This window comes from Sinomonas atrocyanea (genome assembly GCF_030812675.1).
Classification (GTDB): domain Bacteria; phylum Actinomycetota; class Actinomycetes; order Actinomycetales; family Micrococcaceae; genus Sinomonas; species Sinomonas atrocyanea_B.
Genome location: NZ_JAUSTE010000015.1, coordinates 1 through 56,074 on the forward strand (window position 1 = coordinate 1; position 56,074 = coordinate 56,074).

Sequence of the window (56,074 nt, forward strand, 5' to 3'; positions counted from 1 at the left end):
AGGCCGAGCCGGCCCTGGGCGACCAGCTGCAGGACGGCCGTGCCCACGAAGCTCTTGGTGATGCTGCGGAAGGCCGAGCGCATGTCCGCGGACCACGGCGTGCCGTCCGCCGCCTGCCCGACGGTGGCCAGGTACCGTGCCCGGGCCGTGGCCCCGGTGCCCGTGGACACCGCCACGGCTGCGCCGGCGGCGCCCCGGCTGCTGACGAACTGGGAGACGGTTCCCGCGATGGAGGCCGGCATCTCCTGCCAGGCGGGCTGGGCGGGGATGGGCGGCGGCGCGGGGCTGGAGGGTGCCGCGGGACTGGGCAACGGCGGGGCCGAGGCGGCCGGTGCCGGCGCGGGACCGGACGGGCGGGCCGCGGAGGCCGCTGGCGCCTGCGGATGCGCCTTCTCGGCGGACGCCTCGGCGACGCGCAGCACGCCGGGGCCGAGCCCGGCCGCGGCCGTCAGCCCCGCGACCAGCAGCGCGGCGAGCATCCCGAGGAAGGCGAGCCGCCGGCGTCGGGCGCGCGCGGAGCGGCCGAGGACGCGCGGGAGCCGGCGGCGGTCCCCCCGTGGTGCCATGGTCGTCGCCCCTTTCAATGCCCCCTGAGGCGTCTCGCTCCGTCGGTCCCCACCGTACGCGGGGAGCCTGTGTGGGTGCTATGCGCGGGCCGCCCGTGACGCGGCCCCGCACAGGGCGGTGGCAGACTGTACGGGTGCCAGATTCCGTCCCCGCCCCCGAGGCCCCGGCCGCCGCGCAGGCCGGCCACCCCCGCCAGTCCGAGTTCGGATTCGAGGTCGGCACCCGCCTCGAAGGCCCCGGCGGCACCCCGGGACTCGGCCGGACCGGCACCGTCACCACGCCGCACGGGACGATCCAGACGCCGGCGTTCATCGCCGTCGGCACCAAGGCCACCGTCAAGGCCGTGCTGCCCGAGTCCATGGCCGAGCTCGGCGCGCAGGCCCTCCTCGCGAACGCCTACCACCTCTACCTGCAGCCCGGGGCGGACATCCTCGACGAGGCCGGCGGGCTCGGCCGGTTCATGAACTGGCCCGGCCCCACCTTCACCGACTCGGGCGGGTTCCAGGTGATGAGCCTGGGCTCGGGCTTCAAGAAGGTCATCGACATGAAGGGCCCCGACGCGCCCCAGCAGGCCGGGGCCGACGACGCGGTGGCGCCCGGCAAGGAGCGGCTCGCCCACATCGACGACGACGGCGTGTGGTTCAAGAGCCATCTCAACGGGGACCGGCACCGCTTCACGCCCGAGATCTCGATGCAGGTGCAGCACCAGATCGGCGCCGACATCATGTTCGCCTTCGACGAGCTCACCACCCTGCACAACTCCCGCGGCTACCAGGAGCAGGCGCTCGAGCGGACCCGGCTGTGGGCGCAGCGCTGCGTGGACGAGCACTTCCGGCTCACGGACGCGCGCGCCGGCAAGCCGTACCAGGCCCTGTTCGGCGTCATCCAGGGCGCCCAGTACGAGGACCTGCGCCGCAAGGCCTGCGCCGACCTCGGGGCCATGCCCTTCGACGGCTACGGGATCGGCGGGGCGCTGGAGAAGGAGAACCTCGGCACGATCGTGGGCTGGTGCTCCGAGGTGCTCCCCGAGGACCGCCCCCGGCACCTGCTCGGCATCTCCGAGCCGGACGACATCTTCGTGGCCATCGAGGCCGGCGCCGACACCTTCGACTGCGTCTCCCCCACCCGCGTGGCCCGCAACTCCGCGTTCTACACGGCCGAGGGGCGGCTCAACCTCTCCGGCGCGAAGTACAGGCGGGACTGGGGCCCGCTCCAGGACGGCTGCGACTGCTACACCTGCGCCAACTACTCGCGCGCCTACATCCGGCACCTGTACAAGGCTTCCGAGATGCTCTCCCATACGCTCATCTCGATCCACAACGAGCGCTTCGTGGTGCGGATGGTCGACGACGCCCGGCGCGCCATCGAGGACGGCACGTTCTACGAGTTCAAGGCCGAGACCCTGGGCCGCTACTACGGCTCTCCCGCCGGCAGCGCCCCCACCGTCTGAGAGTCACCTCCTGGGAGTCACCTTCTGGGAGTCACTTCCCGGCGGTTCGGCCGGCAGGAGGTGACCTTCAGGAGGTGACCCCCAGACGGGGGGGCGGGACGGACGACGGCGGGTGGCACCCGCCGTCGTCCGCCCGCCTCAGCGGCGGCGGGCGGCGAGGAGCACGGCCGCGCCGGTGCCGGCGAAGAAGGCGATGACCGCCACGAGCACCGCCACGAGCGGCGGGGTCCAGGACGCGGCGGCGCTGTGGATACCCCCCAGCAGGGTCGGGGCGATGGCCGCGACGCCGTACCCGGTTCCCTGCACGATCGCGGACATCCGCCCCGCGGCGGCCTGGTCGCGGGCCACCGTGAGGATCGCCGTGAAGATGAAGGTGATGCCGCCGCCCTGCGCGGCGCCGCCGAGCGAGCTCCACAGGGCCCACAGGCCGGGCTGAAGCAGCAGCCCGAGCGGGACCGTGAGCCAGAGGATGCCCAGTGCGGCCACGGTGGCTCGGGAGCCCGCGTACCGGGCGAGCAGCGGGGTGCCGAGCGCGCCGAGGATGGCCATGATCTGGAACAGCGAGGCCCCGGCCCCGGCGCCCGCCGCGCTGAGCCCTAGTTCGTCGGTGAGAAGGCTCGGCAGCCACGCGGTGATGCCGTAGTAGGAGAACGCCTGGCCGCCGAACCCGAAGGCGAGCGCGACGGTGACCGCGCCGGTGCGGCGCGCCCGCGGCGCGGCGTGGTCCGAGGCGGTCGCGGCCCCCTCCGGCCGCAGGGCCCGCCGCACCCCCACCGCGGCGACCCAGACCATGAGCGCCACGAGCGCGAAGAGTGCGCTCGCGGCCAGGGCCACGCGCCAGCCGGTCGCCGCGGCCAGCGGCGCGGTGGCCACGGACGTCACGAACGAGCCGACGTTGAGCGCCGCGGTGTACACGCCCATGGCCATCCCCTGACGGGCCTGGGTGAAGTCTCGCCGGATGATCAGCGGCACGGCGATGTTGCCGACCGTGATCGCCACCCCGAGCACCACGGTGCCCAGCATCACCACGGCGGTGCCGTCGAGGGACCGGATAAGGACGCCGGCGAGGACTCCCGCCAACGTCAGTGTCACGGCCATCTCCGCCCCGAAACGCCGGGCGCACAGGGACGCGAGCGGCGCGGCGAGGGCGAAGCACAGCACGGGGATGCCGGTGAGCAGGCCGAGTTCCCCGGCGGAGAGCCCGAGGTCCCCCTCGAGGGCCCTGGCCACGGGGGCGACCGCCACGAAGGGGCCGCGCATGGTGAGCGCGATGAGGCCGATCGAGACCAGGAGGAGCCACGCGGCGGCGGCCCTCGGGTGGCCGGTCTGACGGGGCGAGGAATGCGCGGGGGGCTGGGGACGGGGGCTCATCACTCTCGTTCGTATCACGGCGGCGGCGCGGGGGTCTCCTGCATCTCAGTCTCCGGGAAGGCGCCGGTCCTCGGAGGACGGGGGCCTCCCCCGGGAGGTGGAAGTCCTGTGCCTGCGGCCCCCAGCGGCCGCAGGCACAGGACGGATCGTGGTGCGGAGGCTAGCCGAGGCGCGAGGGCGAGTGCCCGGCGTCGTCCGCGCTGGCCGGCGCGCTCCCCACGCCCGCAGAGACGGGGTCCACGGGCGTGAGGTCCCGGTCGAGGTGCGTCTCCTGCCGGCGGGAGGGCAGGAAGAAGATGTACACGACGAGGGAGATCACGATCGTGATCGTCACGTAGGTGAACAGCCACTCCTTGTGCCCGGCGCTCGAGAGCCACTCCCCGATGAACGGCACGGTTCCGCCGAAGAGGGAGTTGGCGACGGCGTAGCCCAGGCCCACGCCGAGGGCGCGCACAGAGGCGGGGAACATCTCGGCCTTCACGATCGCGCTGATCGACGTGTAGTTGATGACGATCATGAGGCCAGCCAGCATGAGCCAGAACGCGATGGCCGGGTCCTTGACGCCGGCGAGCGTGGACATGATCGGCCAGGTGAAGATCGCGCCGAGGACGCCGAAGACGATGAGCTGGAGCTTGCGGCCGATCTTGTCGGAGAGCAGGCCGAACAGCGGGTGCAGGATCATGTAGACGAACAGGGCCCAGAAGTTGATGACCGAGGTCTGCGTCTTCGGGATGTGCGAGACGTTGTTCATGAAGCTGAGGATGTAGGTGGTGTACAGGTAGAACGCGCACGTTCCGCCCATGGTGAGGAACACGACCACGACGAACGGCTTCCAGTGCTTCGTGAAGAGCAGCTTGAGGGTTCCGGGCTCGACGGCCTCGAACTCGCCGCGCTCGCCGCGCGCCTCGGACGCCGCGGCGGCGGCCTTGGCAGCAGCCACCTGCTCCTTGGAGATCGTCTCGTCCATGGTGCGCCGCAGCCACAGGACGATCAGGGCGGCGACTGCGCCGATCGCGAACGGCACTCGCCAGCCCCAGGCCTTCAGGTCCGCGTCGCCGAGGGTCGACTGGAGCACCACGAGGGTCAGCAGGGCCAGGACCTGGCCGCCCACGAGGGTCACGTACTGGAAGCTCGAGAAGAAGCCGCGCCGCTTGGACGTGGCGACCTCGGACATGTACGTGGCGGCCGTGCCGTACTCGCCGCCCACCGAGAAGCCCTGGAGCAGGCGGGAGAAGTACATCAGGACCGTGGACCACATGCCGATCTGCGCGATGCCGGGCATCACGGCGACGAGGAGCGAGCCCACGCCCATGAGGGACACGCTCAGCGTGAGCGCCGCGCGGCGGCCATTGCGGTCCGCGTACCGGCCGAAGAACCACGAGCCCACCGGGCGCATGAGGAACGTCAGGGCGAAGGTCAGGTAGGCGTCGATCTGCGCCTGGACCGGGTCCTTGCTGTTGAAGAAGTAGGTCGCGAAGTACGCCGAGAACGCCGCGTAGACGTACAGGTCGTACCACTCGATGAGGTTTCCGGCTGACCCTTTCAGGGTGTTGGCGACGGCTCGCCGGGTCCGGGCAGCGCTGCCCGCAGACCCCTGGTGTGCAATGCTCATGGACTAGGACGCTAGGCGTGACCGCGTTCACAGCCCAAGCTGGGGCACCCATTCCTAACACTTCCTTAAGTCTTCGCCCGAGCGGGTAGTCTCGGGGGCGGACAGTGGAGGGACCTGATGCGAGTGCTCATCGTCGAGGACGACGACGCGATGGCCTCCGCGCTGCTGGCCTCCGTCCGCTCGGCGGGCCACGACGCGGCCCGGGTCGGCCGCGGCGCGGACGCGCTCCTCGTGCACCGGGAGCACGACGCGATCCTGCTGGACCTCGGCCTGCCCGACATGGACGGCCTCGACGTGCTGCGCAAGCTGCGCCAGGTCACCGACGTGCCGCTGCTGATCCTCACCGCCCGGGACGACGAGCGCAGCGTGGTCCTCGGACTCCGCTCCGGGGCGGACGACTACCTCGTCAAGCCGGTCAAGCTCGTCGAGCTCCTGGCCCGGATCGAGGCCGTGGCCCGGCGCGTCGCCCGCGGAGGGGGTTCGGACCCGCACCGGATCGAGCTCGGCGAGGTCAGCATCGACCTCGATCGGCGCGTCGCCGCCGTCGGCCCCCGCGCCCTGAATCTCACCGCCACGGAGTACGAGCTGCTCGCCCTGCTCGCCAGGCACGCCGGCTCGGTGGTCACGCGGGAGCAGATCCTCGACACCCTCTGGGGCGACGCCTTCGTGGCCTCGTCCCGGTCGCTGGACGTGCACCTGACGGGGCTTCGGTCCAAGCTCATGCTGCCGGGCTTCATCATCAACGTCCGCGGTGTGGGGTACCGCGTCGAGGGCCCGGCACGCGCCCCCTCCGGCGGCGGCCGCCGGTGAGGCTGCGCGTCCTGGGCGTCCTGAGCCTGTTCTCGGTGCTCATCGTCGTCGCGGTCTCCGCCTCGATCCTCGCCTCGGTCGGCCGCGAGCTCACCCAGGAGCTGCAGATCAACCGGGTGGCGGCCCTCAACCGCTTCGCGCAGGTCGCGGACGATGCCGCCTCCAGCGGGGACACGGCCCAGCTCCAGCGCGAGATGGACCGCTATTCGGCCCTGTACGGCGAAGGGATCGTGGTCCGCACCCCGCAGGCCACGCTCACCTCCGGCGGCCTCAGCGCCGACCGCCCGGATGTGCGGGAGGCTGCCGCCCGCGCCCAGCTCAACCTCAGCGACACCGCGCTCGAGCCGGTCCAGCCGTTCGGCCCCGCCTCCGAGGTGATCGCCCGCTCCTACGGCACGGCGAGCCAGGTGCTCGGCGAGGCCGTGCTCGACGTCGACCTGGCCGCCGCCGAACAGAAGCTGCGGGAGCGCTGGCTCCTCGTCGCGTTCGGGTCCATGGCGGTGTGGGCCCTGCTGCTCGCAGGCGCCGGGCGGCTCACGGGCTGGGTCCTGCGCCCCGTCCACCGGCTCACCGCCGCGGTGATCGCGTTCGAGGAGTCCGAGCGCGCCACACGGCTGCGCGAGGACGGGCCGCCGGAGCTGCAGCGGCTGAGCAGGGCCTTCTCGGCGATGGCCGAGCACGTGGGCGCGTCCATGCAGGCGCAGCGCCAGCTCATCGCGGACGCCTCCCACCAGCTGCGCAACCCGATCGGGGCGCTGCGGCTGAGGACCGACCTCCTGGCCCTCGAGCTGGACACCCCGGCCCAGCGGGAAGCTGCGGCCGGGGTGACGCGGGAGCTCGAGCACGTCGAGGACATCCTGGACGGCATGCTGCGGCTGGCCTCCGCGGAGCACCGGGTCCGCGAGGGCTCGGTCGGGGGCGCCGCGGGGCCCGCGATGGGAGGGCGCACCGAGGTGCTCGACCCGTGGTCGGTGCTGCAGGACGCCGTGGAGCGCGCCGCCCCGGCGGCCCTCCGCAGCGGCGCCCGGCTGGAACTCGCCGAGGCCCCTGCGGCGCCGCCGAGGCTCGCCTGCAACCGCTCCGACCTGGCGGACATGGTCGGGGAACTGCTCGAGAACGCGATCAAGTACGCCGGCGCGCCCGGCGCCAGGATCACCGCCGGGGCGGTCCTGCGGAGCGGTGCGGTCGCGGTGGAGGTCGCCGACGATGGCCCCGGCCTTACCGCCGAGGAGCGCGCGGCCTCGACGACCCGATTCTGGCGCTCGCCCGAGCACAGCGGCTCCCGCGGCACCGGGCTGGGCCTGGCCATCGTCGAGCAGCTGGCCGAGGCGAACGGCGGACGGCTGGTCCTCGCGGCGGGCAGCCCCCGCGGCCTCGTCGCGCGGGTCGAGTTCCCCGCCGCGCCCACCCCTGCGCACGACGGCGGCCTCCCGCACCCCGGCGCGGACGGCGCCGGCGGCGCCGGCGGCGTCGGCGGCCCCGCGGATGCCGGCGATGCCACGGCGGGCGGGGAGGACGTCCATGGCTGAACGCCGCTCCCCCGCCGGTCTCCCGCCGACCCGGCGGACGGTGCTGCGGACAGGCCTGGCTGCCGGGCTCGCGGGCCTGGCCCTGCCCGCAGCGGCCGCCTGTGCGCCCGGCCCGCCGGCCGAGGCCCTCAGGGTGGCCGGCGGGGAGCAGGGCGGCTTCTACCTCGAGTTCGCAACCCTCCTTGCGGCCTCCCTCCAGCGGCACGGCGTGGCCCGGACGGCCTCCGCCCTCGAGACCGGCGGGAGCCTCGACAACCTGGACCGCCTCGCCAGCGGCGGGGCGACGCTCGCGATCGCCCTCTCGGATGCCGCCGCAGACCGCCTCCGCACCCAGCGGATGCTCGCGCTCGGGAAGGTGTACGAGAACTACCTGCACTGCCTGGTCCGCGCGGACAGCGGCATCACGGTCCCCGCAGACCTCGCGGGCCGGACCGTGGCCGTGGGCGACCCCCGCTCCGGCACGTCCCTCACGGCCGCCAGGCTCCTCGCGGCCGCGGGACTCGCCACGGCCCCCTCCTCCGCGGCGCACCGGCCGGATCCGCTCCCCCCGCGGACCGTCGGCGCCGTGGGGCTCGGCCTCAACCAGGGCCTGGCCGCACTGCATGACGGCGCGGTCGAGGCGCTCTTCTGGTCCGGCGGCGTGCCCACGGCGGCCATCACGGCCTTCGCAGGGGCGACGAGGGCGCGGCTGCTTGACCTCTCCGAGCTCCTCCCGGCACTGCGGTCCCGGTTCGGGGCGTTCTACGACCGGGTGCTCATCCGGGAGGACAGCTACGCGGGGGTCCCGGCGACCTGGACCGTCGGCGTCGCGAACCTCCTCCTGTGCCGTGAGGACCTGTCCGCGGACGTGGCCCGCGCCGCCGTCGGCCTGTTGCTCGAGCACTCGGCCGAGCTGGTCCCGGCGGCGAGCCGAGGGGTCCAGTACCTCAGCCCCGAGACGCTCATCAGCACCGCGGGAGTGCCCCTGCACCCGGGCGCCGAGGACGCCTACCGGATCTTCCACGGTTGAGTCAGGCACCCGCCCTGCCGCGCGCCGGCCACCAGGTGCGCTCGCCGAGGTCGTAGCAGAGGGCGGGAACGAGGAGCGAGCGGACCAGGACCGTGTCCAGCAGGACGCCGAAGGCCACGATGAAGCTGATCTGCGCCAGGAACAGCACGGGGAGCACACCCAGCGCCGCGAACGTCGCGGCGAGCACCACCCCGGCCGAGGTGATCACCCCGCCGGTGGCCCGCAGACCCCGCAGGATCCCCTCGTGCGTGCCGTGCCGCAGCGACTCCTCGCGCACTCTGCTCATGAGGAAGATGTTGTAGTCGACCCCGAGGGCCACGAGGAACACGAACCCGAACAGCGGCACCGAGGCGTCGGCGCCCGGGAAGTGGAACAGCCCGTTGAAGACGAACGCGGAGACGCCGAGCGCCGCGGCGAACGAGGCGACCACCGTGCCCACGAGCAGCACGGGCGCCACGAGGGAGCGCAGCAGGAGCATGAGGATCACCAGGATCACGGCGAGGACCACGGGGATGATGAGGTTGCGATCGCGGATCGTGGTCTCGTTCGTGTCCAGGGCCACGGCGGTCGGGCCGCCCACGAGGACGTCGCCGTGCCATCCCGACGCACCGATGTCCGCGCGCAGCCTCTTCACGGTCTCCTCGGCCGCGGCCGACTCCGGCGCGTCCGAGAGCGTCGCCTCGAGCATCACCAATCCGTCGACGGCGGTCCCCGCCTGCCGCACGGTGCTCACTCCCCGCTCGTGGCTGAGGAGGCGCACGACGCCGTCCTTCCGGTCCGCGGGTGCGACGACGACGGCAGGTTCGCCGGCCCCGGCCGGGAAGTGGGCGGCGAGGGCCGCCTGGCCGTCCCGGGCGTCGGAGTGTCCCACCACGAAGTCGCTGCTCGGCACGCCGTCCGCCTTGAAGGCGGCAGCCCCGGCGCCCAGGGCGAGGAGGACCACGAGGGATCCCGCCCACACGGTCCTCGGCCTCGCCGAGACCAGCCTGGAGACCCGGTGCCAGAGGCCCCGGGGCCTCGACTCCGCCGGGCCGCTCTCCGCCGCCGTCGTGGCGCGCTCGACCACACTCTTACCGGGCCAGTACGCCACGCGTCCGGCCCAGTACAGGAGGGCCGGCAGCAGGGTGAGCGAGGCGACGTAGGCGAAGCCGATCCCGATCGCCGCGACCGGCCCGAGCGCCTTGTTCGCGTTGAGGTCGGAGAGCGTCAGGCACAGGACCGCGGCGATCACGGTCCCCGCCGAGGCACTGACGGGTTCGAAGGAGCCGCGCAGCGCCGCCCAGGTGGCCGCCCAGGTGCTCTCGTGCAGGGCGAGCTCCTCCCGGTACCGGGAGACGTACAGGAGCGAGTAGTCGGTGGCCGCGCCGATCACGAGGATCATGAGGATTCCCTGCGTCTGGCCGGAGAGCAGCAGCATGCCCGCCTTGGCCAGGGCGACCACGAGGGCCATCGCCCCGGTCAGCGCCATCAGGGAGGTGCCGAGCACCATGAGCGGCAGCAGCGGCGAGCGGTACACGATCACCAGGATCAGGAGCACCACGGCGAGGGCGACCGCGAGCAGGAGACCGTCGAGGCCGCTGAAGGCCCCGGAGATGTCGGCGGAGAGCCCGGCTGGACCTGTGACGTTCACGACCACGCCCGCGGGGGACTGGCCGGCCAGCTGGGCGCGCACGTGCGTGACGGTCTCCGCGACCTTGACGCCCCGGCCGGGGTCGTTGGGCTGCACGGGGATGAAGGCCGTCGCCGCCCTCCCGTCCTGGGAGGGCAGGAGACGCGGAGTGCCGCCGGGGATCCGGTCCGAGGCGACGCCTGCCTCTCCCGCGAGGCCCGCGACGAGGCCGGTCAGTGTGCGCAGGTCGTCCGGCGTCAGCGTCGTGGCCTTGGTGAAGACGATGGTGGCCGGAATGGCGTTGCCGTCGCGGAACTTCTTCTCGAGGTCCTGGACCTGCGTGGCTTCGGCGCTGGCCGGCAGGTGCTCCGAGGCGTCATTGACGGCGACCTTGCCCACCTCGCCGAAGGCGCGGCCGCCGAGTCCGAAGACGGCGAGCCAAGCCAGGATCAGGACGGCGGGCAGGAGGATGCGGAGCCATCGCGGCGGGCGGAAACGCGGTGCGGAACGGGGCGAACGGGCTGTTCGGGATGCAGTGGTGGTCACCCTTCGACGCTACGGAGCGGGCCGGCCGGTTCCATCAACCGAACAGTTGATCCCGCTCCCGCCGCCGCCTGGCCTTCGCCCGGCTCGAGCAGGTGGCGGAACAGTAGCGTCCACGCCCATCGCGGCTCCGGTCGAAGAACCGCAGCGCGCACTGCGGGTCTGCGCAGTGGACCAGGCGCGAGCGGAGGCCGCCGGCGGCGATGCCCAGGGCTGCGGCCGTCAGGGGGGCCGCGAGCTGCGGAAGGAACTCGGCCTTCCGTGCCATCATCCGCGGCCGGCAGTGCGCGTCGAGGCCCTCTGTCTCGGGCTCCCATCCGAGTCGGCGCCGGACCTGTGCCATGTAGCGTCGACAGCGTCCCCGATGTCGCGAGGAGCACGCCATGGGCAAGACACTCCCTTCTGGAAGGTAACCGGTCAAGTGGTGTTTGACGGGTTACCTTTCCGCGGCACTCATGCCGCATCTGCTCGCGGCCTGCGCACAGCCAGCTTCCTGAGATCCCCAAGCTTTGGGCGTATCGTGAAGAGGCGAGTTGATACACACCACCGTCGCCGGGGAGGACATCATGGGCCTTTTCAAGAAGCACGGACCTGCTGCGCAGGAACCCACGGTCGGCGCGGAGGGCGCAGCCGTCGAGAGCACGGCCATGGAGAGCACCGCCACCGACAACGCTGTCCCGCAGCCCGCTGCGAAGGGGCGCCCCAAGCGGGAGGTCCATGCGTTCCGCCAGGTCCCGCCCTATGAGATGAACGAGGAGCTCGCCGAGCGCATCGCCATGCGTGCCTACGGGGACCAGGACCACGACGGCCGGCCGGACATCCCGGCCGCACCCTTCCCCGGCTAGCTGCCCGAGTGCGCCTCGAGGAATGAATAGACCTCGGTCTCGTCGACGCCGGGGAACGCGCCGGGCGGCATGGCAGCGAGCAGGTGCGAGTGGGCCCGGGCCGACGGCCAGGCGTTCCCGGCCCAGTGCTCGCTGAGCTCGGCCGGCGGCCTGCGGCAGCAGTCGGGATCGGGGCAGCGTGAGACCGCCCGCGCCGTCGTCTCCCTCCCGCGGAACCACTTCACATGGTGGTACGGGACGCCGATGCTGAGCGAGAACTCACCGCTCGCGCTCCTCTCCGTCCTGGCCGTGCACCAGAAGGTCCCGGTCACCGTGTCGGTGTACTGGCTGTACGAGCTGAACTTGTCCGGCACCTCGAACACCGCGCGGCTCGTCCAGGCCCGGCAGGAGGGCTGGCCCTCGATGGCCCCGGTGTGATCCATCGGGAAGTTCACGCCGTCGTTCTCGTAGGCCTTGTAGATGATGCCGGACTGGTGGGTCTTCTGGAAGTGGGTCGTGAGCCCCAGATGCTGGGTCGCGAGGTTCGTGAACCGGTGGGCGGCGGTCTCGTAGCTCACCGAGAACGCGTCACGGAGGTCGTCGACCGAGATCTCCTTGGCCGCCTTGGCCCGCTGCAGGAAGTCGACCGTGGCCTGCTCCGGCAGCAGGAGCGCAGCGGCGAAGTAGTTCGTCGCCACCCGCTGGGCCAGGAAGTCACCATAGGACCGCGGCGTCTCGTGGCCCAGGACGTAGTGGCCGAGCGCCTGGAGCAGCACGGACCGGGGATCGTGGTCCGAGCGCTGGTTGTGGGTGAGGTAAATCCTGCGATTCTTCAGGTCGGTCACGCTGCGGGTCGAATGCGGCAGGTCCCCCACGTGGTAGAGCGTGAACCCGAGGTGCGTGGCGATGTCGGAGATGGTGTGCTGGCTCAGCGGCCCCGAGGTGTAGCCCACCTGGGCGAGGACCTTCTGGGCCTCGGCCTCGTACTCGGGGAAGTAGTTGCCCCGGTCGCGCATCATGCGGCGCAGTTCGCCGTTCGCGCGCCGTGCCTCCTCGGGCGTGGCCACCTGCTCGTTCATCTTCCGCTCCAGCTCGCGCAGCAGCCCGAGCTGGGACTCGAGCACATCGAGCGGCAGCCGCGAGCTGATGCGGACCTTGGGCAGGTTCAGGTTCTCGTACAGGGGGCTGCGCTGGTAGCGCTCGAGCTCGATCTCGAGGGCCGCCCGGCGGGTGGGCGGCTCCGTCCCGAGCAGGGCGTCGACGCCGACGCCGAGGGCGCCCGCGAGCTGCGTCAGGAGGCTCAGCTTCGGCTCGCGCTTGCCGTTCTCGATGAGGCTCAGCTGGCTCGCCGCGGCGCCGGCGGCGGCCCCCAGCTCGTCCAGCGTGAGCCCCGCGGCCTTCCGCAGGTGCCTGATCCTGCGGCCGAGGCTGATGACGTCGATCCCACTGCTCTGGGCATCGGGAGGAGGCCCGGCGGGGCGGCTCCACGACGAGCGGGCGGGGGCGGACGGCGTCGTACGCGGCATTTCTTGAGAATACGTGAAGATCTGTGTTTCTTTCCAGCACTCTTCTCTGTTGGAGGGCTTGCAGACCCGGAAAAGTTGTTCTCACGAAGAAGCCATCAGGCACCGAGTCGAAGGAGACCCGCCATGACCGCAGAGTTCGAGCCCCAGAACCAGACCCTCGGGCAGCAGGCCGAGGCCCTCGCCCTCGAGTGGTCCGCCGACTCCCGCTGGGAGGGCATCCAGCGCGACTACACGGCCGAGGACGTCATCCGCCTCCGCGGCCGCGTCCCCGAGGAGCACACGCTGGCGCGCCGCGGCGCTGAGAAGCTGTGGAAGGCCGTGACCGACGGCCGCGAGGACGGCACGGGCTACATCAACGCGCTCGGCGCCCTCACCGGCAATCAGGCCGTCCAGCAGGTCAAGGCCGGCCTCAAGGCCATCTACCTCTCGGGCTGGCAGGTCGCCGCGGATGCGAACCTCTCGGGCAACACCTACCCGGACCAGTCGCTCTACCCCGCCAACTCCGTCCCCGCCGTGGTGCGCCGCATCAACAACGCCCTGCAGCGCGCGGACCAGATCGAGTTCTCCGAGGGCAAGCAGAGCGTCGAGGACTGGCTGGTCCCGATCGTGGCCGACGCCGAGGCCGGCTTCGGCGGCCCGCTGAACGCGTACGAGCTGATGAAGTCGATGATCCAGGCCGGCGCCGCGGGCGTCCACTGGGAGGACCAGCTCGCCTCCGAGAAGAAGTGCGGCCACCTCGGCGGCAAGGTCCTCATCCCGACCCAGCAGCACATCCGCACCCTCAACGCCGCCCGCCTCGCCGCGGACGTCTCCGGGGTCCCGAGCGTGATCATCGCCCGCACCGACGCCGAGGCCGCGACGCTCATCACCACGGACGTCGACGAGCGCGACCAGGAGTTCATCCTCCGCGAAGGCGGACAGCCGGTGCGCACGGCCGAGGGCTTCTACCGGGTCCAGAACGGCGTCGAGCCGTGCATCGCCCGTGCCAAGGCCTACGCCCCGTACTCCGACCTCATCTGGATGGAGACGGGCACCCCGGACCTGGCGCTGGCCCGCAAGTTCGCCGAGGCCGTCAAGGCCGAGTTCCCGGACCAGATGCTCGCGTACAACTGCTCGCCCTCGTTCAACTGGAAGAAGCACCTCGACGACGACACGATCGCCAAGTTCCAGCGCGAGCTGGGCGCGATGGGCTTCAAGTTCCAGTTCATCACCCTCGCGGGCTTCCACGCCCTCAACTACTCGATGTTCGACCTCGCCCACGGGTACGCCCGCAACGGCATGAGCGCGTACGTCGACCTCCAGGAGCGCGAGTTCGACTCCGAAGACCGCGGCTACACCGCAACCAAGCACCAGCGCGAAGTGGGCACCGGCTACTTCGATCTGGTCTCCACGGCGCTGAACCCGAACGCCAGCACCCTCGCCCTCGTGGGATCCACCGAAGAGGGCCAGTTCCACTAGCAGGCAGCACGACGGCGGGTGGGCCGGCACGCTTAGCCGGCCCACCGCCGTCGTACACCACCAGGAGACCGCCATGAACAGCTTCAGCACTGAGACCACGATCAACGGCGTGACGATCACCGCCCAGCCCATCGCCCGGCAGCGGGAGATCCTCACCCCGGACGCCCTCGAGTTCGTCGCCCGCCTGCACCGAGCCACCGCCGAGCGCCGCCAGGAGCTCCTCGAGGCCCGCCACGCGCGCCGCGCCGAGATCGCCCGCGGCGGCGATCCGCGCTTCCTGGGCGAGACGGAGGAGATCCGCAACGACCCGAACTGGCGGGTCGCCCCGCCCGCGCCGGGTCTGACGGACCGCCGGGTCGAGATCACGGGGCCGGTGGACCGGAAGTCGACCGTCAACGCGCTCAACTCGGGCGCCAACGTGTGGCTGGCCGACATGGAGGACTCCCTCACGCCGTCCTGGCGCAACCTCATCCAGGGCCAGATCAACCTCCTGGACGCGCTGCGCGGCGGAATCGACTTCACGATGGGCGAGGGCCCCACGCGCAAGGAGTACCGGCTCAAGCCGTTCGAGGAGCGGCCCACCACCGTGCTGCGTCCGCGCGGCCTGCACCTGCCCGAGAAGAACATGCTCGTGGACGGCAAGCCTGTGGCCGGCGGCATCATGGACTTCGGGCTGTACTTCTTCCACAACGCGGCCCGGCTCACCGCGCTCGGCCACGGCCCCTACTTCTACCTGCCCAAGGTCGAGAACCGGCTCGAGGCGCGCCTCTGGAACGACGTGTTCGTCCTCGCCCAGGACCTCCTCGGCATCCCGCAGGGGACCATCCGGGCCACGGTGCTCATCGAGACCATCACGGCGGCGTTCGAGATGGAGGAGATCCTGTGGGAGCTCCGCGACCACGCCGCCGGGCTCAACGCCGGCCGGTGGGACTACATCTTCTCCATCATCAAGAACTTCCGGACCCGCGGGCCGCGCTTCGTGCTCCCGGACCGGGACCAGGTGACCATGGCGCAGCCGTTCATGCGCGCCTACACCGAACAGCTCGTGCGGGCGTGCCACCGCCGCGGCGCCATGGCGATCGGCGGCCCGGCCGCGTACGTCCCGAGCCGGCGTGACCCCGCGGCCAATGCCGAGGCCCTCCTGGCGACCCGTGCGGACAAGCTCCGCGACGCCGAGGACGGGTTCGACGGCGCGTGGGTGGCGCACCCCGAGTTCGTCTCCGTGGTCCGCGACGCGTTCGACAGCGTGCTGGGCGAGAAGCCGAACCAGCTGGACCGGCTCCGCGAGGACGTCATCCCGGACGACCGCGCGCTGATCGACCTGAGCACGTGCCGCGGCACGATCACGGAGGAGGGCATCCGCAACAACATCGAGGTGGGCATCCGCTACATCGAGACGTGGCTGCGGGGCAACGGCGCCGTGGCGATCCAGGGCCTCATGGAGGACGCCGCGACGGCCGAGATCTCCCGCTCGCAGATCTGGCAGTGGATCTACGCCCGCGCCATCACGGACCAGGGCGAGATCGTGAGCCGCGAGTGGGTCGAGGAGCTGCTCGACGAGGAGTTCCACAAGCTCGAGCGCTTCGACGGCGACCGCTTCCGCGACGCCCGCGAGCTGTTCGGCGAGGTCGCCCTCGGCGCCGAGTTCCCGACGTTCCTCACGATGCCCGCCTACGCACGGTACCTGTGCGAGACGGCGGGCAAGGAGGACGAGTACGAGGCCGGACTGCCCGAGCGGCAGTTCGCGGCGGCCTAGGCCGCCACCGCCCGAAGACTTCCCGGACCCCGCACGCTTCAATCGCAACAGGCACCCCGAAGGACGGGGGCGGGGGCACCGGGAAACCCGTTGAGGGGCCATCCTGCGTAGTGGTGCTGCGCAGGGCGGCCCCTCAACCCTTGTCCGCCCACCCCCTCCGGCGGCTAGTGCGGGAAGACGAGCTCGCCGATGAGGAAGTAGAGCGCGAACAGCGCCGGGAGCATCGTCAGCAGCACGAGCACGGAACGCTCCGCGCGGCGGAACCACGCGACCGCGGCCACGACACCCGCGGCGATCGCGGCCAGGAAGCCCAGGACCACGACATTGGAGGCGGCGACCATCGGGCCTTCGACCGTGGCCGCGAGCTGCATCAGCGTGGCCGGCAGCGCGACGGCCAACACGAGGCCGGCCGCGGCGAGCCCCACCGCCCACCACCCCAGCCGCGTGCGGGGCCTGACGCCCAGCCTGCTGTGGGTCGCGGAGAGCCGAGAGGCGGCCGCGAGGAGCACGGCGAGCACGGCGACCATGAACCCGATCGTGTAGACCCAGGCCTTCTCCACGTCCGGCGGGACGAAGAAGACCGCCGCGAAGAGCCCGAAGGCAACGAGCCCCGCGCCCCCGGCGATCCGGAATGCCCAGTTCCTGGTGAGCGTCGTCATCGCTCCCACCTCGTCCCTCTGGACCGGAGATCCCGGCGGATCCGGCGTTCCCGGCACCTTCTTTCTACATCTCGTAGAAGAAGCGCGCAAGAGTCCGGCGGCCCGGCAGGAATAGCGGCGCCGGCGGAGGGCTTGCACAGGATATGAACGTTGACATCTGGTCCGACATCGCCTGCCCGTGGTGCTTCATCGGCAAGCGCCGCTTCGAGAAGGCCCTCTCCGGCTTCCCCCACCGTGACCAGGTCACCGTGACGTGGCACAGCTATCAGCTGGACCCGAGCCTTCCCGAGCACTATGACGGCACCGAGCTCGAGTACCTCTCCGAGCGCAAGGGCATGCCCGCGGACCGCGTGGCCCAGATGTTCGCCCAGGTCACCCAGGTCGCCGCCGACGAAGGGCTGCACTACGACTTCGGCAGCATCGTGGTGGCCAACTCGCAGTCGGGGCACGAGCTGCTCCACCTGGCCAAGGCCAAGGACGCCGAAGGCGCCCGCGGGACCGCCGACGCCGTGAAGGAGGCGCTGCTCTCGGCGCACTTCGAGCACGGGGAGGACATCGGCTCCCGGGAGGTGCTGGTCCGGCTCGGCACGGCGGCCGGGCTCGACGCCGGCGAGATCACCGCCGCGCTCGACGCCGGGACGTACCGCGACTCGGTGGCGGCGGACATCCGCCAGGCCCAGGCGATCGGCATCCAGGGCGTGCCCTTCTTCGTCCTCGACAGCAAGTACGGCGTCTCCGGTGCCCAGCCGCCCGAGCTGTTCGCACAGGCCCTCGAGACGGCGTGGCGCGAGGCGAACCCGCTCGTCATGGTGAGCCCCGCCGCGGCGGCCACGGACGACGAGGGGCTCGACGGCGCGGCCTGCGGCCCCGACGGCTGCGCGTAGGCCCCTACCAGCGCAGGAGCGCAGCGGCGGCGGACCCGCCGTCGAGCGCGCCGGACGGCACCAGGACGGTGTCCGCGTTGGTGAGGACAGCGGCGCGGAGGAGGGCGGCTGCCGCATCGGCCTGGCCCAGCGTCGGCGCGCCCACCGCTCCGTCCTCCGACTCGGCGACCCACGGTTCGGCACCCAGCGCGAGCAGGCTCCGGCCCTCGATCTCCTCCGGGCAGAGGACCAGCGTGCCGACCCGGGCCTCGCGCAGCGCGTTGACGGTCTCCGCCCAGCCGCCGGCCGAGCTGCGCCCGATCCCGTCGGCCACCCGCGTGAGCGCGTCCTGCGCCCGGCGGCCTGCCGCCTCGGCGACCACGGCGTCGACCTCCTCGGCGAACCGCTCCTGGTCGGCGCCGGGGGCGGATGAGTTCATGTCCACAGGCTGGGCAAGGCCGGCCGCCCGCTCGCTCAGCGCATCCCGCACCATGAGCCGCGCGCGCTCGTCGCCCGCCAGGACCACGAGCTGGACCCCGCCCTCCTCGACGATCCGGTTCACCTCCGCCGCGACCTCGGCGCCGTTGCGCCGCCAGACCTCCTCGGTGCGGTGCTGGTACTTGCCCTGGGAGTAGCCCCCGAGGGGAACCTTGGTGAGGTTCTCGGTGTCGCCGTGGAGCTCCTCGCTGGCCATGGCGCCCCGGGCGGAAGCCCGGTACCGCCCGATCTCCGCATCGGCCCGCTCCGCCTGCACGAGCAGGTACTCGACGTCCGAGTTCTGCACCTCGGCGAGCGGCACCAGGTTGGGGATCGGGCCGACCTCGACATCGGCGCGCGCGGGGGCGCCCGGCAGCAGCTCGTTGACCGCCACACGGCCGTTGCGGATCAGCACGAACCGGGAGACCGGCCCGGGTTCCCCGATGGCAGCCCACTCGAGCTGCTCGGCCGCGCGGGCGTCGGCCTCCGAGCCGCCGGCTTCGGTGACGGCCCGGGAGACGTTGGTGGCGAGCACCTCGGTGGCCTCGTGCGTGGCCACCGTCCCGGTGCTGACCTCCGCGTGGACGGTGCACCAGGGACCGGATTCACGCAGCGTCTCGGCGAGGCTCTTCAGCGACAGCATCCTCACCCACCCACCTTCTCGACCGAGAAGTCTCCGCCCGGGAAGACCATGGTCTCGTGGCCGTCGTCGAACCGGACGAGGTACGGCGGCTCGCCGTGGGCGCCCCTGACTTCGATGATTTCCCCGTGCCGGTCCTTCGATTCCACGGTCCGGCCACGGATGACGATCCGATCCCCTTGTACTGCGTTCACGGCGGATCACCTCCTTCCCCGAGGGTAAGGAGGCCCGTCCGGGGGGAGGAAGGGCCGAGAGACCCTTCTGCCCGTGCCCCTTGCGCGCCGGTGCCGGGGCGGATAGGAGTGAGGAATGGAGAGCGAACACAGGCCCGGTCCCTCGGAATTCTGGGACGAGTTCTATGCGGAGCGGCAGCGCGTCTGGAGCGGGAAGCCCAACGGCGCCCTCGTGCGCGAGGTGGGCGCCGTGGCGCCCGGCAGGGCCATCGACCTCGGCTGCGGCGAGGGCGCCGACGCCATCTGGCTCGCCGAGCGGGGGTGGACCGTGACCGGCGTGGACGTCTCTGCCGTCGCCCTGGGGCGCGCCGCCGGGCACGCGGAGGAGGCCGGCGTCGCCGACCGCGTCACCTGGCTCGCGCGCGACCTCGCCGAGTGGGAGCCCGAGGAGGCCTACGACCTCGTGACCGCCTCGTTCCTCCACTCCCCCGTCGAGTTCCCCCGCGAGCGCGTGCTGCTCGCCGCGACCCGCGCCGTCGCGCCGGGCGGACTGCTGTTCGTGGTGGGCCACACGGCGTTCCCGCCGTGGTCGCGCCACCCGCACGACGTGCACATGCCGTCCGCGGACGAGCTCGCCGCCTCGCTGGGCCTGCGCGCCGACCGGTGGGAGATCGAGACGAGCACGTCCGAGGGGCGCGAGGCGACCGGCCCCGAGGGGCAGAGGGCGGTGCTCACCGACGCCATCCTCAAGGCCAGGCGCCGGGCCGCCGATTAAAAAGCATCCCGTATGCTGATTTAAGCTCGGAGGGAAACGATCTCTCTTGACCCCCGAGGTGGATGCAGCATGGCTGGAGCAACGGCCGTCCTGGTGGCGGCGGCGTTCGTGTGGCTGGGCATGGTCCTGGCGATCTCCTTCATCGAGGCGCCGCTGAAGTTCAGCGCCCCGGGCATCACGATCGAGCTCGGCGTGGGAATCGGCCGGCTCGTGTTCAGGGCGCTCAACCTCGTCGAGTGCGTGCTCGCCGCGGCGGTGCTCCTCGCACTGGCCCTCGGCGGGGCGGCCCCGTCGGCGCCGAGGTGGCCGCTCGGCGCCGTGCTCGCGGTGATCATCGCGCTCGACGTCGCGTGGCTCCGGCCGCGGATGGACCGCCGGGTGACCGGCGGGAAGCTGAGCGAGAGCATGCCCCGGCACACGCTGCACTTCACCTACGTGGGGCTCGAGCTGCTCAAGGTCGCAGGCCTGGTCTGGCTCGGGGTCCTGGGGCTCGCGGGCTGAAACCTCCGGTGCCTCAGCCCTCGAGCAGCTGGCGGCCCACGATCAGGCGCATGATCTCGTTGGAGCCCTCGAGGATCTGGTGCACGCGCAGGTCCCGGGCGATCTTCTCGATGCCGTACTCGTGGAGGTACCCGTAGCCGCCGTGGAGCTGGATGGCCTGGTCTGCCACCCGGTACCCGGCGTCGGTGCACACCCGCTTGGCGGTCGCGCACAGGCGCAGGGCATCTGGCGCCCCGCGGTCCAGCGCGTCGGCGGCGACCCGCAGCAGGGCGCGGCCGGCCTCGAGCTCCATCGCCATGTCCGCGACGGCGAACCGGAGCGCCTCCAGATCCGCCAGCCGCTCGCCGAACGCCGTGCGCTCCTTCAGGTACGCGATGGTCTTCTCGAGTGCCGCCTGGCCGCCGCCGAGCGAGCAGGCCGCGATGTTGAGGCGGCCCCCGTTGAGGCCCTTCATCGCGATGCCGAAGCCCTGGCCCTCGGTGCCGAGCCGCGCGGACTCGGGCACGCGGACGTTCCGGAGGACCACCTGGGCGGTAGGCTGGGCGTTCCAGCCCATCTTCTTCTCGTTCGCGCCGAAGGACAGGCCCGGGGCGCCGGCGGGGACGAGGAACGCCGTGATGCCGGCGTGCCCGGTGTCCGCGGTGCGGGCCATGACGAGGTAGAGCTCCGAGTGGCCGGCACCGGAGATGAACTGCTTGACGCCGTTGAGCACGTAGTCCCCGCCCTCGCGCACGGCCTTGGTGGTGAGGGCGCCCGCGTCCGAGCCGGCGCCGGGCTCGGTGAGGCAGTAGCTGCTGAGGGCCTCCATCGTGATCAGCCGCGGGAGCCACCGCTCCTTCTGCTCCGGGGAGCCGAAGGTGTCGACCATCCAGACCACCATGTTGTGGATCGAGATGTAGGCGGCGATCGTGGGATCGGCCTTGGCGAGCTCCTCGAAGATCAGCACGGCGTCCGAGCGGGTCAGCGCCGAGCCGCCGTGCTCCTCGCCGGTGTAGATCCCGCCCAGGCCCAGCTCGCCGGCCTCGCGCAGCACGTCGACCGGGAAGTGCTTCTCGGCGTCCCACGCGAGGGCGTGCGGCGCGAGCCGGCCTGCCGCGAAGTCCCGCACCGTGTCGACGAGGGCCCGCTGGTCCTCCGTGAGTTCGAACATGTGCCCATCATGGCCGCGCGGGGCGGGGAAAGCACGGATTCGCCACGCGGCCCTGCCGGCGGCGGGCGAGGCGGCGCTACCCCGCGCTCGCCGCGGCGAGCGTGGCCTCGACGCCGGCCGGGGAGAGGACGTGCTGGGAGACGAGCTGGCTCGCGCCCATGACGGCGGCCCGCTCGCCCGCGCGGGAGAGGCCGATCCGCAGGTTCGTGGTCGCCAGCGGCGGCGAGCGGTGGTAGACCACCTCGCGCACCCCGGCCATGACGTACTCCCCCGCGGCGGCCACCGAGCCGCCGATCACGATCACGCTGGGGTTGAGCAGGTTCACGCACGTGGCGAGCACCTCGCCGATGTCCCGCCCGGCCTGCCGCAGCGCCTGGACCGCGGCGATGCTGCCGCGCGAGGCGAGCTCCACGACGTCGGCCCCCGTGGCCGCCTCGACGCCCTGGGCGGCGAGGGAACGGGCGACGGCGGCTCCGGACGCGAGCGCCTCGAGGCACCCGACGTTGCCGCAGCGGCAGACGACGTCGGCGCCGCGTGCCACACGGACGTGGCCGAGGTCGCCTGCGGTGCCGTCGGCGCCGCGCTGGAGCTGGCCGCTCGAGATGATCCCGGACCCGATGCCGGTGGCCACCTTGATGAAGAGCAGGTCGTCCACCCCGGGCCAGAACGCGGCCCGCTCGCCGAGGGCCATGATGTTCACGTCGTTGTCGACCAGGACCGGCACGGGCAGCGAGCGCTGGACGAACCCGACCACGTCGAACCCGTCCCAGCCGGGCATGATCGGCGGCTTCACCGGCCGCCCGGTCGCGTGCTCCACGGGCCCCGGCAGCCCGATGCCCACGCCGGCGAGCTGCGACTGGGGGCGCTTGCTGTCGGCGAGGAGCCTGCGCGCGGAGTCGACCACGTAGCCGAGCACCGCTTCGGGCCCCTGGGCGACCGGCATCTGGGCCCGCCGCTCGGCCAGCACCTCGCCGTTGAGGTCGGTGAGGGCCACGCGCACGTGGCTCGCTCCGACGTCGACCGCGAGGACGGTGCGCGCCTGCGGGTGGAAGGCGAAGCGCGACGGCGGGCGGCCGCCGCTCGAGAGGGCCTCGCCGACGGACACCACGAGGCCGGAGCCCAGGAGGAGGTCCACCTTGCCCGCCACCGTGGAGCGGGCGAGGCCCGTGGTCATGGCGAGCTCGGCGCGCGTCCACGGCCTGCCGTCGCGCAGCAGCTGGAAGAGGTCGCCGGCGCGGCCGAGGCTGCCGCCGGCCTCGGGGGCCGCGGGCTGGGCGCTGGGTGGCGACGTCATGCCTCAGTGATAGCACGCCCCCTTCTGGATGTCACTCGCACCAAAGTGCGCCGATGATGTTGTGACTTTTGCTTGACGCTCGGCATAAGTGCTCCTAGGCTCCGAGTGAGGCAGCTCACAGGGACTGCCAGCCGAGCGTCGAGGAGCTCCAGATGCCACAGCCCGGAGAAGCCGCCGGATCCCCCACGATCGGCGTCGGCTTCCTCGGAGCGGGCCCCGTCACCCAGGCCATCCACCTCCCGAGCCTCGCCCGCCTGGGCGAGGCCTTCCACGTCGCCCACGTCATGGACGTGGACGCCGCGGTCGCGTCGGCCGTCGCGGCCAGGGTCGGCGCGGCGCCGTCGGCCTCCATGGACGCACTGCTCGGCGATCCCGCCGTCGACGTGGTCGCGATCTGCAGCCCGCACCAGTTCCACGCCGCCCAGGTCATCGCCGCGTGCCGCGCGGGCAAGAAGGCCGTGCTGTGCGAGAAGCCGTTCGCCGTCTCCGCCGAGGAGGCGGCCGAGATCGCCGCCGTCTCCGCCGAGACCGGCGTGCCGATCCTCGTCGGCGCGATGCACACCTTCGACCCCGGCTGGCTCGCCGCCGAGGAGCTCATGGGCGACCTGCCCCGGACCGCGCACACGCTGCGATCCTCGATCGTGCTGCCCCCGAACGCCCGCTTCGAGGACTTCGCGACCGAGGTGATCGCCCGCCCCGCCGCCCCCCACCGGGACCTGGGCGACCCCGCCGTCGTCGCCGCGATGCTCGAGGGCGGCATCCTGGGCCTCGCAATCCACGACCTTCCCCTCGTGCGCCGCTTCGTGCCGGACTTCGCGGACCTCGAGGTCCTGCGCGCCGAGATCGTGCGGCCGTTCGGCTACGTCATCCTCGTGCGCGCCGGGGGCCGGACCATCGAGCTCACCGCCGCGATGACGTCCACCTGGAAGCCGGACTGGACCTTCGAGGCCGTGGGGCCCGACTCGGCGCTCACGGTCACGTTCACACCCTCGTACGTCCAGGCCGGCTCCGCGGTCGCCGAGCTCACCACCGGGGGCCGCACCCGGACCGCCGGGCCGTTCGGGCACAACGGCTACGAGGGCGAGTGGCGGCGGATCGCCGGCATCGTGGCGGGCACGGAGCGCGCCCCGGAGGCCGCCGCACTCATCGACGACCTCCGCTTCGCCCTCGCGATCGTCGACGGCACCCGCTCCCACATCACGGAGGCCGCCGCATGAGCCCGCACCCCACGTTCACGGCCAGCGACGCCTCGGCCCCCGGTCTCGCCGAGATCGCCGCCTCGCTCCCGCTCTCGCTCGCCCCCGCCGACGCCGACGCGGCGCCGCAGCTCGCGGCGGTCGCCGGGTCGCCCGGATGGGCCCGGCGCGCCGGCGAGCTGCTCGCCGCCGACGCCCTCGCCGTCGTCGTCGGCCCGCCTACGGCGCACGACGACGCCACCCACCTCCCGGACGACGACGCCGGACGGGCAGTGATCGCCTGGGAATTCGCCTCCAATCCCGGGGTGGCCGCCGCGGCCGAGGCCGCGGGGCCGCTGCGGAGGCGCGCGGTGCTGGCCGAGTGCCGGGTCACCGTGCCCGACGCCGCCCTCCTCGACGGGGCGCTCCTCGATGCGCTCACGGCCTGCGGGCGGGTCTTCAGCGCGTTCGGCTCCCTCGGGGCGCTCCACGCCGGCCCCGGCGGGCGGCACTACGCCGGCCGGCTTGACGGCGGGGCCCCGCTCTCGCTCGCCCTCGTCGTCAGCGCCGCCGCGCCCGCGGCCCTGTCCCTGCGCCTCCTGACCGAGGACGGCGGCCTCACCGCTTACGTGCCGTCCGCCGCCACGGCTGCCCCGGCCGAGACCCGGATCGTCGGTCCGGACGGCGAGCGGCTGCTGCCGACCCTCTGGGAGACGTCCCGCCGCGCCAGCTGGCGGCGGGCCATTGCCCTCGCCGCCGGGGGCTCGGCCTCCGGGGACGTCGCCGAGTTCCACCGCACGGCCGCGCTCGTCCCGCCTCCGGCGGGCGGCGCGGGCCGCCCCTGAGTTCCCGTTTCGACCGCCATCCATCCGAGCACCTCAATGACGAAGGACACACGCCATGACCGCTTCCCGCACCACGTTCTCCCGCAGGGGCTTCCTCGGCCTCGCCGCCGCGGCCGCCGCCGTACCCGCGCTCGCGGCGTGCGGCGGCGGCTCCGCCTCCGGCGGGGGCAACGGGGAGATCAAGTTCTGGGACATGCCGTGGGGCACCCCGGCCTACAACGACGCGGCGAAGAAGCTCGTCGAGGGCTACCAGCCGGCCTCCGGCAACCTCAAGGCGAACTACCAGATCATCCAGTGGAACAACTTCTACCAGACGTTCTCCTCGGCCATCGCGTCCAAGACCGGCCCCGCCGTCTCGACCGGCGGCGGCTTCCAGGCCTTCCAGTTCGACCAGCAGGGGCAGATCGCCCACGCCGACGGCGTGATCGACGCAATGAAGAAGAACGGGATGTACGACGACCTCCTGCCCGGCGTCCTCGATCCGTTCAAGTCCGCCAACGGGTACGTCGCGGTCCCGTGGCAGCTGGACATGCGCGTCTTCTGGTACCGCAAGTCGCTCTTCGACCAGGCGGGCGTGGCCCTGCCGAAGGACTGGGCCACGCTGCTCGAGGCGGGCAAGGCGCTCAAGAAGATCGGGGCGTTCGGCTTCATGACCGGTGCCGGAGCCGGCAACAACTACGGCAACCACTCGATGATCATGATGATGGTCAACAACGGCGGCGGCGTCTGGTCCAAGGACGGCCAGCTCGACCTCATGAACGACCGCAACGTCGAGGCCATCGAATTCCTGCTCGAGCTGCGTTCCAACGGCATCATCGACCCCGCCTGCCTGGGCTACACGACGGACAACATGTCGGCGCAGTGGAAGGACAAGAAGGCCGGGTTCGGGCTCTTCCAGGTCGGGGTGCCCCAGCGCGTGGGCGACACCTCCGGCGACATCATGGTCGCCGACCCGATCGCCGGGCCGCACGGGGACAAGGCCACGATCGTCTTCCCGAACAACATCATGATGTACAAGAACACCCCCTCGCAGGCGTCCTCGGAGGCCTTCCTGGTCAACTACCTCGGCCAGCTCAAGGAGCTCTGGAAGCAGAAGCTCATGAACTCGCTGCCGGTCTTCAAGTCGATCACCGAGATCCCGGAGTTCGCCAACGATCCGAACAACGTCAAGATCGTCAAGGACTGGCAGCCCATCGCCAAGACCTTCGCCGCCCAGGGCTCCGCCCTCAACGCCAACCTCGCAGCGCTGGACGGCGGCCAGGCCCTGAACCAGTTCACGCAGACGGTCCTCACCGGCCAGACGGACGCCAAGAGCGCGCTGCAGACGTTCCAGACCAGCCTCCAGTCGGTCATCAAGTCCTGACCGGGGTGCCCACCATGACATCAACAGCCGGCATCGCCCGGGCCCGCAAGGGCCTGGGCCCGGGCGGCCCCGGCCGCGCCGCAGAACCCAATCGGAGGAGCAGGCTCAGCACCCAGGCGAAGCGGACCTTCTTCTGGCTCCTCCTGCCCTCGGTCATCCTGCTCGTCCTCATCCACGGCTACCCGCTCGTGTACGCCGCGGTCCAGGCCACGCACAACGGGTCCCTCATCGAGACCGGCCAGTTCGTGGGGCTCGAGAACTTCGCCGCCGTGCTGAACTCGCCGAAGTTCTGGAAGGCCGCCGAGTTCACGCTCGTCTTCACCATCGTGGGCGTGTTCGGCTCGTGGCTCGTGGGCATGGGCCTGGCCCTGCTGCTGCGAACCCGCATCCCCGCGGGCGGTACGTTCAAGGTGCTCCTCCTGTTGCCCTGGGTCGTGCCCATCGTGGTCTCCTCGACGGCGTGGAACTGGCTCGTGGCCACGCCGACGAGCCCGATCCCCACGATCTTCCGGGCGCTCGGCCTCGGCGCGCCCTACTTCCTCGCCGACCCGACGCTCGCCGCCATCATGGTGTGCCTGTTCAAGGTGTGGGTCAGCTTCCCCTTCATGATGATGATGACGAGCTCCGCCCTGGCCTCCGTGGACGGCACCGTCTACGAGGCGGCGAGCATGGACGGGGCCACCCGCTGGCAGCAGTTCACCGGCATCACGCTGCCGCTGATCGCGCGCTCCACCTACATCTCGTGGATCCTCATGACGATCTTCTGCGTCAACGACTTCCCGACGATCTACCTCCTCACCGGCGGCGGACCGGTCGACGCGACCACCTCGCTCGTGGTGCTGGCCTACCGCACGGTGTTCCAGGACTTCCAGACCGGCACCGGCGTGGCGATCGCCTTCCTCATGACCATGACCCTCGTGGTGGTCTCAGCCCTCCTCTACCGCCAGATCCGAAAGTCGAGCGTCGAATGAGCACCGTCCTGCACACGCACACGGCCACCGCTGCAGGCGGGGTTAACGCCGACGGAACGGGCGCGCGGCCCTCCCGGAAGCGCCGCACCGTTTCCGAGGCCGACCTGCGCGGGCGCTGGTGGCGCTTCGCGCTCATCCTCGCGATCACCGCCGTGGTCCTCATCCCGATCCTCGTCGTCGTGGTCCTCGCCTTCAGCCCGTCGTCGACGAGCAGCTCCACGGGGCCCACGTTCGAGAACTTCACGAACGTGTTCCAGGAGACCCTGGCCTCGACCTGGCTCAAGAACAGCCTCGTCGTGACCCTCGCGACCGTCCTCGTCTCCGTGGCGGTCGCCGCGCCGGCCGGCTACGTGCTCTCCCGTGGGCGCAGCCGCGCCGTGGCAGGGTATTCGCTGCTGCTGTTCGTCATGCAGTCGCTGCCGATCATCACCTCGGTGGTCCCGCTGTTCATCCTCTTCGCGACGATGGGCCTCGTGGACAACCTCCTGGGCCTGACGATCGTCTACGTGGCCTCCACGATGACCGTGGCGACCTGGATGATGGCCGCCTACTTCGACTCGATCCCGGCCAGCCTCGAGGAGGCCTCCTGGATCGACGGGTGCTCGGTCTTCGGCTCGTTCCGGAAGATCGTGCTGCGCAACAGCCTCCCCGGCGTGCTCTCGACCGCGATCTTCGCCTTCCTCCTGGCCTGGAACGACTACCTCGTGGCCATCGTGTTCCTGCGCTCGAACGAGATCTTCACCCTCCCCATGGGCGTGCAGTCGTTCTTCCAGCAGAACCAGACCGACTGGGGCGGCGTGATGGCCCTCGCCGTCGTGATGATGCTCCCGCCGATCATCGTCTTCGCCGCGCTGAACAAGTACTTCAGCGTGGGCGGCATCGGCGGCTCGCTCGCCGGCCGCTGACACGCCCTCCTCCCCCAGCACTCCCCCGCCCACGACCTCTGAGAGGACACTGTCCCCATGACGTACTCCGTGCAGCTCTACTCCGTCCGCGACGCGATCGAGGCGGACCTCCCGGGCACGATCGCCCGGCTGGCCCAGATCGGCTACACCCAGGTGGAGCCCTACAACTTCGCCGCCCGCGCCGACGAGCTCGCCGCGGCCTTCGCCGAGCACGGCATCACGGCCCCGACGGCGCACGCGCCGCTGCTGTCCGCAGACCAGGACGAGATCTTCGCCGCGGCGACGCGGCTGGGCATCGGCACCGTGATCGACCCGTACCTTCCCGCCGAGCACTGGCAGGACGAGGCGACCATCCGCGACACGGCGGCCCGGCTCAACGCCGCCGCCAAGAAGGGCGCCGAGCACGGCATCCGCGTGGGCTACCACAACCACGACTGGGAGATCTCCTCCAGAATCGGGGGCACCACAGCGCTCGAGTTCTTCGCGGGGCTGCTCGACCCCGAGCTCGTCCTCGAGGTCGACACCTACTGGGCCGCCGTGGGCGGGGAGGACCCCGCCGCGCTCCTGGCGCGCCTCGGCGACCGCGTCGTCGCGCTCCACCTCAAGGACGGGCCGGTGGACCACGACAAGAAGGCCCAGCTCCCCGCGGGCCAGGGCCGGCTCGACATCTGGGGCGTCATCGCCGCCGCGACGAGCCTCGAGGTCGGCGTCGTGGAGTTCGACGACTACGCGGGGGACATCTTCGAGGGCGTCGCGGAGTCCCTGCGCTACCTTGAGGCCGGCGAGCCGTCGTCGGCCGAGGCGGCCTCGGGGGCCGCGAAGTGAGCCGCGGGCCGGTCGGCGTCGCCGTCATCGGCGCGGGCGTCATCTCCAAGCAGTACCTCGACAACCTCACCGCGTTCCCCGACGTGAAGGTCCACGTCATCGCCGACCTCTTCCCCGAGACGGCCAAGGCCCGCGCCGAGGAGTACGGGATCGCCGAGCACGGCACCCCGGAGCTCGCGCTGAATCACCCCGACGTGGAGATCATCGTCAACCTCACGATCCCGGCCGCGCACGTCGAGGTCGCCACCGCCGCCGTCCGGGCGGGCAAGCACGTGTGGACGGAGAAGCCGTTCTCCCTCGACCGCGCCAGCGGCCTCGCGCTCCTGAAGGAGGCGGACGACGCCGGCCTGCGGCTCGGGTGCGCGCCGGACACCTTCCTCGGCGCGGGCCTGCAGACCGCCCGGCGCGTGATCGAGCGGGGCGACATCGGCGTCCCGCTCACGGCCCAGACGGTCTTCCAGACCCCGGGCCCGGAGTCCTGGCACCCGAACCCCGCGTTCCTGTTCCAGCCGGGCGCCGGCCCGCTGTTCGACATGGGGCCGTACTACCTCACGGCCCTCGTCCAGACCTTCGGCAGCGTGCGCCGGGTCGCCGCCGTGGGCTCGACGTCGCGCGCCACCCGCGTGATCGGCTCGGGCCCGAAGGCGGGCGAGGAGTTCACCGTGGAGGTCCCCACGCACGTGAGCGCCCTGGCCCAGTTCGAATCGGACGCGTCCTCCCACAGCATCTTCAGCTTCGAGTCCCCCCGGACCCGGATGGGCTTCGTGGAGATCACCGGGACCGAGGCGACCCTGTCGCTGCCGGACCCGAACTACTTCGACGGCGAGCTGCAGATCTGCAGGGCCGGCGAGAAGGAGTGGACCGCCGTCCCCACGGCCGGCCCCGCCAACGGGCGCGGCATGGGCGTGCTGGACATGGCCCGCTCGATCCGGGCCCGCCAGCCCCACCGCGCCACCGGGCAGCTGGCCTACCACGTGCTCGACACCATGGTCTCGATCGCGGAATCGGTCGACTCCGGCGAGTTCGTCCCGGTGGCGAGCAGCGCGCCGTCGTCCGCTCCCCTGCCCGAGGACTGGGCGCCCACCAAGGCGACCCTGGACGGGGTCCGGGCATGAGCCCCGGGACCGGGGCCCTCGGGGTCGCGGTGATCGGGTACGCGTTCATGGGCCGGGCCCACTCGCACGCGTGGCGCAACGTCTCTGCATTCTTCGACGTCCCGGCCATCGAGCAGAGGGTCCTCGTGGGCCGCCACGCCCAGGACGTCGCCGAGGCCGCCGCGAAGCACGGCTGGGCCGAGTCCGCGACCGACTGGCGCGAGGTGATCGCCCGCGACTACGTGCACATCGTGGACATCTGCGCCCCGGGGTGGATGCACGCCGAGATCGCCGTCGCCGCGCTCGAGGCGGGCAAGCACGTGCTCGTGGAGAAGCCGCTCGCCAACACCCTGGCCGAGGCGGAGCGGATGGCCGAGGCCGCCCGCGCGGCGCGGGGGCGCGGCGTCGCCTCGATGGTCGGCTTCACGTACCGGCGCGTCCCGGCGCTCGCGTACGCGAAGCAGCTCATCGCGGCCGGGCGCCTCGGCACGGTCCGGGAGGTCCGCGCCTCCTACCTGCAGGACTGGCTCGCCGACGAGGAGGCGCCCATGACGTGGCGGCTGCGCAAGGAGACGGCTGGCTCCGGGGCGCTCGGGGACATCGCCTCCCACGCGGTCGACCAGGTCCAGTACCTCCTCAACGACACCGTCACGGAGGCCTCCGGCCGGCTGCACACGTTCGTGGGCCGCCGGCCCGGCCCGGACGGGCCCGAGGATGTGACGGTCGACGACGCCGCCTGGGCCACGCTGTCTCTCGCCTCCGGGGCGGTCGCCTCGGTCGAGGTCTCCCGCGTGGCGACGGGGCGGAAGAACTCCCTGCGGATCGAGGTCTACGGCTCCGGCGGCGCGCTCGCCTTCGACCTTGAGCGGCCCGGCGAGCTCGAGTTCCTCGACGCCACCGCGCCGGCCGAAGAACAGGGCTTCCGCCGGATCGTCGTGACCGAGCCCAGCCACCCCTACATGGGCGCCTGGTGGCCGCAGGGCCACATGATCGGCTGGGAGCACGCCTTCACCCATCAGGCGCGCGACTTCCTGCTGGCGATCCGGGACGGGAACGCCCCGTCGCCCTCGTTCGAGGACGGCCTGCAGGTCCAGCGCGTCCTCGCCGCCATCGAGGAGTCCGCCGCCGCCAAGTCCGCCACCGTCCACGTCGGCTGAGCGAAGACCCCACGCTGGTCGAGCGAAGTAGAAACCCTAGGAGATCCCATGCCCCGCCCGTTCACCCTGTTCACCGGCCAGTGGGCCGACCTGACGCTCGAGGAGGTCGCCGGGCTCGCCGCGGGCTGGGGCTACGACGGCCTCGAGATCGCCGTCTCCGGCGAGCACCTCGACGCCGCCCGCTGGGACGATCAGGCGTACGTCGACGAGCGCCTGGGCATCCTCGCCCGCCACGGCCTGGAGCTCTACGCGATCTCGAACCACCTCAAGGGCCAGGCCGTGTGCGACGACCCGATCGACTTCCGCCACCAGGGAATCGTCGGCTCCGCCGTCTGGGGCGACGGCGACCCCGAAGGCGTCCGGCGCCGCGCCGCCGAGGACCTCAAGGACACCGCCCGCCTGGCCAGGGCGCTCGGGGTCAAGACCGTGGTCGGGTTCACCGGCTCGAGCATCTGGCAGTACGTGGCCATGTTCCCGCCCGTCCCCGCCGCCGTGATCGACGCCGGCTACCAGGACTTCGCCGACCGCTGGAACCCCATCCTGGACGTCTTCGACGAGTGCGGGGTCCGGTTCGCCCACGAGGTCCACCCCTCCGAGATCGCCTACGACTACGTCACCACCCAGCGCGCCCTCGAGGCCATCGGGCACCGGCCCGCGTTCGGACTGAACTGGGACCCCTCCCACATGATGTGGCAGGGCCTGGACCCCGTCGCGTTCATCACCGACTTCCCCGACCGGATCTACCACGTGGACTGCAAGGACACCCGGATGCGCATGGGCAACGGCCGGGCCGGGATCCTCTCCTCCCACCTGCCCTGGGGCGACCCCCGCCGCGGCTGGGACTTCGTCTCCGCCGGCCGCGGCGACGTCCCCTGGGAGGACTGCTTCCGCGCCCTGACCGCCATCGGCTACGACGGGCCCATCTCGGTCGAATGGGAGGACGCCGGCATGGACCGCCTCGTCGGGGCCCCCGAGGCCCTCGCCGCCCTGAAGAAGTTCGACTTCGCCCCCGCCACCGCCTCCTTCGACGCCGCCTTCAGCAACCAGACCTGACCCCGCGCCCGACGCGCCGTGGAGCAGCGGGCCCTAAGCCTCTGCCATTTTTGGTGACACATCGCCGTAAAATGAAGGTATGCCCCGCATCCAGGCCGAGTCGAACGCAGCCCAGCGAGCGCTCACGCAGCGCCGGATCCTCGACGCGTTCGGCCAGCTCCTGTTCACCCGCGGGCTGCCCGGGCTGACGATGACGGATGTCGCCCGCCAGGCCGGGGTCGGCCGGACTGCCGTGTACAACTACTACGCGGACATGGAGGAGCTGCTGATCGGCTACGCGCTCGACGAGACCGGTCGCTTCCTCGGCGACCTCAAGGCCAAGCTGTCGGGGCTCGAGAATCCGATCGACCGCCTGGCCGTGTACATCCGCGCGCAGGTCGAGGACCTCTCCCGCCGCCATCTGCCTCCCGGGCCGGCCATGCGGGCGGTGCTCTCGCCGTCGTCCTTCGCCAAGCTGGGCGACCACGTCGGCGAGCTCAACGCACTCCTGACCCAGATCCTCCGCGATGCGATGGCGCAGGGCTACCTCCCCGAGGCGGACGTCGACGAACTCGTGGGGCTCGTGCACGGCTCCCTGACGGCGAGCGCCGACCGGGGCCGCGGCGAGGACGAGGCGCCCGACGACGACGCCGAGCGCCGCACGGACGCCACCGTCCGCTTCATCCAGCTCGGCGTGGGCGCCAGGTTCGACCCCGAGGGCCGGCCCGTGCGCCGCTGAACCGCGGCGCCGCCCCCAGCGCCCCGGCAGTGCTCAGCCGCCGGCGCCCGGAGTCGCGGTCGGCACCGTGCACAGGATGGGGCCGGGCGTCTGGTCGACGAGCTTCGGGTCGGCCAGGGCCTTGAAGGCCGGACCGAGGATGAGGTCGACGCTCGCGTCCGCCCTGCCGTCGCGCACGTAGATGCTTCCCGGGACGTTGCGCTGGAGCGTGAACGCGGCGGCCTCCCCTGCGAAGCCGCCGCGCACCACCGCGGTGGCGCCGACGGCGAGGCGCTCGTTGCCCACATTCTTCACGGCGAAGGCGCGCTTCTTGAGTTCGCCGCCGATCTGGTTGGCGAGGCCGTCCCTGCCGGTCGCGTTGAGCACGTTGACCGTGACCTTGGCGGGCGGCAGGTAGTCGTACTTGCCGGCGGGGCAGGTGGCGACGGTGGGCTGGGAGGCCGGCTGCGGGAGGGTCAGGCGCCCGGAGATGACAGCCCAGGCCGTGGCCGCCCCGGCGACCACGAGGCCCACGAGGAGGGTGATCGCGATGCCGTGGCGGATCCTGCGCCACGTGCGGCTCGCCCGCTCGCTCGAGTCGGGCTCCTCCTCGAACTGGGTGCGCAGCTCCGTGCCGCTCACCACGTGGTGTCCGTGGTACTGGCTCAGGTCCTGGGGGCGGCGGGACACGGTGGCCTCACGCGTCGAGGTCCAGGATGCGGGCGTGGATGGCGGTGCGCTGGTGCAGCGCCGTGCGGACCGCCCGGTGGAGGCCGTCCTCGAGGTACAGCACGCCCTTGTACTGGACCACGTGCGGGAACAGGTCCCCGAAGAACGTCGAATCCTCGGCGAGCAGCGCCTCGAGGTCGAGCGTGCGCTTGGTGGTCACGAGCTCGTCCAGCCGCACCGGGCGCGGCGGGAGGGCGGCCCAGTCCTTCGGCGTGTTGTAGCCATGGTCCGGGTAGGGGCGCCCCTCGCCCACCGCTTTGAAAATCACGGCTCCAGCCTAGGCGCGCGGGGATCGGGGCCGCAGCGCCGCGGAGCGCGGCGGCGGGCATTGTGGCCAAACGGTTACTCGCGTTCCCGGCGGCCGTCCCGATGGGAGAATGGGGCCATGGAGACCGCACCGCCCTTTGCCCTGCTGCTCGACGTGGACGGCCCGATCGCGAGCCCCGTGACGCGCACCGTGAAGCCCGAGATCATCGCCCTCCTGAACGAGCTCGGCGCGGCCGGGATTCCGATCGTCTTCAACACGGGCCGCTCGGACGCGTTCATCCGGGGGCAGGTGATGGACCCCATGGTCGCCGCGGGCATGTCCGAGGACCTCATGGTGCACGCCGTGTGCGAGAAGGGCGCCACGTGGTTCTCCTTCACCGCCCACGGCGCGGGCACGGTGCACGTGGACCACGGCCTGGCGGTGCCCTCCGCGTTCGCCGACGACGTCCGCGGGCTGGTGGCCGCGAGCTACAGCGGCCACATGTTCTTCGACGAGACGAAGCGCGCCATGGTCTCGGTGGAGCAGCGCGTGGACGTCTCCAACGCCGACTACCGCGCCGAGCAGGAGCGCTTCGACGCCGACGCGATGCGCCTCATGGCGCGCCACGGCCTCGGCGCCACGCGGCTGGACCACCACGTGCCCGGCAGCGACGACTCGGTGGACTACCGGGTGGACCCCACGATCATCTCGACCGACATCGAGTCGGTGCGCCTGGGCAAGGACCTCGGCGCCGCCCGCGCCTGCGAGCGCCTGCGCCGGGACGGGATCGTGCCCGAGGCCTGGTACACGATGGGCGATTCGCGCACCGACTATGCGATGGCGGACTGGCTGCACCACAACGACCACACTGTGGCGCACGTCGACGTCCGCCCCGCGGACGGCGTGCCGGAGAAGCCCTACCAGATCCTCACGTCCGCCTACCTGGGCCTGGGCCCGGAGGTGATCCACGACGACGCCGGCCTCGCCTTCCTGACGCGGTGGCGGGACGCGCTGGCCCTCGCCGGCTGACCCGCCGCGCTCTCAGGCGGCCGGGACCTCCGCGGGGAGGACTGCCTCGATTGCTGAGCGGAGCTCCGCGGAGTCCGGCTCCACCGAGGAGCGGAACCGCCCCACCACCTGGCCCTCGGGGTCCACGAGGAACTTCTCGAAGTTCCACTTGACCTTCTCCCCGAGGTCGTCCCCGGCGGGGTACTGGGTGAGCGCGGCGTAGAGCGGATGCTGGTTCTTGCCGAGGACGTCGGACTTGGCGGCGAGCGGGAAGGTGACGCCGAAGTTGACCCGGCAGAACTCCTCGATCTCCTCGGCCGTTCCCGGCTCCTGCCCCGCGAACTGGTTGCAGGGGACCCCGAGGACCACGAGCCCGCGGTCCCTGAATTCGCGGTGGAGGGCCTCGAGGCCGTCGTACTGGCGGGTGTACCCGCACTTCGAGGCGACGTTCACCACGAGCACAGCGTGGTGCGCGAACGCGCCGAAGGTCGTCTCGGTGCCGTCGTTGAGGGTCAGGGCAATCTCGTGCAGGCTCACCGGCCCAGTCTAGGCTCCCGGGTCAGCAGGGCTGTGGTGCGGTCGCGGTGGGCGTCGGGCTGGGGGTCGGCGACGGCGTGGCGGGCGCCGTCGGGACCGCCGTCGCGACGCAGGTGGGGAGCGCCGTTGCGGTGATCGCCGGGGCGGAGGCCGTGGTCCCGGCGGAGGGCGTCGGGGTGGGCGTCGCGCTCGGGGTGGGGGTCGGCGTCGGCTGCGGAGTGGACCCCACCGTGGGCGTCGGCGTCGGCGTCGGGGTCGGCGCGGGGGCCTTGCTCGGGGCGGGCGACGGCGTGGGGCTGGCCGTGCTGGGCGCGGAACCGGCCGCAGGCGGCGGCACCGCGACGGTGCTCGGCGGGGCGGCGGGCGGCCCGGCCGGCGTCGGGTCCTTGAGCGGCGGCGGGGTCGGCGCCGTCGGGGCCCGGGTGATGCTCTCGCCCGGTGCGGGCTCGGCGGTGAGGACGGGAATGGCCCAGTCCTGCCGCTCGTTGGTCGACTTGCCGTCCTTCGGCGTGTAGTCGGTGACCTGGACGGGGCCGAGCGGGCCCTGCTGCGAGATGGGGATCAGCGTGAAGCTCATCGGGTCGACGTACTTGCCGTCCTTGATGGTCTCGAAGTGCAGGTGGCACCCGATCGCGGACCCGGTCTCGCCGACCAGCCCGATGACCTGGCCCACCTCCACCGACTCGCCGGTCTTCACGGCGGCGCCGAGCATGTGGTTGTAGGTGGTGACGAGCCCGTCGCCGTGGTCGATCTCGACCCGGTTCCCGCCGCCCCAGGGGTGCCAGCCCGCGGCCCGGACCACGCCCGCATCGGCCGCGTAGACGGGGGTGCCGCACGGTGCGGCGAAGTCCTGTCCCCAGTGGAACTCCCCCGGCTGCCCGTTCAGGGGGCTGACCCGGTATCCGAACCCGGACGTGGGGGTGAGCGTGGTCAGCGGCGCGTAGAGCTTCCCCTCCGCCGGCCGGTGCATGTCCGTCTGCGCGACGATCACCGGCGAGACGTGGCCCGCCGCGAGCGAGCCGACCGCCGTCCTGTAGAACGGGACGACGGCGCCGGGGTCGGCGGTGACCGGACCCGGGAAGACATCGTCCGCGAGCGCCGGAGCGGCGCTGAAGACCAGGACGGCTGCCGCCGCCGCGATGCCGGCGCCGGTCCGGGCGCGCAGGCGGGACAAGGACGCAAAGAGGCCACGGGCCATCAGACTCCCCAATCAGTCGTGGCGCCGCCGCAGCCCGGCGCACCCTCACATTGTCAGCACCGCCGCCCCCGCGTGGCTAGGGCCGGTGGCCTGTGGATCGGCTGGGAATTGCACGCTAGGGCCGCGCCGTGAAGGGCAGGACCAGCCGGGAGGGGTGCTGGGCGTCGCGGTAGATCGCGAAGGGGTACGCCGCGACAGCGCTCAGCGGGATCGCGCGGTGGCCGCCGGCACCACCCGGGTGACCTTCACGCGTCCTAGCCGTCCCGCACGGACCTCATGAAGGACTGCTCTGCGACGAGGGCTGAGCCGACGACGCCCCGCAGATGCAGAACACCCCCGGTCGGCAGACCGGGGGTGTTCTCCTTGTCCTTCGGACATCCACGCGCGGAGGATGGGGGATTTGAACCCCCGAGGGCGTTAACCCAACACGCGTTCCAGGCGTGCGCCATAGGCCGCTAGGCGAATCCTCCAGGTGTGCTCGCAAGAGCAGGCTCCAGAATACCCGACGGCGGCGCGAGCGCCGAATCGGGGTGCCGAGGCCGCGCACGACGGCGGCGACCCGCCCTCCGCCCGAGGCGGGCACCCGCCGTCGTGCGCACCGCCTCAGGCGTAGGCGAGGCTCAGGAAGAGCGCGCGCAGCTGCTCTCCCTCAGGGCCCGCGTACCAGGCCTTCGCCGCGCCGATGCTCCCGAAGGGCGCGTCGGTGAAGACCACGTGCGCCAGCAGGAAGCCGTTGGGGAGCTCGACCGCGCCGCCCGTCGTCGCCGTGTCCGAGGCGCTGAGCGGCCCCGATTCGATGCCCATGCTGTACCACGTGCGGCCGTCCGGGGTTGTGTCCGCATAGAAGGCGTAGACCGCCTGGCCGCGCTGGTCCGGAAGGGGCACCTTGGCCTGCTCGATGATGGTCCGACTGCCCACGGGCCCCGCCGCCCCGCCCGCGTACATGCCGGAGTGGACGGTGGCGAGCTCGTTGCCGGTCGCGTCGCGCACCGTGGCGATCTTCGAGTCCAGGCCTCCGTCGGGGAGCGTGGGGCCCTGCGCCACGCTCACGGTCCAGCCGGCCGGGTACTCGAACGAGAGGTGGCCGTCGGGGAATGTGAACTTCTTCAGGGCCGGGGCCGGTGCCGCCGGCGCGGGCGCCGACGGGGCGGCAGAGGGCGCGGCGCTGCTCGGAGGCGCCGCGGTCGCGAGTCCCGTGGCCGATGCCGTCGCGGAGGCGGAGGCGGAGGCCGATGCCGGCGTCGCCGTCGACGCCGGCGTGGTGCCGCTGGGCGATGGAGCCCCTCCCCCGCACCCTGCCAGTGCGAGGGCCGCGATGGCCCCGACCATCCCGGCGCCGAGCCTGCGGGCCCCCGCCCGCCCGGCCCCCACAGATGCGATGTTTCCCACGATTTTCCCCCTGGTGCTGCTGGTGTGCGGCCCCGGGTGCGGGGCCTGATGACTGCATATCACGGGGGCGTGCGGCGACCTGCGTGTCGCGCCCGCACACGCCGCGGGACCCGATTCGGGCCTCGCCCGGAACTGGGCTACGATGGATCCCAGCCCCTCATGTGGCGTCATCCTGCTGAACTCCCCCAGGACCGGAAGGTAGCAAGGGTAAGTGGGCTCTGGCGGGTGCATGAGGGGCCTTTTCCGTACCTGTGGATAACCGGGCTGGGTGTCGGCCCCGATTGGTAGGGTTTCTGACGTGAATGCTCCAGCTGCCCTCTACCGCCGGTATCGGCCGGACACGTTCCAGGACGTGATCGGGCAGGAGCACGTGACCGAGCCGCTCATGACGGCGCTGCGGAAGAACCGCGTCAACCACGCCTACCTGTTCTCCGGGCCGCGCGGCTGCGGCAAGACCACCTCGGCGCGCATCCTGGCCCGCTGCCTCAACTGCGAGCAGGGCCCCACTCCGGAGCCGTGCGGGGTCTGCCCGAGCTGCGTCGAGCTCGCGCGCGGGGGCGCCGGCTCGCTCGACGTCATCGAGATCGACGCCGCCAGCCACGGCGGGGTGGACGACGCGCGCGACCTCCGCGAGCGCGCCACCTTCGCCCCGGTCCGCGACCGCTACAAGATCTTCATCATCGACGAGGCCCACATGGTGACCTCGGCCGGGTTCAACGCGCTCCTGAAGATCGTCGAGGAGCCGCCCGAGCACATCAAGTTCATCTTCGCCACCACCGAGCCGGACAAGGTCATCGGCACCATCCGCTCGCGCACGCACCACTACCCGTTCCGGCTCGTGCCGCCCGAGCCTCTCATGGCGTACCTCGAGCAGCTGTGCACGGCGGAGCATGTGCCGGTCGCGCCGGGCGTGCTCTCGCTCGTGGTCCGCGCCGGCGGCGGCTCTGTGCGCGACTCCCTGTCCGTGCTCGACCAGCTCATGGCCGGCGCCGGGACGGGCGGGATCGACTACGAGCTCGCCGTCGCGCTCCTCGGGTACACGCACGCGGCCCTGCTCGACGATGTGGTGGACGCCATGGCCGCCGGTGATTCCGGCACGGTGTTCCGCGCCGTCGACCGGGTCATCCAGACCGGCCACGATCCGCGCCGCTTCGTCGAGGACCTGCTCGAGAGGTTCCGCGACCTCATCATCGTCCAGGCGCTGCCGGACGCTGCCGAGTCGATCCTGCGGGGCATTCCCGCGGACCAGCTCGCGCGCATGCGCGTCCAGGCACAGAACCTCGGCGCGGCGGAGCTGTCCCGGGCCGCCGACGTCACCAACGGCGCCTTCAACGAGATGACGGGTGCGACCTCACCGCGCCTGCACCTCGAGCTCCTGTGCGCGCGCCTCATGCTCCCCGCGGCCGATGCGACCGAGCGGGGCTGGGCGGCGCGCGTCGATCGGCTCGAGCGGCGCCTCTCCTTCGCGCACGACGACGACCGGCCGGCCTCCGCTGCACCTGCGGTGGACGCGCGGAGCGAACCCCCGGTGGCCGAGCGGAGCGAAGCGGAGTCGAAGCCCGCCCCCGCACCCGCCATCCCGGTGGTTGAGCGGAGCGAACCCCCGGTGGTCGAGCGGAGCGAAGCGGAGTCGAAGCCCGCCCCCGCACCCGCCGCCCCGGTTGCCGAGCGGAGCGAACCCCCGGTGGTTGAGCGGAGCGAAGCGGAGTCGAAACCCGCCCCCGCACCCCAGCCGGCCCCCGCGGCACCAGAGCCCGGCGACCGCCCGGCACCCGAGGCGCAGCATGGCGGCGCGGGCAGCGTGGAGATGTTCCGCCGCGCCTGGCCGGACATCCTCGACACCCTCGCGAAGGTCAAGCGCAGCACCTGGGCGCTCGTGGGACCGAACGCGTCGGTCGCCGGCTTCGATGGCCGTACCCTGGCGCTCGCCTTCGGCACCTCCGGCCTGGCCTCGGCCTTCAGCCGCGGCGACCACTCGGCGAACCTGCACACGGCGATCACGTCGGTGCTCGGCGTCGACTGCCAGATCGATGCCGTCACGGGCGGCAACGGCCCCGGTGCCCCCGCGGCAGGGGGCGGGCAGCGCCCAAAAGCGCCCGCTGAGCCGCGTCGGGGCACGCCTGCGCCCGAAACCGCCCCGCGCCCGGAGCCGTCCGCCCAGGGTGCGGCCGAGCCGGCGGCCAGCAGCGCCCCCGCAGAGCCCGCGGACGCGTCCTCGGTCGGCGCCGCCCCGTCCGCTGCGGACATCGCCTGGGGCCTTGCGCCGGAACCTCAGCCCGCGCCCTCCGCGCAGCAGGCTCCCCCCCAGACAGCGCCCGCACCGGACTCGGCCCCCCAGGCTCCGCGGACGCCCGCAGCCCAGGGCCCGCGTCCCGCTGCGGCGACTCCCCAGGCCGGGGCCTCCCCGCGGGACTCGGCACCCGGGAACCCCTCGCGGCAGGATGCTGCCGCGGGCCGCCCGGCGGCCCCTGCCCCGCGCCCTGCCGCCGCCAGCCCCTATGACGACATCCCCTTCTCCGATGAGGAGCCGCCCGGCGACTGGGACGAGCCGTACCCCGAGGATGACGGCCGCCCCGCTCCCCGGCGTCCCTCCCAGTCCCCCGCGCCCGTGTCCCGGCCGCAGGCACCGGCGGCCCCCGGCGCTGGTGCGCCCGCCCAGGAGCCCCGAGGACCGCGGCACGAGGCCCCCGCCGAGGCCCCGAAGGATCCCTGGGCCTACGCCCGGGAGAGCACCCCCGGCGTCTGGAGCATCGGCACAGAGCCGAACACCCGCTCCGACGACGCTCCCGCGGGGGCCAGCCCGGCGTCGTCGTCCGCACCCGGCGCGTCGTCCGCATCGGGCGGGGCCGCGTCGCTCCAGCCGACGGGCGCCCCCCGCCAGGCCCCGGCCGCCACGGCGGTCGCCGCCCAGCCGGCCTACGAGCCCGCCGCGGCCCAGCCGCCCCAGCGCGCACCCTCCGGCCAGCCCGACGCGGGCCGGAAGCTGAGCATGTACGAGCGGCTCAGCCGCAAGGCCGCCGCGGAACAGGCGCAGGCCCAGCCCCAGCAGGCGCCGCCGCGGGAGTACGTCGAGGACATCGCGAGCGCGGACGACGAGACGATCGAGCACTCCGCCCTGTTCGGGCGCGCGGCCGTCGAGCGCATTCTGGGTGGAAAGCTCATCGAGGAGCGGGGCCTGGACGGCACTGTCATTCCCCCGCGGTAGCGTAGTGGGGTGTATGAAGGCGCAGTCCAAGACCTGATCGACGAGCTCGGCAGGCTCCCCGGCATCGGCCCCAAGTCGGCCCAGCGGCTCGCCTTCCACATCCTGGAGGCCGACGCGGAGGACATGAAGCGCCTCGCCGCCGCGATCGTGGGCGTCAAGGAGCGCGTGAAGTTCTGCCAGATCTGCGGGAACGTCTCGGAGCAGGACACGTGCGCGATCTGCCGCGACCCACGCCGGGACCCGAGCGTGATCTGTGTGGTGGAGGAGTCGAAGGACGTCCTCGCCGTGGAGCGCACCCGCGCCTACCGGGGCCGGTACCACGTGCTCGGCGGCGCCATCAATCCGATCGCGGGGATCGGCCCGGACCAGCTGCGCATCCGCGAGCTGCTCACCCGGCTCAACGACGAGCAGGTCACCGAGATCATCCTGGCCACGAACCCGAACCTCGAGGGCGAGGCCACGTCCACGTACCTGGCGCGCATGCTCAAGTCCATCGGGGTCAAGGTCACCCGCCTCGCCTCCGGGCTCCCTGTGGGCGGCGACCTCGAGTACGCGGACGAGGTCACCCTGGGCCGGGCCTTCGAGGGCCGGCGCAGCGCCATCGGCTGAGCGGGCGGCCATAATAGCGCACCGGCGGTTCATGACAGATTGTTAAGCGCCCGCGCGAAGCTGACGCATGCTGGATCCATGAGCACTGCACGCACGTCCATCCCGGTCCTCGACCTCTCGACCGCGAGGGGCGCCGACGGCGCCTTCACCGCCGAGTTCCTCGACGCGCTGCGCGACGCGACCCACAGCGTCGGCTTCTTCCAGATCGTCGGCTACGGGGGCCGGCCGGGCCAGGATCAGGAGCTCCTCGACACGGTCGCCGAGTTCTTCCGCCTGCCCCTCGAGGACCGGCTCGCCCTCGACAACCGCAACTCCGCCCAGTTCCGCGGCTACACGCGGCTGGGCACCGAGGTGACCCGCGGCCGCGCGGACGCCCGCGAGCAGATCGACTACGGGCCCGAGCGCACGCCGCTCGAGCACGTCCCCGACGACCGGCCCTACCTGCGCCTCCAGGGGCCCAACCAGTGGCCCGCAGCCTTCCCCGCCCTCGAGAAGGCCGCGATGGAATGGGCCGAGCTCATGTCCGTGGTCGGCGCAGAGCTCCTCTCCGCGATCTCCGTCTCGCTCGGGCTGCCCGAGGACCACTTCGCGGAGCCCTTCGCCGGGACGCCGGCGTGGATGGGCAAGCTCGTGCACTACGTCGGGACCGGAGTGGTCCCCGAGGCTGGCCAGCAGGGCGTGGGCCTCCACGCCGACTACGGCTTTGTCACCCTGCTGCTGCAGGACCAGGTCGGCGGCCTCGAGGTCCAGCCGTACGGGCAGGAGGAGTGGATCGACGTCCCGCCCACGCCGGGCGCGCTCGTGGTGAATCTGGGCGAGATGCTCGAGGTCGCCACGGACGGCTACCTCATGGCCACGATCCACCGCGTCACCGCACCCCCGGCCGGGGTGGACCGCTACTCCGTGCCGTTCTTCTGGTCCCCGCGCCTGGACGCCGTGATCGACAAGGTCGAGCTGCCCGCCGACCTCGCCGCCCAGGCCCGCGGTGTCTCGGACGATCCCGACAACCCAATGCTCTCCTCCTACGGCGAGAACGTCCTCAAGGGGTGGCTGCGCGCCCATCCGCAGACCGCGCGGATCCACTACCCCGAACTCGCGGGGTAGCGGTCACAATTCACCCGGCTCTGGGGCCGAAGCGTAAACTGGCTGGGACCCCTGAAGTGTCTAGCCCCCCTGTGAGTGTGCCCGCATGTCGTTGCCCCTCGAAGTGCCTGCCCGGCAGCTGATCGTCCAGAAGTTCGGCGGCTCCTCCGTCGCGGACGCGGACGGCATCAAGCGGGTGGCCCAGCGCGTGGTGGAGACGCAGCGCGCCGGCAACGAGGTCGTCGTCGTGGTCTCGGCGATGGGCGACACCACGGACGAGCTCCTCGACCTCGCGTCCGAGATCACCGACAGCGCCCCGGCGCGCGAGATGGACATGCTCCTCTCCGCCGGCGAGCGCATCTCGATGGCGCTCCTGGCGATGGCCATCACCCAGCTCGGCGCGCGGGCGCAGTCGTTCACCGGCTCGCAGGCCGGCATGATCACCGACGGCATCCACGGCAAGGCCCGCATCATCGACGTGGATCCGCACCGCGTCCGGACGGCCCTGGACAAGGGCAACATCGCGATCGTCGCGGGCTTCCAGGGCATGAGCCGCGAGAGCCACGACATCACGACCCTGGGCCGCGGCGGCTCGGACACCACTGCCGTGGCGCTCGCGGCCGCGCTCGACGCCGACGTCTGCGAGATCTACACGGATGTGGACGGCGTCTACACGGCCGACCCCCGGGTGGTCCCGGCCGCGAAGAAGATCGACCGCATCTCGAGCGAGGAGATGCTCGAACTCGCGGCCTCCGGCGCCAAGATCCTCCACCTGCGCTGCGTCGAGTACGCGCGCCGTTTCGGGGTACCTCTTCATGTGAGGTCCTCGTTCAGCCAGCATGAAGGGACCTGGGTGCTGCCCAGCCCCGATGACAAGATCACCATCAGCGAGGGAGTCGCCTTGGAACAGCCCATCATCTCCGGCGTCGCGCACGACCGCTCCGAGGCCAAGGTCACCGTGGTGGGCGTCCCGGACATCCCCGGCAAGGCCGCCGCGATCTTCCAGGTCATCGCCAAGGCGCACGCCAACGTCGACATGATCGTGCAGAACATCTCGACGTTCGGGCGCGGCAAGACGGACATCTCGTTCACGCTCCCCATCGTCGAGGGCGCGGACGCGCTCGAGGCGCTCAAGGCGGCCCAGGGCGAGATCGGCTTCGAGGACATCGAGTACAACGCCGAGATCGGCAAGCTCTCCCTCATCGGCGCCGGCATGCGCTCCAACCCCGGCGTGTCGGCAACGTTCTTCCAGGCGCTCTCGGATGCCGGGATCAACATCAACATGATCTCGACCTCGGAGATCCGCATCTCCGTGGTCACCCGGGCCGACCTCCTCGACGCCGCCGTGCGCGCGATCCACTCGGCCTTCAACCTCGACGCCGAGTCCGAGGCCACCGTCTACGGCGGCACCGGCCGCTGAGGCCTCCGCCGGCCGGGCCGCAGCCGGAAGCACGACGACGGCCGGCACCTTCCGTGCGGAAGGTGCCGGCCGTCGTCGTCCTCGCCCGAGGCGGAGTCAGTGGTGGGTCATCGGGGGCCTCTCGTCCTTGCGGACGGCGTAGTGGTGTCCCTCGGAGTCGGTCTCGACGTCGAACGTCAGCAGCTCGGACTCGGAGGCCTGCTCGAAGTCGTCGTGCTTGTGGACCACCGGCGCTCCGATGTCGCTGTGCGATGCGGGCCCCCAGACCGCAGCGGCGCGGTCGGTGAGGTGCGTGAAGGCATCGAGCACCCTGTGCGAGTGGGGCATCTCGTATCACCCCCTTTCGGTACGGGCATTGTACGCCCGGGGGTGATCGGGGGGATGGTCAGCGCAGCGACTGGTCCCCGGGGTCCTTCGGGACCACGTAGGTGCTGCCGTCGGGACGCGTGACGGTCTCGAACTGCTGCGCCTCGGCCTCGCGCTGGAGCAGGAGGCTCTTGTTCGCCTCGGTCATCTCGTGCGTGGCCGAGCTGCGGTTCGCGGGGCCGAAGAAGAAGCGCAGCTTCCCCGTGGCACGCATGAACCTCTGGGCGAAGTTCTCCTCCGACATGGCGTCTTTCCTTCCTCACACCGGATACCCAGATAGTACCCTCATTATTAGTGGACTAATTAATCGAAGGTCATCGAAAGGCCACAATGAACGACGACGACCTCCTCCTCGAGCGGCAGCTCTGCTTCGCGCTCAGTGTCGCGAGCCGCAGCGTCGTGGCCTCCTACAGGCCCGTGCTCGAGAAGCTCGGCCTCACCCATCCGCAGTACCTCGTGATGCTGGCCCTCTGGGAGCGGTCCCCGCGCACTGCGAAGGACATCAGCGAGGCCCTCCTCCTCGAACCCGCCACCGTCACCCCGCTGCTCAGGCGGCTCGAGGACGCCGGATTCGTCACGCGGGCGCGGCAGCAGGGCAACGAGCGCGCTCTCGACGTCGCCCTGACACCCAGGGGCCGCGCCCTGCGGGAGCAGGCCCTCGCGGTGCCCACCACGATGATGGCCCGGCTCGGGATCAGCCGGGAGGAGGCGGCCGAGCTCCACGGCTCGATGATGCGCCTCATCGCCGCCGCGCAGGCCAGCCGCGAGGCCGAAGCCGCCGTCTGATTCCGCTCCCCTCCCCTCCCGCACCGTGGAGGGCCCCCGCGCAGCCGGCCGTGGCACAGTGGAGACATCACGCCAGGAGGGAAGCCATGCGGTTCATCGGTCGTCTCGCGGTCCCATCACTGCTGGGGCTGGCCGCCGCCACCGTGGTGCTCGCCGCGTGCGCCCCGGGGCCGCAGCGCCCGCCGGGAGGCGGCCCTTCGCAGCCGTCCGCATCGTCGAATCCCTCCGCGGCCGCACCGGGCGCCGTCCCGTCCAGCACCGCCGGCCGCACCCCGGGCGCGGCCACAGCGGAGCTGCAGGTCGTCGTCGTGCGTGCCCCCGGCGAGCCCGAGCAGCGGTGGACGCTGCGCTGCTCCGGCGCCGACCTGCTCCCGGGAAGCACCCATCCCACCGGGGCCGCGGCCTGTGCCCTGGTAGCCGCGCGCCCGGAGGTGCTCGCCCCGCCACCCAAGGATCAGGTGTGCACCCAGCAGTACGGCGGCCCGGAGGTCGCCACCGTGACGGGAACGGTGAACGGGACGCCCGTGGACCGGCGGTTCACCCGCACCGACGGCTGCGGGATCTCGGCCTGGAAGGTCGCGGTCCCCCTCCTCGGCGCGCCGGGCGGCGCCGTCTAGCCGCAGCCTGTCCCGCCCAGTGGTGCGGGCCCCGAGACCTCGGGGGATAATTGACCGATGCCCTCCCCCGCCCCCAGCCCCGCTGCGTCCGTGTGCGCCGTCCTGGCGCAGGACGAGTGGCTCCCGCGCGCTCAGGCCCATGCTGCGCGGGCGGCACGCTTCGCCGAGCCGTTCGTCGACCGGCGCAACGCGCGCAGGAAGCACCCGATCGAGGACTTCCTCTTCACGTACTACACCCACAAGCCCGGGCAGCTGGGCCGCTGGCACCCGGGCGCAGGGGTTGCCCTCGTGGGCGAGGCCGTGCGGGAGCGCCTGGACTGGAAGCACTACCGCCCCCTCACCCCCGACGAGCGCGCGGCGGCCGGGATCCCGGAGGATGCCCCGGCCGTGGTGCTCGACCTGCCCGAGTACGCCGCCGAGCGGGAAGAGACGGTCCGGTTCTGCGGGATCATCCTGCGCGGAACAGCATCCCGCCCTGCGAACTTCGGCTGCTTCGGGCTGCACGAGTGGGCGATGGCGTACCGGAGCGAGAAGTTCGGGATCCGGCACGAGTACCTTCCGCTGCGGCTCGGCGCGGACGGGACGGACCGGGTGGTCGAGGAGCACCGCATCCGCTGCACGCACTTCGACGCGTTCCGCTTCTACTCGCCGGACGCCGCCCCGCTCAACGAACTCCAGCCCACCCGCGCCAGCCAGCGCGACCTCGAGCAGCCCGGCTGCCTCCACGCCAACATGGACCTCTACAAGTGGGCGTACAAGCTCGGCCCCGCCGTCCCTGGCGAGCTGCTCATGGACTGCTTCGAGCTCGCGTGGCGCGTGCGGACCATGGACATGCAGGCCTCTCCGTACGACCTCTCAGACTGGGGCTTCGAGCCGATTCCGATCGAGACGCCGGCCGGGAAGGCCGCGTACGTCGAGGCCCAGCGCGGCTTCGCCTCCGAGGCGGCGGCCCTGCGGGAGCGGCTCACCGCAGCGCTCGCGCCCCTCGAGGCCGTCCTCGCCTGAGGCACCTAGCCCTTGGACGGGCGCGCGCTGCGGCGGAGCTGACTCCCCGACGCTGGAAGTGGCTCCTCGACGCGGACTGCCCCGCAGCCTCCGTCGTGCGACGGCTGCTGCGGGGCAGTCCTCGGGTGCGGCCACCGGGCCTTCCGCCGGGGCCCGGTCTCCACTCCGTGGCCCTGGGGTCAGCGGGTCACTGGCCGGGGACCCTGTCTGCGGTCGACATCGTCGGGGCGCCGGCCGGGGCCGAGGCCGCCGCTCCGGAGCCGACCGTGAGATCGACCCAGCTCGTCACTCCGCTCGAGCCGAACGTCAGCCGGCCCATGTAGGCGCCGGCGGAGAGCCCGTTCCAGGCCAGGGTCTCCGTGGCCTGGCTGCCGTTGGCTGCCACGATCGGGTTAGGGGTCACGGTCGCGTTCCCGGCATCGCCGGCCCAGGCGGCCGCCTGGATCACGGCGTCCGTGGCGCCGTTCCCCGGCGACGCGAAGAGGTTGGCGATGATGTAGTACGTGCCCGCGATCGGGTTCGGGATCTCGAGCGACTCGCTCGCGGACCCGGTGGCAGCGGTGAGCTGCTTGAGGCCGCCGGAGCCGTTGGGTGCGAGGACGTACATGTCCCAGTCGGTCCTGCTGTCCGCGGCCTTGAGCACGAACCGGGCGGTCTTCTGGCCCGCCGGCACCGCAACCGAGACCAGCCCGTTGGAGGCGTCGTTGGCCCCGGCGACGGGTCCGGGAACCTTGGTGACGGCCTTCTGGGCGACCGGCGCGAGGCCCTCGAGGCCCACCGGGATCGGGCTGTTGGAGCCCGAGGTCATGGTGAACGTGCCGGACCCGGTTCCCGTGGCCGAGGAGAAGCTGTAGGCGGGGTCCACCTTGGCCTCGACCGGGCGGATCGCGATCGGCGAGGTCACCGTGCGCGGGCCGACCCATGAGAGCGAGCCCGTGGTGAAGGTGCCGTTGGGCGCCGAGACGTTCTTGATGGTGATCGTGACCTCGCGGGTCTGGCCCGCCTTCGCGAAGTTCAGCGCCTGCGGCTCGACGTGGAAGTCGATCCCGGGCAGGTTCACCTTGGGCCGGTAGAGGCCCGGCACCAGGGCCGTGATCTTCCGCGTGACCTGGACCTCGCCCACGAGGGAGCCGAGGGCGAAGGAGGGCAGGTTGACGTCCTTCGCCTCGACCGAGCCGGCCTGCGGCGCGCCGGTCGGGTAGCCCTGGCCGTTGAGGAACGCGAGCCAGTCCTTGGCCCCGGCGTTGTACACGAGGCCGGGATCGGTGACCTTGGTGGTGTCCACGTGGCCGGCGCCGCCGTCGAACGGGTTGGCGTCCGGGGTGCCGTCCGCGTTGACCAGCGGGTACGCCGTGGTCATCATCGCGGACTTGACCATGGCCGGCGTCCATGCCGGGTTCTTACCGAGCACGAGGGCGCCCACGCCGGCGATGTGCGGGGAGGCCATGGAGGTGCCGGACATGAAGCCGAACTGCTCGCCGTTGTTCGCGATCGGGGAGACGCCCGCGAGGACGTTCACGCCCGGGGCGGAGACGTCCGGCTTGAGCAGGTCCCCGCCGGAGGCGAGCGAGGGCCCGCGCGAGGAGAACCCGGCGATCTGCGGCGCCGGGCTGGCCGGCTTGCCGGTGAGGTCGCCCTTGACGAGGCTCACGGTCAGCGCCGGGTCCGCGGCGACCTTGGCCTTGAGCGCGGGTCCGTCGGGGGCGTTGACGTGGATCGTCGGGACCGAGTGGAGGTCGGAGTCCTCGGAGCTCGGGGTCAGGTTGACCAGGACCATCCCCACGCCGCCGGCCCGCTTGACCTCGGCGCTCTTGTCCACGCGGGCGTTGACGCCGCGGTCGCACACGACGACCTTGCCGGTCACCCTGGCCGGGTCGAGGGTGCCCGCCATGCAGAGGTTGGCGTCCTGCGCCCCGGACGCCGCGGCGTCCGCGGCCAGGACCGGCTGCTTGTCCTTGACCTCGCCGCTCATCACGGTCGCCCCCCGGTACTTGGAGCCGTCGGAGAGCACGACGGTGCCGACGAGGTCGCCCGGGAAGGTGCTGGCGGCGACCGAGGTCACCCACGGCGCGGCGTGGTTGACCGTCGAGGGGGTCGGGCCGGAGTTGCCGGCCGAGTTCGCCACGAAGATCCCGGCGGAGGCGGCGTTGAGGAACGCGAGCGCCACCGGGTCCGTGGTCGAGTTCGTGTTCCCCGAGATCGAGTAGTTGAGGACGTCCACGCCGTCCGTGATCGCCGCGTCGATGGCCGCGACCGAGGAGGAGGAGTAGCAGCCGCCCGTGTTGGGGTCGTCGTCTTCCCAGCAGACCTTGTAGACGGCGACCTTGGCGGCCGGCGCAACTCCGGAGCTGACACCGAAGTCGGTGCCGGAAATGCTCATGTGCACGTCCGCGTTGCCCGCGGCGGTCGACGCCGTGTGCGTGCCGTGGGAGCCGACGTCCACCGGGGAGATGAGCTCCTCCGGGGCGCGGTGCTCGGGGGCGACGCTGGCCAGGAAGGGTTCGGCGAAGTATCGCGCGGAGAGCACCTTGGAGTTGCACGCTGACCCGTCGAACGCGGCACCGGTCCCCTGGCCGGGCTGGCATTCGCCCTTGAACGTCTGGCCGTCGCCCTTGAGCATGGCGACGGTGCCGTCGGCATCGCGGTACGGGACCCCGACCTTCGGCTTGGCCCCGGGGGCCAGGGGCGTGACCGGATCGCCCGTGAGGAACGGGTTGCTCGGGGTGTAGCCCGTGTCGATGACGCCCACCACGGTGCCCCTGCCCGCGTTGTCCTTGCCCCCGAACTGGGTGGCCCAGGCCCCCTGCGGGCCCGTGAGCTTCATGAAGTCGTTGGAGGTGTAGTCCGGCGCCAGCTGCTCGTCCTTGGCGACAGTGAGGACCTTGGAGTCCTTGGCGAGGGAGGCTGCCTGCGCGCCGGTGAGCGTGGCAGTGAAGCCGTTGAGCGCGGTCGTGAACTGCTGCCCGATCTTCACGGCATGCTTGCCGGCCACGTCGCGCTGGGCCCTGCGCAGGTGCGCGTCGTACGCCTTGACGTTGGGGGCGCCCGCGTCGACCTTGCGGCCGTTGCCCGGCTTGGTCGGCGCGTAGCCGGGCGTGCCGCCGTCGTAGGCGGCCACGGCCTGCTCGGCGAGCACCACGATGTAGCGCCCGTCCTCGTAGACCTTGCCGGTGTCGGCGGACGGCGCAGCCGACGGTGCGGCCGGCGCGATGTCCGGCGCGGCGTGCGCGGGCGCGGCCGCGACACTGAAGGCGAGCGGGATGCCGACGGCGAGCGCAGCCAGGCGCTGCCGACGCGGCCCGGCGCCGCGAAGGGGTTGTCTCTTCACGCGATGAGACCTTTCACTGGGGCGATGTGACGTCCGCCACGGGGCGGAGTGACACCCAAGCTACCCGAAGCGACTGCTTCACACCAGTAATTTCTCGGCTGCGTCACGGCTTGTTCACAGGACTGTCACAGGAGTGCCGCAGAAAATACCGGGATCGACGCGTCCGCCATGGGCGGATCAAAAGAAAACGCAAATCTGACCTATTTTTCAGGCGCTTCTGCCCTAGCGGCGGAGTATATTTCTGGGTACTTCTTCAGTCCTCTTGAGTACGACGACGACATGCAAGGAGGCACAGGCAGCGAGGGATGCAGACGCCGGAACACCGCAGCTGGGCTGAAGGCCTCGAGCCCCGAGCGGTCCGGATCCGAAGAGGCCGGATTTCACGTCAATCACTCAACAGAAACCAGATGCCAACGAGGGGCGCGCCAGTGACGGCGCGCCCCTCTCTTGTGGCTTCGCGCCCTCAGTCCGCGTCGGCCTCACCGTCGAGGTAGAGCCACGACCCGCCCTCGCGCACGAACCGGGAGTGCTCGCGCTGGACCCCGCGCACCGCGCCATCGCGCCAGTGCGCCGCGAAGTCGACCGTCCCCTCCGTGTCGAACGGGCCGCCGGCACTGACGCGGACGACGTCGAGGCGTCGCCACTGCGTGGTCCCGTCGAGTTCCAGCGTGGCCGGGCGGGTGGACGGGTGCCAGGTGGCGAGCAGGTAGTCGGCCATCTCCGGCCCCCCGACGGCGAAGGCGCTGTAGCGCGAGCGCATGAGCGCCTCCGCCGTCGGGGCGGCCGCGCCGTGCGCGCGGCCCTGGTGGAACCGGCCGCAGCAGGAGCCGTAGGTGTCGCCGCTGCCGCAGGGGCAGCGGGAGTCGGTGTCGAGGGCCATGCCGACCAGCGTAGCGAGGCGGCGCTCCACGCTGGGAAGCGCCCCCTCGATCCGGCTGCCGGCCCCGCAGGTGCGCCCGCCACGGGCGCCCCGGGCGGCCGGCCGCCACGCCGGGCGGCCTGTGGCCCGCGTCACCGCCGGGCGCCCGCTGCTTCATGAGGGACCCGGGTCGCGGGCCGGCGGGACCCCTCCGGTAGAATTGGGGTGCCCCCTCCCCTATCCACAGGAGCCTGTCCCGATGCCGCGGATCGTTGTCGACGTCATGCCCAAGCCCGAGATCCTCGACCCGCAGGGGAAGGCCATCGTCGGCGCCCTGCCGCGGCTGGGCTTCACCGCCTTCAGCGGAGTGCGCCAGGGCAAGCGCTTCGAGCTGACCGTGGACGGACCCGTGACCGAGGAGATCCTCGAGCAGGCCCGCAACGCGGCCGCGACGATGCTCTCCAACCCCGTCATCGAGGACGTCGTCAACGTCGAGGTCCTGCCCGAGGACGGCGCCGAGGTGCGCGCGGACGCCGACGCCGCCGAGGTGGACTGACCACATGAGCGAGACTCCCCTGATCGCAGACCTGCGCGGGCCCGAGGCGGCACCGCTCTCCGGTGCCAAGATCGGCGTCGTGACCTTCCCGGGCACGCTCGACGACCGCGACGCCGCGCGCGCGGTCCGCCTCGCGGGCGCGACCCCGGTCCCGCTCTGGCACGCCGACGACTCGCCCACCGCGCTCGGCGACGTCGACGCCGTCGTGCTCCCCGGCGGCTTCTCCTACGGCGACTACCTCCGCGCCGGCGCGATCGCCCGGTTCGCGCCCCTGATGGGCCGGATCGTCGACGCCGCGAACTCGGACGCCAAGCTGCCCGTGCTCGGCATCTGCAACGGCTTCCAGGTCCTCACCGAGAGCCACCTCCTGCCGGGCTCGATGATCAAGAACGACCACCTCAAGTTCATCTGCCGCGACCAGGTGCTGCGGGTCGAGAACGCCTCCACCGCGTGGACCACCCAGTACGAGGTCGGCCAGGAGATCACGATCGTCCTGAAGAACCAGGACGGCCAGTACGTCGCGGACGAGAAGACGCTCGACGAGCTCGAGGGCGAGGGCCGGGTCGCCTTCCGCTACGTCGGCTGGAACCCGAACGGGTCGCGCCGCAACATCGCCGGCATCACCAACGCCGCCGGCAACGTGGTGGGCCTCATGCCGCACCCCGAGCACGCCGTCGAGCCCGGCTTCGGGCCCCTCAGCGCCGACTCCGGCGACTACTCGACCGACGGGCTCGGGTTCTTCACGTCCGTCCTGACCACGCTCGTCGCAGGGGGCACCAAGTGACCGCAGGGAACAACGCAGTGACCGCCCGCAAGTTCAACATCGACACCGTCGAGCACGCGGCGCAGACGCCGGAGACCGAGCTGCCCTGGGCCGAGCTCGGCCTCAAGGAGAACGAGTTCCAGGAGATCGTCAAGCTCCTCGGCCGCCGCCCCACCGCCGCCGAGCTCGCCATGTACTCGGTGATGTGGAGCGAGCACTGCTCCTACAAGTCCTCCAAGGTGCACCTGCGCCAGTTCGGCGAGAAGCTCACCGACGAGATGAAGAAGGACATGATGGTGGGCATCGGCGAGAACGCCGGTGTGACCGACCTCGGCGACGGCTGGGCCGTCACGTTCAAAGTGGAGTCCCACAACCACCCCTCCTTCGTCGAGCCCTACCAGGGCGCGGCCACCGGCATCGGCGGGATCGTCCGCGACATCATCTCGATGGGTGCACGGCCCGTCGCCGTCATGGACCCGCTGCGCTTCGGCGCGGTCGACCACCCCGACACTGCCCGCCTCGTGCACGGGATCGTCTCCGGGATCGGCGGCTACGGCAACTCGCTCGGCCTGCCGAACATCGGCGGCGAGGTCGTGTTCGACTCGGTCTACCAGGCCAACCCGCTCGTGAACGCGCTCGCCGTCGGCGTCCTCCGCCACGAGGACCTGCGCCTCGCCAACGCCTCCGGCGTGGGCAACAAGGTGGTCCTCTTCGGCGCCCGCACGGGCGGCGACGGGATCGGCGGCGCCTCGGTGCTCGCCTCCGAGTCGTTCGACGACTCCAAGCCGTCCAAGCGGCCCGCCGTCCAGGTCGGCGACCCGTTCGCCGAGAAGGTGCTCATCGAGTGCTGCCTCGAGCTGTTCAAGCACTCCCTCGTCGAGGGCATCCAGGACCTCGGGGCCGCGGGCATCTCCTGCGCCACGAGCGAGCTCGCGTCCAACGGCGAGGGCGGCATGCAGGTCGAGCTGACCGATGTACTCCTGCGCGACCCCACCCTGACCCCGGGCGAGATCCTCATGTCCGAGTCGCAGGAGCGCATGATGGCGGTCGTGACGCCCGAGAACGTCGCCGCGTTCGAGAAGGTCATGGACAAGTGGGACGTCGAGTACTCGTGGCTCGGCGAGGTCACGGACACCGGCCGCCTCATCATCACGTGGGACGGCGAGACGATCGTGGACGTCGACCCGCGCACCGTGGCCCACGAGGGTCCCGTCTACCACCGCCCGTTCCACCGCCCGGAGTGGCTCGACGGCGTCCAGGCGGACACCTTCCGCGCCTCGGAGGCCGGCAAGGGCCTGCCCGCCACCGGCGAGGAGCTCAAGGCCGCCGTGCTCGAGCTCATGGCGAGCCCGAACATGTGCGACAAGTCGTGGGTGACCAGGCAGTACGACCACTACGTGGGCGGCAACACGGCCCTCGCCTCCCCCGACGACGCCGGCGTGGTCCGCGTCGACGAGGAGACCGGCATGGGGGTAGGCCTCTCCACGGACGCCAACGGCCGCTACGCCTACCTCGACCCGTACACCGGAGCGCAGCTCGCCCTCGCCGAGTCCTACCGCAACGTCGCCACCTCGGGCGCCGTGCCGATGGCCGTCACCGACTGCCTCAACTTCGGCTCCCCCGAGGACCCCGAGGTCATGTGGCAGTTCGCCGAAGCCGTCCGCGGCCTCGCCGACGCCTGCCAGGTCCTCGGCATCCCGGTCACCGGCGGCAACGTCTCCCTCTACAACCAGACGGGCACCACGCCGATCCACCCCACCCCGGTGGTCGGCGTCCTCGGCCGGTTCGACGACGTGGCCCGCCGCACGCCCTCGGGCTGGCAGAGGAACGCGGACGGGCAGGCGGTCTACCTGCTCGGCGCCACGCGCGACGAGCTCGACGGCTCCGAGTTCGCCAACCTCCGCGGCCACCTCGGCGGGCTCCCGCCGGCGCTCGACCTCGAGGCGGAGAAGACGCTCGGCGCGATCCTCATCAACGCCTCGCGGGACGGCATGATCGACTCGGCCCACGACCTCTCCGAGGGCGGCCTCGCCGCGGCCCTGTCCGAGATGGTGCTGCGCTTCGGCGTGGGGGCCCGGGTGGCGCTCGGGGACCTGTGCGAGCGGGACGGCGTGGACGCGTTCACGGCGCTCTTCTCCGAGTCCCAGGGACGCGCGCTCGTCGCCGTGCCGCGCTCGGAGGAGGTCCGGTTCAACGACATGGCCTCCGCCCGGAACTACCCGGTGGTGCGCCTGGGCATCGTGGACGTGCTCGCGACCAGCCTCGAGGTGCAGGGCCTGTTCGACCTGCCGATCGACGAGCTCCGCGAGGCCCACGAGGGGACCCTTCCGAAGTACTTCGGCTGACCCGGGCCCGACGAGGCAGACCACGGTGGCCCCGCCAGAGGACAGAGCGCGTTCCGACGCCGCGTCCCCGGCGGGGCCGCTGCCGTCCACGGCGCCCCCGGACCTCGGGCTCGACGCCGCCGCCGTGGCCGAGCGCGAGGCCGCCGGGCTCGTGAACACCCTGGACCGGCACACCTCCCGGCCGGTGTGGCAGATCGCGCGGAGCCACCTCTTCACCGTCTTCAACCTCATTCTGGGCCTGTGCGGGGCCACGCTCGTGGCGCTGGGCCGCTGGCTGGACCTCATGTTCCTCGCCGCCGCGGCGGCGAACATCACCATCGGCTTCGTCCAGGAGCTGCAGGCCAAGCGCCGGCTGGACCGCCTCGCGGTGCTCGAGCAGAGCCCGGTCCGGGTGCTCCGGTCCGGTGCCCCCGCGGAGGTGGCGCCCGATCGGGTGGTGATGGACGACGTCGTGCTCCTCCGCCGCGGCGACCAGATCCCGGTGGACGGCACGGTGCTGGGCGCCGAGGAGCTCGACGTGGACGAGTCGATGCTCACCGGCGAGTCGGTGCCCGTGTCCAAGGCCGTCGGCTCGTCGGTCTCCTCCGGCTCGTCGGTGGTCGCTGGCCACGGCAGCATCCGCGTGACGGCCCTCGGGGCCGGTTCCCGCGCCGAGCGGCTCACGGCCGAGGCGCGGCGCTTCACCGAGGTCGGGTCCGAGCTCCGGGACGCCCTGGCCCGGGTGGTCCGCTGGATCAGCCTGGTGATCGTGCCCATGATCGCCGTGGTGCTCAACGGCCAGCTGCAGGCTGCCGGCGGATGGGCGGCGTCCTTCGAGTCCGGCGCCTGGCGCGACGCCCTCGTGGCAGCGGTCGCCTCCGTGACCATCATGGTCCCGCAGGGCCTCGCCCTCCTGACCACTGTCTCGTTCGCCGTCGCGGCCGTGCGCCTCGCCCGCGGGCGCGTCCTGGTCGAGGAGCTCGCCGCCGTCGAGGTGCTCGCCCGCGTGGACGTGCTGTGCTTCGACAAGACGGGGACCCTCACCGAGGGCGGGATCCATGTCGAGGACGCGTTCCCCGTGCACGGGCCGGCCGGACCGCTGCCGGGCTGGGACCGTGCCCTTGCCTGGATCGGCGCGGACCCGGACGCGAATCCCACCGCGGCGGCCCTGGCCGAGCGGTTCTCGGCGCCGCCGGACCGCGCCCCCTCCCGGGTCATCCCGTTCTCGTCCGCCCGGCGCTGGAGCGCGGTCCAGTTCGACGGCGGCACGGCAGACGGCGCGTGGCTGCTCGGCGCCCCCGAGACCCTGCTCGGACAGGACCCGGGCTCCGCCCCGGCCCGGCAGGCAGCGGCCGAGGCCGCGG

The 56,074-nt window shown here is 72.1% G+C and carries 52 protein-coding genes, 1 tRNA gene and 1 other RNA gene (1 of these 54 cut by a window edge); 33 read left to right on the forward strand and 21 right to left on the reverse strand.

Annotated elements, in window-relative coordinates; all coding sequences use genetic code 11:
- Positions 1-566: serine hydrolase (locus J2W20_RS17080; protein WP_307008096.1), on the reverse strand; the 566-nt coding region annotated here is incomplete at its 3' end.
- A gap of 134 nt (positions 567-700) precedes the next feature.
- On the opposite strand from J2W20_RS17080, the gene tgt reads away from it, so the two are divergent.
- Positions 701-2,017 (forward strand): tRNA guanosine(34) transglycosylase Tgt, encoded by a 1,317-nt coding sequence (gene tgt / locus J2W20_RS17085; RefSeq protein WP_307008097.1) that lies wholly within the window; start codon positions 701-703, stop codon positions 2,015-2,017.
- Positions 2,018-2,155: 138 nt separating this feature from the next.
- Here the strand turns inward: tgt and J2W20_RS17090 are convergent, their stop codons facing one another.
- Positions 2,156-3,388, reverse strand: coding sequence for an MFS transporter (locus tag J2W20_RS17090; protein WP_307008098.1), 1,233 nt, complete (start codon positions 3,386-3,388; stop codon positions 2,156-2,158).
- 160 nt (positions 3,389-3,548) lie between these two features.
- Positions 3,549-5,000 (reverse strand): MFS transporter, encoded by a 1,452-nt coding sequence (locus J2W20_RS17095; protein ID WP_307008099.1) that lies wholly within the window; start codon positions 4,998-5,000, stop codon positions 3,549-3,551.
- 117 nt (positions 5,001-5,117) lie between these two features.
- Here J2W20_RS17095 and J2W20_RS17100 point away from each other — a divergent pair, with 117 nt between their 5' ends.
- From J2W20_RS17100 to J2W20_RS17110, 3 genes are read left to right on the forward strand one after another with little or no spacing between them, the layout of a single operon-like run.
- A complete protein-coding gene (locus J2W20_RS17100) occupies positions 5,118-5,810 on the forward strand; it encodes a response regulator transcription factor (protein WP_307008101.1) in 693 nt (230 codons plus the stop codon).
- Positions 5,807-7,339: a sensor histidine kinase gene (locus tag J2W20_RS17105; RefSeq protein WP_307008102.1), complete on the forward strand. Its 1,533-nt coding sequence runs from the start codon at positions 5,807-5,809 to the stop codon at positions 7,337-7,339. Before J2W20_RS17100 ends, J2W20_RS17105 begins: the two co-directional genes overlap by 4 nt.
- Positions 7,332-8,348 carry a TAXI family TRAP transporter solute-binding subunit gene (locus tag J2W20_RS17110; protein ID WP_307008103.1) on the forward strand — a complete coding sequence of 339 codons (1,017 nt, stop codon included), beginning with the start codon at positions 7,332-7,334 and terminating at the stop codon, positions 8,346-8,348. The genes J2W20_RS17105 and J2W20_RS17110 overlap by 8 nt, the downstream gene beginning before the upstream one ends.
- 1 nt (position 8,349) lies before the next feature.
- On the opposite strand, the gene J2W20_RS17115 is transcribed toward J2W20_RS17110, so the two are convergent.
- Positions 8,350-10,503, reverse strand: a complete 2,154-nt coding sequence (locus tag J2W20_RS17115; RefSeq protein ID WP_307008104.1) for an MMPL family transporter — start codon at positions 10,501-10,503, stop codon at positions 8,350-8,352.
- 34 nt (positions 10,504-10,537) lie between these two features.
- Entirely contained in the window at positions 10,538-10,885 is a 348-nt protein-coding gene (locus J2W20_RS19235) for a CGNR zinc finger domain-containing protein (protein WP_373458044.1), read from the reverse strand.
- A gap of 181 nt (positions 10,886-11,066) precedes the next feature.
- Between J2W20_RS19235 and J2W20_RS17120 the strand changes: the two genes are divergently transcribed.
- Positions 11,067-11,345, forward strand: coding sequence for a hypothetical protein (locus tag J2W20_RS17120; RefSeq protein ID WP_307008106.1), 279 nt, complete (start codon positions 11,067-11,069; stop codon positions 11,343-11,345).
- On the opposite strand, the gene J2W20_RS17125 is transcribed toward J2W20_RS17120, so the two are convergent.
- Positions 11,342-12,850 (reverse strand): helix-turn-helix transcriptional regulator, encoded by a 1,509-nt coding sequence (locus J2W20_RS17125; protein ID WP_307008107.1) that lies wholly within the window; start codon positions 12,848-12,850, stop codon positions 11,342-11,344. The genes J2W20_RS17120 and J2W20_RS17125 overlap by 4 nt on opposite strands.
- A 123-nt stretch (positions 12,851-12,973) precedes the next feature.
- On the opposite strand from J2W20_RS17125, the gene aceA reads away from it, so the two are divergent.
- Both aceA and aceB read left to right on the forward strand, forming a co-directional pair.
- Positions 12,974-14,308, forward strand: a complete 1,335-nt coding sequence (aceA, locus tag J2W20_RS17130; RefSeq protein ID WP_307008108.1) for an isocitrate lyase — start codon at positions 12,974-12,976, stop codon at positions 14,306-14,308.
- 73 nt (positions 14,309-14,381) lie between these two features.
- Positions 14,382-16,064, forward strand: a complete 1,683-nt coding sequence (gene aceB / locus J2W20_RS17135; RefSeq protein WP_307008109.1) for a malate synthase A — start codon at positions 14,382-14,384, stop codon at positions 16,062-16,064.
- 164 nt (positions 16,065-16,228) lie between these two features.
- On the opposite strand, the gene J2W20_RS17140 is transcribed toward aceB, so the two are convergent.
- Positions 16,229-16,723: a hypothetical protein gene (locus J2W20_RS17140; RefSeq protein ID WP_307008111.1), complete on the reverse strand. Its 495-nt coding sequence runs from the start codon at positions 16,721-16,723 to the stop codon at positions 16,229-16,231.
- 143 nt (positions 16,724-16,866) lie between these two features.
- Between J2W20_RS17140 and J2W20_RS17145 the strand changes: the two genes are divergently transcribed.
- The gene (locus J2W20_RS17145) at positions 16,867-17,607 is read left to right on the forward strand and encodes a DsbA family oxidoreductase (protein WP_307008112.1); all 741 of its coding nucleotides are present in this window, start codon (positions 16,867-16,869) and stop codon (positions 17,605-17,607) included.
- 4 nt (positions 17,608-17,611) lie between these two features.
- Here the strand turns inward: J2W20_RS17145 and J2W20_RS17150 are convergent, their stop codons facing one another.
- Both J2W20_RS17150 and J2W20_RS17155 read right to left on the reverse strand, forming a co-directional pair.
- On the reverse strand, positions 17,612-18,706 hold the full coding sequence (locus J2W20_RS17150) for a baeRF2 domain-containing protein (RefSeq protein WP_307008183.1): 1,095 nt from the start codon (positions 18,704-18,706) through the stop codon (positions 17,612-17,614).
- 2 nt (positions 18,707-18,708) lie between these two features.
- Positions 18,709-18,897, reverse strand: a complete 189-nt coding sequence (locus tag J2W20_RS17155; protein WP_307008114.1) for a DUF1918 domain-containing protein — start codon at positions 18,895-18,897, stop codon at positions 18,709-18,711.
- 115 nt (positions 18,898-19,012) lie between these two features.
- On the opposite strand from J2W20_RS17155, the gene J2W20_RS17160 reads away from it, so the two are divergent.
- The gene (locus J2W20_RS17160) at positions 19,013-19,651 is read left to right on the forward strand and encodes an SAM-dependent methyltransferase (RefSeq protein WP_307008115.1); all 639 of its coding nucleotides are present in this window, start codon (positions 19,013-19,015) and stop codon (positions 19,649-19,651) included.
- A gap of 69 nt (positions 19,652-19,720) precedes the next feature.
- Positions 19,721-20,152 carry a hypothetical protein gene (locus J2W20_RS17165; protein WP_307008117.1) on the forward strand — a complete coding sequence of 144 codons (432 nt, stop codon included), beginning with the start codon at positions 19,721-19,723 and terminating at the stop codon, positions 20,150-20,152.
- A gap of 13 nt (positions 20,153-20,165) precedes the next feature.
- Here J2W20_RS17165 and J2W20_RS17170 read toward each other — a convergent pair whose 3' ends face one another.
- Positions 20,166-21,302: an acyl-CoA dehydrogenase family protein gene (locus J2W20_RS17170; RefSeq protein WP_307008118.1), complete on the reverse strand. Its 1,137-nt coding sequence runs from the start codon at positions 21,300-21,302 to the stop codon at positions 20,166-20,168.
- A gap of 76 nt (positions 21,303-21,378) precedes the next feature.
- The gene (locus J2W20_RS17175) at positions 21,379-22,596 is read right to left on the reverse strand and encodes an ROK family transcriptional regulator (RefSeq protein WP_307008119.1); all 1,218 of its coding nucleotides are present in this window, start codon (positions 22,594-22,596) and stop codon (positions 21,379-21,381) included.
- A gap of 152 nt (positions 22,597-22,748) precedes the next feature.
- On the opposite strand from J2W20_RS17175, the gene J2W20_RS17180 reads away from it, so the two are divergent.
- The 10 genes from J2W20_RS17180 (at position 22,749) to J2W20_RS17225 (ending at position 32,702) form a co-directional block, all read left to right on the forward strand.
- Complete coding sequence (locus J2W20_RS17180) at positions 22,749-23,813, forward strand: Gfo/Idh/MocA family protein (RefSeq protein WP_307008120.1); 1,065 nt, start codon at positions 22,749-22,751, stop codon at positions 23,811-23,813.
- Entirely contained in the window at positions 23,810-24,616 is an 807-nt protein-coding gene (locus J2W20_RS17185; RefSeq protein ID WP_307008121.1) for a hypothetical protein, read from the forward strand. Before J2W20_RS17180 ends, J2W20_RS17185 begins: the two co-directional genes overlap by 4 nt.
- Before the next feature lie 55 nt (positions 24,617-24,671).
- Complete coding sequence (locus J2W20_RS17190) at positions 24,672-25,979, forward strand: extracellular solute-binding protein (RefSeq protein ID WP_307008122.1); 1,308 nt, start codon at positions 24,672-24,674, stop codon at positions 25,977-25,979.
- Positions 25,980-25,993: 14 nt separating this feature from the next.
- On the forward strand, positions 25,994-26,950 hold the full coding sequence (locus J2W20_RS17195) for a carbohydrate ABC transporter permease (RefSeq protein WP_373458045.1): 957 nt from the start codon (positions 25,994-25,996) through the stop codon (positions 26,948-26,950).
- Complete coding sequence (locus tag J2W20_RS17200; RefSeq protein ID WP_307008124.1) at positions 26,947-27,855, forward strand: carbohydrate ABC transporter permease; 909 nt, start codon at positions 26,947-26,949, stop codon at positions 27,853-27,855. Before J2W20_RS17195 ends, J2W20_RS17200 begins: the two co-directional genes overlap by 4 nt.
- Before the next feature lie 57 nt (positions 27,856-27,912).
- Complete coding sequence (locus J2W20_RS17205; protein ID WP_307008126.1) at positions 27,913-28,680, forward strand: sugar phosphate isomerase/epimerase family protein; 768 nt, start codon at positions 27,913-27,915, stop codon at positions 28,678-28,680.
- Positions 28,677-29,795, forward strand: coding sequence for a Gfo/Idh/MocA family protein (locus tag J2W20_RS17210; RefSeq protein WP_307008127.1), 1,119 nt, complete (start codon positions 28,677-28,679; stop codon positions 29,793-29,795). The genes J2W20_RS17205 and J2W20_RS17210 overlap by 4 nt, the downstream gene beginning before the upstream one ends.
- Positions 29,792-30,931 (forward strand): Gfo/Idh/MocA family protein, encoded by a 1,140-nt coding sequence (locus tag J2W20_RS17215; RefSeq protein WP_307008128.1) that lies wholly within the window; start codon positions 29,792-29,794, stop codon positions 30,929-30,931. The genes J2W20_RS17210 and J2W20_RS17215 overlap by 4 nt, the downstream gene beginning before the upstream one ends.
- A 48-nt stretch (positions 30,932-30,979) precedes the next feature.
- Positions 30,980-31,984 (forward strand): sugar phosphate isomerase/epimerase family protein, encoded by a 1,005-nt coding sequence (locus tag J2W20_RS17220; protein WP_307008129.1) that lies wholly within the window; start codon positions 30,980-30,982, stop codon positions 31,982-31,984.
- Positions 31,985-32,063: 79 nt separating this feature from the next.
- Positions 32,064-32,702 (forward strand): TetR/AcrR family transcriptional regulator, encoded by a 639-nt coding sequence (locus J2W20_RS17225; RefSeq protein WP_307008130.1) that lies wholly within the window; start codon positions 32,064-32,066, stop codon positions 32,700-32,702.
- Between the two features lie 33 nt (positions 32,703-32,735).
- On the opposite strand, the gene J2W20_RS17230 is transcribed toward J2W20_RS17225, so the two are convergent.
- A complete protein-coding gene (locus tag J2W20_RS17230; protein ID WP_307008131.1) occupies positions 32,736-33,371 on the reverse strand; it encodes a LytR C-terminal domain-containing protein in 636 nt (211 codons plus the stop codon).
- A gap of 7 nt (positions 33,372-33,378) precedes the next feature.
- Entirely contained in the window at positions 33,379-33,678 is a 300-nt protein-coding gene (locus tag J2W20_RS17235; protein ID WP_307008132.1) for a type II toxin-antitoxin system VapB family antitoxin, read from the reverse strand.
- A gap of 117 nt (positions 33,679-33,795) precedes the next feature.
- Between J2W20_RS17235 and J2W20_RS17240 the strand changes: the two genes are divergently transcribed.
- Positions 33,796-34,686, forward strand: coding sequence for a hypothetical protein (locus tag J2W20_RS17240; RefSeq protein WP_307008133.1), 891 nt, complete (start codon positions 33,796-33,798; stop codon positions 34,684-34,686).
- A 12-nt stretch (positions 34,687-34,698) separates the two neighbouring features.
- Here the strand turns inward: J2W20_RS17240 and J2W20_RS17245 are convergent, their stop codons facing one another.
- The 4 genes from J2W20_RS17245 to J2W20_RS17260 form a co-directional block, all read right to left on the reverse strand.
- The gene (locus J2W20_RS17245; protein ID WP_307008135.1) at positions 34,699-35,202 is read right to left on the reverse strand and encodes a glutathione peroxidase; all 504 of its coding nucleotides are present in this window, start codon (positions 35,200-35,202) and stop codon (positions 34,699-34,701) included.
- Positions 35,203-35,224: 22 nt separating this feature from the next.
- Positions 35,225-36,400, reverse strand: coding sequence for a M23 family metallopeptidase (locus J2W20_RS17250; protein WP_307008136.1), 1,176 nt, complete (start codon positions 36,398-36,400; stop codon positions 35,225-35,227).
- A 385-nt stretch (positions 36,401-36,785) separates the two neighbouring features.
- Positions 36,786-36,870, reverse strand: a tRNA-Ser gene (locus tag J2W20_RS17255).
- Positions 36,871-37,003: 133 nt separating this feature from the next.
- Positions 37,004-37,789 (reverse strand): hypothetical protein, encoded by a 786-nt coding sequence (locus J2W20_RS17260; protein WP_307008138.1) that lies wholly within the window; start codon positions 37,787-37,789, stop codon positions 37,004-37,006.
- 148 nt (positions 37,790-37,937) lie between these two features.
- Here J2W20_RS17260 and ffs point away from each other — a divergent pair.
- The 5 genes from ffs to J2W20_RS17285 all read left to right on the forward strand — a co-directional run bounded on the left by ffs (position 37,938) and on the right by J2W20_RS17285 (position 44,106).
- An RNA gene (gene ffs / locus J2W20_RS17265) (signal recognition particle sRNA small type) lies at positions 37,938-38,034 on the forward strand.
- Positions 38,035-38,087: 53 nt separating this feature from the next.
- A complete protein-coding gene (locus J2W20_RS17270) occupies positions 38,088-40,994 on the forward strand; it encodes a DNA polymerase III subunit gamma and tau (RefSeq protein WP_307008139.1) in 2,907 nt (968 codons plus the stop codon).
- 9 nt (positions 40,995-41,003) lie between these two features.
- Positions 41,004-41,603 carry a recombination mediator RecR gene (recR, locus tag J2W20_RS17275; RefSeq protein ID WP_066494943.1) on the forward strand — a complete coding sequence of 200 codons (600 nt, stop codon included), beginning with the start codon at positions 41,004-41,006 and terminating at the stop codon, positions 41,601-41,603.
- Positions 41,604-41,681: 78 nt separating this feature from the next.
- Positions 41,682-42,707 carry an isopenicillin N synthase family dioxygenase gene (locus J2W20_RS17280; RefSeq protein ID WP_307008140.1) on the forward strand — a complete coding sequence of 342 codons (1,026 nt, stop codon included), beginning with the start codon at positions 41,682-41,684 and terminating at the stop codon, positions 42,705-42,707.
- 85 nt (positions 42,708-42,792) lie between these two features.
- Entirely contained in the window at positions 42,793-44,106 is a 1,314-nt protein-coding gene (locus J2W20_RS17285; protein ID WP_307008141.1) for an aspartate kinase, read from the forward strand.
- Between the two features lie 96 nt (positions 44,107-44,202).
- Here the strand turns inward: J2W20_RS17285 and J2W20_RS17290 are convergent, their stop codons facing one another.
- A complete protein-coding gene (locus J2W20_RS17290) occupies positions 44,203-44,433 on the reverse strand; it encodes a hypothetical protein (protein WP_307008142.1) in 231 nt (76 codons plus the stop codon).
- A gap of 58 nt (positions 44,434-44,491) precedes the next feature.
- Positions 44,492-44,716, reverse strand: a complete 225-nt coding sequence (locus tag J2W20_RS17295) for a hypothetical protein (protein ID WP_307008143.1) — start codon at positions 44,714-44,716, stop codon at positions 44,492-44,494.
- An 86-nt stretch (positions 44,717-44,802) separates the two neighbouring features.
- Here J2W20_RS17295 and J2W20_RS17300 point away from each other — a divergent pair, with 86 nt between their 5' ends.
- The 3 genes from J2W20_RS17300 (at position 44,803) to J2W20_RS17310 (ending at position 46,880) form a co-directional block, all read left to right on the forward strand.
- Positions 44,803-45,258, forward strand: a complete 456-nt coding sequence (locus J2W20_RS17300; protein WP_307008145.1) for a MarR family winged helix-turn-helix transcriptional regulator — start codon at positions 44,803-44,805, stop codon at positions 45,256-45,258.
- 86 nt (positions 45,259-45,344) lie between these two features.
- Entirely contained in the window at positions 45,345-45,875 is a 531-nt protein-coding gene (locus tag J2W20_RS17305; protein WP_307008147.1) for a serine protease inhibitor, read from the forward strand.
- A gap of 57 nt (positions 45,876-45,932) precedes the next feature.
- Positions 45,933-46,880 (forward strand): 3-methyladenine DNA glycosylase, encoded by a 948-nt coding sequence (locus tag J2W20_RS17310; protein ID WP_307008148.1) that lies wholly within the window; start codon positions 45,933-45,935, stop codon positions 46,878-46,880.
- 187 nt (positions 46,881-47,067) lie between these two features.
- On the opposite strand, the gene J2W20_RS17315 is transcribed toward J2W20_RS17310, so the two are convergent.
- On the reverse strand, positions 47,068-50,208 hold the full coding sequence (locus J2W20_RS17315) for a S8 family serine peptidase (protein WP_307008149.1): 3,141 nt from the start codon (positions 50,206-50,208) through the stop codon (positions 47,068-47,070).
- 463 nt (positions 50,209-50,671) lie between these two features.
- Positions 50,672-51,088: a YchJ family protein gene (locus J2W20_RS17320; protein WP_307008150.1), complete on the reverse strand. Its 417-nt coding sequence runs from the start codon at positions 51,086-51,088 to the stop codon at positions 50,672-50,674.
- A gap of 238 nt (positions 51,089-51,326) precedes the next feature.
- Between J2W20_RS17320 and purS the strand changes: the two genes are divergently transcribed.
- The 4 genes in view from purS to J2W20_RS17340 are tightly spaced (at most 25 nt apart) and all read left to right on the forward strand, a layout consistent with a single transcriptional unit that may run on beyond the window.
- The gene (purS, locus tag J2W20_RS17325) at positions 51,327-51,623 is read left to right on the forward strand and encodes a phosphoribosylformylglycinamidine synthase subunit PurS (RefSeq protein ID WP_307008151.1); all 297 of its coding nucleotides are present in this window, start codon (positions 51,327-51,329) and stop codon (positions 51,621-51,623) included.
- Between the two features lie 4 nt (positions 51,624-51,627).
- Positions 51,628-52,407: a phosphoribosylformylglycinamidine synthase subunit PurQ gene (purQ, locus tag J2W20_RS17330; protein WP_307008153.1), complete on the forward strand. Its 780-nt coding sequence runs from the start codon at positions 51,628-51,630 to the stop codon at positions 52,405-52,407.
- Positions 52,404-54,731: a phosphoribosylformylglycinamidine synthase subunit PurL gene (gene purL, locus J2W20_RS17335; RefSeq protein ID WP_307008154.1), complete on the forward strand. Its 2,328-nt coding sequence runs from the start codon at positions 52,404-52,406 to the stop codon at positions 54,729-54,731. The genes purQ and purL overlap by 4 nt, the downstream gene beginning before the upstream one ends.
- Before the next feature lie 25 nt (positions 54,732-54,756).
- A protein-coding gene (locus J2W20_RS17340; RefSeq protein WP_307008155.1) for an HAD-IC family P-type ATPase crosses the window boundary here: on the forward strand, positions 54,757-56,074 show its 5' portion. The gene runs 1,118 nt beyond the window's last position; 1,318 of the gene's 2,436 nt are visible here — the first part of the coding sequence; the start codon lies at positions 54,757-54,759; its stop codon lies beyond the right edge, outside the window.

Excerpts from the sequence above, each read along its gene's own strand:
- J2W20_RS17320 (WP_307008150.1), bottom strand. The coding sequence starts at position 51,088 with ATGGCCCTCGACACCGACTCCCGCTGCCCCTGCGGCAGCGGCGACACC.
- J2W20_RS17140 (WP_307008111.1), bottom strand. The coding sequence starts at position 16,723 with ATGACGACGCTCACCAGGAACTGGGCATTCCGGATCGCCGGGGGCGCG.
- J2W20_RS17165 (WP_307008117.1), top strand. The coding sequence starts at position 19,721 with ATGGCTGGAGCAACGGCCGTCCTGGTGGCGGCGGCGTTCGTGTGGCTG.
- J2W20_RS17110 (WP_307008103.1), top strand. The coding sequence starts at position 7,332 with ATGGCTGAACGCCGCTCCCCCGCCGGTCTCCCGCCGACCCGGCGGACG.
- J2W20_RS17220 (WP_307008129.1), top strand. The coding sequence starts at position 30,980 with ATGCCCCGCCCGTTCACCCTGTTCACCGGCCAGTGGGCCGACCTGACG.
- J2W20_RS17305 (WP_307008147.1), top strand. The coding sequence starts at position 45,345 with ATGCGGTTCATCGGTCGTCTCGCGGTCCCATCACTGCTGGGGCTGGCC.
- J2W20_RS17175 (WP_307008119.1), bottom strand. The coding sequence starts at position 22,596 with ATGACGTCGCCACCCAGCGCCCAGCCCGCGGCCCCCGAGGCCGGCGGC.
- J2W20_RS17300 (WP_307008145.1), top strand. The coding sequence starts at position 44,803 with ATGAACGACGACGACCTCCTCCTCGAGCGGCAGCTCTGCTTCGCGCTC.
- J2W20_RS17145 (WP_307008112.1), top strand. The coding sequence starts at position 16,867 with ATGAACGTTGACATCTGGTCCGACATCGCCTGCCCGTGGTGCTTCATC.
- J2W20_RS17160 (WP_307008115.1), top strand. The coding sequence starts at position 19,013 with ATGGAGAGCGAACACAGGCCCGGTCCCTCGGAATTCTGGGACGAGTTC.
- J2W20_RS17180 (WP_307008120.1), top strand. The coding sequence starts at position 22,749 with ATGCCACAGCCCGGAGAAGCCGCCGGATCCCCCACGATCGGCGTCGGC.
- J2W20_RS17215 (WP_307008128.1), top strand. The coding sequence starts at position 29,792 with ATGAGCCCCGGGACCGGGGCCCTCGGGGTCGCGGTGATCGGGTACGCG.
- J2W20_RS17185 (WP_307008121.1), top strand. The coding sequence starts at position 23,810 with ATGAGCCCGCACCCCACGTTCACGGCCAGCGACGCCTCGGCCCCCGGT.
- J2W20_RS17285 (WP_307008141.1), top strand. The coding sequence starts at position 42,793 with ATGTCGTTGCCCCTCGAAGTGCCTGCCCGGCAGCTGATCGTCCAGAAG.
- aceA (WP_307008108.1), top strand. The coding sequence starts at position 12,974 with ATGACCGCAGAGTTCGAGCCCCAGAACCAGACCCTCGGGCAGCAGGCC.
- J2W20_RS17280 (WP_307008140.1), top strand. The coding sequence starts at position 41,682 with ATGAGCACTGCACGCACGTCCATCCCGGTCCTCGACCTCTCGACCGCG.
- purS (WP_307008151.1), top strand. The coding sequence starts at position 51,327 with ATGCCGCGGATCGTTGTCGACGTCATGCCCAAGCCCGAGATCCTCGAC.
- J2W20_RS17310 (WP_307008148.1), top strand. The coding sequence starts at position 45,933 with ATGCCCTCCCCCGCCCCCAGCCCCGCTGCGTCCGTGTGCGCCGTCCTG.
- J2W20_RS17125 (WP_307008107.1), bottom strand. The coding sequence starts at position 12,850 with ATGCCGCGTACGACGCCGTCCGCCCCCGCCCGCTCGTCGTGGAGCCGC.
- J2W20_RS17095 (WP_307008099.1), bottom strand. The coding sequence starts at position 5,000 with ATGAGCATTGCACACCAGGGGTCTGCGGGCAGCGCTGCCCGGACCCGG.
- purQ (WP_307008153.1), top strand. The coding sequence starts at position 51,628 with ATGAGCGAGACTCCCCTGATCGCAGACCTGCGCGGGCCCGAGGCGGCA.
- J2W20_RS17205 (WP_307008126.1), top strand. The coding sequence starts at position 27,913 with ATGACGTACTCCGTGCAGCTCTACTCCGTCCGCGACGCGATCGAGGCG.
- J2W20_RS19235 (WP_373458044.1), bottom strand. The coding sequence starts at position 10,885 with ATGGCGTGCTCCTCGCGACATCGGGGACGCTGTCGACGCTACATGGCA.
- J2W20_RS17195 (WP_373458045.1), top strand. The coding sequence starts at position 25,994 with ATGACATCAACAGCCGGCATCGCCCGGGCCCGCAAGGGCCTGGGCCCG.
- J2W20_RS17200 (WP_307008124.1), top strand. The coding sequence starts at position 26,947 with ATGAGCACCGTCCTGCACACGCACACGGCCACCGCTGCAGGCGGGGTT.
- J2W20_RS17190 (WP_307008122.1), top strand. The coding sequence starts at position 24,672 with ATGACCGCTTCCCGCACCACGTTCTCCCGCAGGGGCTTCCTCGGCCTC.
- J2W20_RS17090 (WP_307008098.1), bottom strand. The coding sequence starts at position 3,388 with ATGAGCCCCCGTCCCCAGCCCCCCGCGCATTCCTCGCCCCGTCAGACC.
- J2W20_RS17100 (WP_307008101.1), top strand. The coding sequence starts at position 5,118 with ATGCGAGTGCTCATCGTCGAGGACGACGACGCGATGGCCTCCGCGCTG.
- aceB (WP_307008109.1), top strand. The coding sequence starts at position 14,382 with ATGAACAGCTTCAGCACTGAGACCACGATCAACGGCGTGACGATCACC.
- J2W20_RS17240 (WP_307008133.1), top strand. The coding sequence starts at position 33,796 with ATGGAGACCGCACCGCCCTTTGCCCTGCTGCTCGACGTGGACGGCCCG.
- J2W20_RS17120 (WP_307008106.1), top strand. The coding sequence starts at position 11,067 with ATGGGCCTTTTCAAGAAGCACGGACCTGCTGCGCAGGAACCCACGGTC.
- J2W20_RS17170 (WP_307008118.1), bottom strand. The coding sequence starts at position 21,302 with ATGTTCGAACTCACGGAGGACCAGCGGGCCCTCGTCGACACGGTGCGG.
- J2W20_RS17150 (WP_307008183.1), bottom strand. The coding sequence starts at position 18,706 with ATGCTGTCGCTGAAGAGCCTCGCCGAGACGCTGCGTGAATCCGGTCCC.
- J2W20_RS17295 (WP_307008143.1), bottom strand. The coding sequence starts at position 44,716 with ATGTCGGAGGAGAACTTCGCCCAGAGGTTCATGCGTGCCACGGGGAAG.
- J2W20_RS17225 (WP_307008130.1), top strand. The coding sequence starts at position 32,064 with ATGCCCCGCATCCAGGCCGAGTCGAACGCAGCCCAGCGAGCGCTCACG.
- J2W20_RS17290 (WP_307008142.1), bottom strand. The coding sequence starts at position 44,433 with ATGCCCCACTCGCACAGGGTGCTCGATGCCTTCACGCACCTCACCGAC.
- J2W20_RS17250 (WP_307008136.1), bottom strand. The coding sequence starts at position 36,400 with ATGGCCCGTGGCCTCTTTGCGTCCTTGTCCCGCCTGCGCGCCCGGACC.